38 protein-coding genes and 3 pseudogenes are annotated in these 48,832 nt (G+C 69.6%); 25 read left to right on the forward strand and 16 right to left on the reverse strand.

Annotated features, from left to right (window positions below; translation table 11 throughout):
• The 4 genes from ABZ471_RS33775 to ABZ471_RS33790 form a co-directional block, all read left to right on the forward strand.
• Nucleotides 1–563: transposase (locus ABZ471_RS33775; RefSeq protein WP_359071866.1), on the forward strand; the 563-nt coding region annotated here is incomplete at its 5' end.
• A 150-nt stretch (nt 564–713) separates the two neighbouring features.
• Nucleotides 714–1,271, forward strand: coding sequence for a DUF2867 domain-containing protein (locus ABZ471_RS33780; RefSeq protein WP_359071868.1), 558 nt, complete (start codon nt 714–716; stop codon nt 1,269–1,271).
• Nucleotides 1,272–1,540: 269 nt separating this feature from the next.
• Nucleotides 1,541–2,434 carry a serine protease gene (locus ABZ471_RS33785; protein ID WP_359071870.1) on the forward strand — a complete coding sequence of 298 codons (894 nt, stop codon included), beginning with the start codon at nt 1,541–1,543 and terminating at the stop codon, nt 2,432–2,434.
• A 34-nt stretch (nt 2,435–2,468) separates the two neighbouring features.
• On the forward strand, nt 2,469–2,732 hold the full coding sequence (locus ABZ471_RS33790) for an HNH endonuclease (RefSeq protein WP_359071871.1): 264 nt from the start codon (nt 2,469–2,471) through the stop codon (nt 2,730–2,732).
• Here the strand turns inward: ABZ471_RS33790 and ABZ471_RS33795 are convergent.
• Nucleotides 2,626–3,099 (reverse strand): hypothetical protein, encoded by a 474-nt coding sequence (locus ABZ471_RS33795; protein ID WP_359071872.1) that lies wholly within the window; start codon nt 3,097–3,099, stop codon nt 2,626–2,628. The genes ABZ471_RS33790 and ABZ471_RS33795 overlap by 107 nt on opposite strands.
• 594 nt (nt 3,100–3,693) lie before the next feature.
• Between ABZ471_RS33795 and ABZ471_RS33800 the strand changes: the two genes are divergently transcribed.
• Nucleotides 3,694–6,576 carry an AAA family ATPase gene (locus ABZ471_RS33800; protein ID WP_359071873.1) on the forward strand — a complete coding sequence of 961 codons (2,883 nt, stop codon included), beginning with the start codon at nt 3,694–3,696 and terminating at the stop codon, nt 6,574–6,576.
• 14 nt (nt 6,577–6,590) lie between these two features.
• Here the strand turns inward: ABZ471_RS33800 and ABZ471_RS33805 are convergent, their stop codons facing one another.
• Both ABZ471_RS33805 and ABZ471_RS33810 read right to left on the reverse strand, forming a co-directional pair.
• Nucleotides 6,591–6,836 (reverse strand): hypothetical protein, encoded by a 246-nt coding sequence (locus tag ABZ471_RS33805; RefSeq protein WP_359071875.1) that lies wholly within the window; start codon nt 6,834–6,836, stop codon nt 6,591–6,593.
• A gap of 48 nt (nt 6,837–6,884) precedes the next feature.
• Nucleotides 6,885–7,163 carry a hypothetical protein gene (locus ABZ471_RS33810; RefSeq protein ID WP_359071877.1) on the reverse strand — a complete coding sequence of 93 codons (279 nt, stop codon included), beginning with the start codon at nt 7,161–7,163 and terminating at the stop codon, nt 6,885–6,887.
• Nucleotides 7,164–7,449: 286 nt separating this feature from the next.
• On the opposite strand from ABZ471_RS33810, the gene ABZ471_RS33815 reads away from it, so the two are divergent.
• The 3 genes from ABZ471_RS33815 to ABZ471_RS33825 are packed head-to-tail and all read left to right on the forward strand — an operon-like array spanning nt 7,450 to nt 12,726.
• A complete protein-coding gene (locus ABZ471_RS33815) occupies nt 7,450–8,232 on the forward strand; it encodes a hypothetical protein (protein ID WP_359071878.1) in 783 nt (260 codons plus the stop codon).
• Nucleotides 8,232–10,547 (forward strand): bifunctional serine/threonine-protein kinase/ABC transporter substrate-binding protein, encoded by a 2,316-nt coding sequence (locus ABZ471_RS33820; RefSeq protein ID WP_359071880.1) that lies wholly within the window; start codon nt 8,232–8,234, stop codon nt 10,545–10,547. Before ABZ471_RS33815 ends, ABZ471_RS33820 begins: the two co-directional genes overlap by 1 nt.
• A gap of 10 nt (nt 10,548–10,557) precedes the next feature.
• Nucleotides 10,558–12,726 carry a bifunctional serine/threonine-protein kinase/ABC transporter substrate-binding protein gene (locus tag ABZ471_RS33825; RefSeq protein WP_359071882.1) on the forward strand — a complete coding sequence of 723 codons (2,169 nt, stop codon included), beginning with the start codon at nt 10,558–10,560 and terminating at the stop codon, nt 12,724–12,726.
• Between the two features lie 21 nt (nt 12,727–12,747).
• Here the strand turns inward: ABZ471_RS33825 and ABZ471_RS33830 are convergent, their stop codons facing one another.
• Nucleotides 12,748–13,209 carry a hypothetical protein gene (locus ABZ471_RS33830; protein ID WP_359071883.1) on the reverse strand — a complete coding sequence of 154 codons (462 nt, stop codon included), beginning with the start codon at nt 13,207–13,209 and terminating at the stop codon, nt 12,748–12,750.
• Between the two features lie 41 nt (nt 13,210–13,250).
• Complete coding sequence (locus tag ABZ471_RS33835) at nt 13,251–13,694, reverse strand: hypothetical protein (protein ID WP_359071885.1); 444 nt, start codon at nt 13,692–13,694, stop codon at nt 13,251–13,253.
• Between the two features lie 41 nt (nt 13,695–13,735).
• Between ABZ471_RS33835 and ABZ471_RS33840 the strand changes: the two genes are divergently transcribed.
• Complete coding sequence (locus ABZ471_RS33840; RefSeq protein ID WP_359071886.1) at nt 13,736–14,866, forward strand: saccharopine dehydrogenase NADP-binding domain-containing protein; 1,131 nt, start codon at nt 13,736–13,738, stop codon at nt 14,864–14,866.
• A gap of 46 nt (nt 14,867–14,912) precedes the next feature.
• Here the strand turns inward: ABZ471_RS33840 and ABZ471_RS33845 are convergent, their stop codons facing one another.
• Complete coding sequence (locus tag ABZ471_RS33845) at nt 14,913–16,211, reverse strand: phospholipase D-like domain-containing protein (protein ID WP_359071888.1); 1,299 nt, start codon at nt 16,209–16,211, stop codon at nt 14,913–14,915.
• A gap of 978 nt (nt 16,212–17,189) precedes the next feature.
• Here ABZ471_RS33845 and ABZ471_RS33850 point away from each other — a divergent pair.
• Nucleotides 17,190–19,625 carry a SpoIIE family protein phosphatase gene (locus ABZ471_RS33850; protein ID WP_359071889.1) on the forward strand — a complete coding sequence of 812 codons (2,436 nt, stop codon included), beginning with the start codon at nt 17,190–17,192 and terminating at the stop codon, nt 19,623–19,625.
• Nucleotides 19,626–19,789: 164 nt separating this feature from the next.
• Here the strand turns inward: ABZ471_RS33850 and ABZ471_RS33855 are convergent, their stop codons facing one another.
• Entirely contained in the window at nt 19,790–20,641 is an 852-nt protein-coding gene (locus ABZ471_RS33855; RefSeq protein ID WP_359071891.1) for a LysR family transcriptional regulator, read from the reverse strand.
• A 95-nt stretch (nt 20,642–20,736) separates the two neighbouring features.
• Between ABZ471_RS33855 and ABZ471_RS33860 the strand changes: the two genes are divergently transcribed.
• The 3 genes and pseudogenes from ABZ471_RS33860 (at nt 20,737) to ABZ471_RS33870 (ending at nt 23,626) form a co-directional block, all read left to right on the forward strand.
• A complete protein-coding gene (locus ABZ471_RS33860; protein ID WP_359071892.1) occupies nt 20,737–21,468 on the forward strand; it encodes an SDR family oxidoreductase in 732 nt (243 codons plus the stop codon).
• Between the two features lie 166 nt (nt 21,469–21,634).
• A pseudogene (locus tag ABZ471_RS33865) lies at nt 21,635–22,315 on the forward strand (IS982 family transposase); the annotation flags it as partial.
• 732 nt (nt 22,316–23,047) lie between these two features.
• A complete protein-coding gene (locus ABZ471_RS33870) occupies nt 23,048–23,626 on the forward strand; it encodes an SMI1/KNR4 family protein (protein ID WP_359071894.1) in 579 nt (192 codons plus the stop codon).
• 91 nt (nt 23,627–23,717) lie between these two features.
• On the opposite strand, the gene ABZ471_RS33875 is transcribed toward ABZ471_RS33870, so the two are convergent.
• The gene (locus ABZ471_RS33875; protein ID WP_359071896.1) at nt 23,718–25,784 is read right to left on the reverse strand and encodes a SpoIIE family protein phosphatase; all 2,067 of its coding nucleotides are present in this window, start codon (nt 25,782–25,784) and stop codon (nt 23,718–23,720) included.
• Nucleotides 25,785–26,241: 457 nt separating this feature from the next.
• Between ABZ471_RS33875 and ABZ471_RS33880 the strand changes: the two genes are divergently transcribed.
• Nucleotides 26,242–27,270, forward strand: coding sequence for a CPBP family intramembrane glutamic endopeptidase (locus ABZ471_RS33880; RefSeq protein WP_359071897.1), 1,029 nt, complete (start codon nt 26,242–26,244; stop codon nt 27,268–27,270).
• Nucleotides 27,271–27,378: 108 nt separating this feature from the next.
• Here the strand turns inward: ABZ471_RS33880 and ABZ471_RS33885 are convergent, their stop codons facing one another.
• From ABZ471_RS33885 to ABZ471_RS33895, 3 genes are all read right to left on the reverse strand, one after another.
• The gene (locus tag ABZ471_RS33885; protein WP_359071899.1) at nt 27,379–28,545 is read right to left on the reverse strand and encodes an alkaline phosphatase PhoX; all 1,167 of its coding nucleotides are present in this window, start codon (nt 28,543–28,545) and stop codon (nt 27,379–27,381) included.
• A 337-nt stretch (nt 28,546–28,882) separates the two neighbouring features.
• Entirely contained in the window at nt 28,883–33,109 is a 4,227-nt protein-coding gene (locus ABZ471_RS33890; RefSeq protein WP_359071900.1) for a trypsin-like peptidase domain-containing protein, read from the reverse strand.
• Entirely contained in the window at nt 33,106–33,477 is a 372-nt protein-coding gene (locus tag ABZ471_RS33895; protein WP_359071902.1) for a CU044_2847 family protein, read from the reverse strand. The genes ABZ471_RS33890 and ABZ471_RS33895 overlap by 4 nt, the downstream gene beginning before the upstream one ends.
• Before the next feature lie 695 nt (nt 33,478–34,172).
• Between ABZ471_RS33895 and ABZ471_RS33900 the strand changes: the two genes are divergently transcribed.
• From ABZ471_RS33900 to ABZ471_RS33935, 8 genes and pseudogenes are all read left to right on the forward strand, one after another.
• Nucleotides 34,173–35,138, forward strand: a complete 966-nt coding sequence (locus ABZ471_RS33900) for a hypothetical protein (RefSeq protein WP_359071903.1) — start codon at nt 34,173–34,175, stop codon at nt 35,136–35,138.
• Nucleotides 35,135–36,181, forward strand: a complete 1,047-nt coding sequence (locus ABZ471_RS33905; RefSeq protein WP_359071905.1) for an FAD-dependent oxidoreductase — start codon at nt 35,135–35,137, stop codon at nt 36,179–36,181. Before ABZ471_RS33900 ends, ABZ471_RS33905 begins: the two co-directional genes overlap by 4 nt.
• Nucleotides 36,182–36,205: 24 nt before the next feature.
• Complete coding sequence (locus tag ABZ471_RS33910; RefSeq protein WP_359071907.1) at nt 36,206–38,011, forward strand: carbamoyltransferase C-terminal domain-containing protein; 1,806 nt, start codon at nt 36,206–36,208, stop codon at nt 38,009–38,011.
• On the forward strand, nt 38,008–40,323 hold the full coding sequence (pucD, locus tag ABZ471_RS33915) for a xanthine dehydrogenase subunit D (RefSeq protein ID WP_359071908.1): 2,316 nt from the start codon (nt 38,008–38,010) through the stop codon (nt 40,321–40,323). Before ABZ471_RS33910 ends, pucD begins: the two co-directional genes overlap by 4 nt.
• Before the next feature lie 167 nt (nt 40,324–40,490).
• Nucleotides 40,491–40,994, forward strand: a complete 504-nt coding sequence (locus tag ABZ471_RS33920; protein ID WP_359071910.1) for a nucleoside deaminase — start codon at nt 40,491–40,493, stop codon at nt 40,992–40,994.
• A 17-nt stretch (nt 40,995–41,011) separates the two neighbouring features.
• A complete protein-coding gene (locus tag ABZ471_RS33925) occupies nt 41,012–41,482 on the forward strand; it encodes an SRPBCC family protein (protein WP_359071911.1) in 471 nt (156 codons plus the stop codon).
• Nucleotides 41,483–41,531: 49 nt separating this feature from the next.
• Nucleotides 41,532–42,212 (forward strand): annotated as a pseudogene (locus ABZ471_RS33930) (histidine phosphatase family protein); the annotation flags it as partial.
• Between the two features lie 93 nt (nt 42,213–42,305).
• Complete coding sequence (locus ABZ471_RS33935) at nt 42,306–43,433, forward strand: cytochrome P450 (protein ID WP_359071913.1); 1,128 nt, start codon at nt 42,306–42,308, stop codon at nt 43,431–43,433.
• A gap of 298 nt (nt 43,434–43,731) precedes the next feature.
• Here the strand turns inward: ABZ471_RS33935 and ABZ471_RS33940 are convergent.
• The 5 genes and pseudogenes from ABZ471_RS33940 to ABZ471_RS33960 form a co-directional block, all read right to left on the reverse strand.
• Nucleotides 43,732–43,848: pseudogene (locus tag ABZ471_RS33940) on the reverse strand (site-specific integrase); the annotation flags it as partial.
• A 176-nt stretch (nt 43,849–44,024) separates the two neighbouring features.
• Nucleotides 44,025–44,933 carry a hypothetical protein gene (locus ABZ471_RS33945; RefSeq protein ID WP_359071915.1) on the reverse strand — a complete coding sequence of 303 codons (909 nt, stop codon included), beginning with the start codon at nt 44,931–44,933 and terminating at the stop codon, nt 44,025–44,027.
• Nucleotides 44,836–45,390 (reverse strand): tyrosine-type recombinase/integrase, encoded by a 555-nt coding sequence (locus ABZ471_RS33950; protein ID WP_359071916.1) that lies wholly within the window; start codon nt 45,388–45,390, stop codon nt 44,836–44,838. The genes ABZ471_RS33945 and ABZ471_RS33950 overlap by 98 nt, the downstream gene beginning before the upstream one ends.
• The gene (locus ABZ471_RS33955; RefSeq protein WP_359071918.1) at nt 45,387–46,028 is read right to left on the reverse strand and encodes a hypothetical protein; all 642 of its coding nucleotides are present in this window, start codon (nt 46,026–46,028) and stop codon (nt 45,387–45,389) included. Before ABZ471_RS33955 ends, ABZ471_RS33950 begins: the two co-directional genes overlap by 4 nt.
• Nucleotides 45,940–47,013: an NUDIX domain-containing protein gene (locus ABZ471_RS33960; RefSeq protein WP_359071920.1), complete on the reverse strand. Its 1,074-nt coding sequence runs from the start codon at nt 47,011–47,013 to the stop codon at nt 45,940–45,942. The genes ABZ471_RS33955 and ABZ471_RS33960 overlap by 89 nt, the downstream gene beginning before the upstream one ends.
• A 201-nt stretch (nt 47,014–47,214) precedes the next feature.
• On the opposite strand from ABZ471_RS33960, the gene ABZ471_RS33965 reads away from it, so the two are divergent.
• From ABZ471_RS33965 to ABZ471_RS33975, 3 genes are all read left to right on the forward strand, one after another.
• Nucleotides 47,215–47,580, forward strand: a complete 366-nt coding sequence (locus tag ABZ471_RS33965; RefSeq protein ID WP_359071922.1) for a DUF805 domain-containing protein — start codon at nt 47,215–47,217, stop codon at nt 47,578–47,580.
• A 174-nt stretch (nt 47,581–47,754) separates the two neighbouring features.
• The gene (locus ABZ471_RS33970; protein WP_359071924.1) at nt 47,755–48,357 is read left to right on the forward strand and encodes a helix-turn-helix domain-containing protein; all 603 of its coding nucleotides are present in this window, start codon (nt 47,755–47,757) and stop codon (nt 48,355–48,357) included.
• A partial coding sequence (locus tag ABZ471_RS33975; protein ID WP_359071925.1) for a transposase occupies nt 48,354–48,832 on the forward strand: 479 nt, incomplete at its 3' end. The genes ABZ471_RS33970 and ABZ471_RS33975, both read left to right, overlap by 4 nt.

The raw sequence follows: 48,832 nt of genomic DNA on the forward strand, positions 1-48,832 counted from the left end.
ACCCCCGCCACGGCGCGAAGGCCGTCGGGAAACTCGAAGCTGCACAGCAGGCCCTCGCCCGGTGCAAGCGTGGATCCAAGCGCCGCCGCAAGGCCATGGAGACGGTGGCCCGGCTGCACCGCAAGGTCCGCCGCCAGCGCCTGGACCACGCACACAAGACCGCGCTTGACCTCGTACGGGAACACGACTTCATCGCGCACGAAGACCTCAAGATCCGCAACATGAGCAAGGCCCCCGCACCGAAGCCGGACCCCGAACAGCCGGGCATCTTCCTTCCCAACGGAGCCAGCGTGAAGGCCGGACTCAACCGCTCGATCGCTGATGCCGGATGGGGGGTGTTCCTCGCAATCCTGCACGCCAAGGCTGAAAGCGCCGGACGAGAAGTGATCGCCGTTAACCCCCGCAACACCTCCCGCACCTGCCCCGAATGCGGGCACGTCGCGGCAGAGAACCGGCCCACCCAAGAGAAGTTCCACTGTCAGAACTGCGACCACCAGGCGCACGCTGACACCGTGGGCGCACTCAACGTTCTACGGGCCGGGCTGGTCCGTCGCGAAGCCTAACCGGCATAGCGAGAAGCCCCCTCATAGGGGGGGAGGAGTCACGAGTTCGTCATCGAACCGCTGGGGCAAGGGCGCTGCCGCCTGCGGCACACCCTGGAGCTGAAACGCCGCGGCCCGATGGTGCTGGGCTGGGCTCTGGCGGTGCGCTGGATGCACGACACGGTGATCGAAGAACTCTTCGACAACGCCGAACGGGCCGTCACCGGCACGGCAGCCAGCCCCGTTCGCTGGTCGCCCTGGGTCCGGCTGCTCCACCGGCTCATGTGGGAGAAGGCGGCCGCCAGTGACCTCCCGGCGGGCGCTGGCCTGGCTCGTGCCTCCTTCGAGCAGACCCATTACAGCGACGCGTGGCGGATGACGATGCGTCCCGGGATGCCCAGGGACGCCGAGTCCTGGCGGGGTGTCCTGCGCGGAGCTTCCTTCCCCGTGATGGGTCGCGAGGGCGGAGAGGTGCTGCTGGGCGAGGACGCCGGCCACCTTGACTTCCGGGCCTCGATCCTCGTCGACGACTGTCAGGTCACGCTCAGCACGGTCGTGCGGATCCACAACTGGCGCGGCAGGTTGTACTGGGCCGTGGTCAAGCGTGTCCACCCCTTCATGGCCCGTACCATGCTCCGCCGCATCCACCGGCGACTCGCCCTGGCAGCTCCCAGCGCCGCCGAGCGCGCACAGTCGGCACCCGTTCCCCCTGCATTGCAAGGAAGTTGAGCGGGGATGGACACGGAACCACCTGCTTCGCCGGACAACACTGCCGGCGTGGAAGCGGTGTGCCCGCGGCTACCAGCTCGTCTTCGTCGGGATCGGCGCCCGTGACACCCCTGTGCCCCGTCGGGCGCCTTCGGGAACCTCCCTCTGCAAGATCCCATCTGACAGGGCGGCATGCCACCGCCGACGGGTGAGTCCGGCGTTGCTTGGCTCGGTCGAGCGCCTCGGGAGTGTCCGTCGCGGTGGTTCCTCGGAGATTGGAGACACCCCCCATGCGTCTTTCCACCGCCCACAGAACCGCGACCCGGCGGATCGCCTCCGCCGCCATCGCTGCCGGCGCGGTACTCGGACTCGTCGGTGCGTCCACCGCGACGGCCGACGCAGCGACACCGACGCACCCCGGCCGCCCGGACAGTCCCATCATCGGCGGCACCGAGAAGCCCGTCGGCTCATATCCGTTCATGGCGGCGCTGCTGGCCAAGGGCCGGGGCAACCCGCACGACCGGCAGTTCTGCGGTGGCAGCCTGCTGGACCCGAGCATCGTCATGACGGCCGCACACTGTGTCGTCGGCGTGCAGCCCAAGCAGCTCGAGACGGTCGTCGGCCGCACCGTGCTGTCCAAGAAGAACCAGGGCCACCTGCGCAACGTCACCGACATCGTCGTCCACCCGCGCTACGCCAGGGGCCAGGAGGCGTACGACATTGCGTTCCTGATGCTGGACAAGCCTGTTACCGGTATCGCGCCGGTCAATCTGCCGACCGTGGGCACGGACGCACTCATCCGCCCGGGTGCCAAGGCCACGGTCATCGGCTGGGGCAACACCGACACGGAAGTGCCGAACTATCCGGACCGGCTGCGAGCGGTGGACGTCCCGATCGTGTCGCACATCGAGTGCAAGGCGTCCTACTCGAGCTACGACAAGAAGGTCAACGTCTGCGCGGGCGTCGAGGGCAAGGACTCCTGCCAGGGTGACAGCGGCGGACCGATGTTCCGGAAGCTGCCGGGCCGCCGCGGGGTCTACCAGACAGGCATCGTGTCGTACGGCGACGGCTGCGCGGCACAGGGGGCCCCGGGTGTGTACACGTACACCGGTTCGGCGAAGCTGTGGGACACGCTGGACGAGTCCGCCAAGGGCAAAAAGGTGAAGCAACTGCTCGGCCGCTGATCCGGACCGCCGCCGAAAGAAGGCGCCGCCGCCGATGGACAAGACGAGTCTCGTCCCGGCGATCCGGCAGCAGGGGCTCTGCCCTCCCTGCAAGCAGGCGCTGATCGCTGGAGCCGAGTACGAACCGGACAGTCCACGCGAGTGGATCAACTGGGTCGCGGCCTCGAGGAAGATGCTCCACAAGCATCACTTCACCTACCGGCGAGACGGCGGCACGGACGAGCGGAACAACCTTCGCCTCGTGCACTCCGAATGCCACCGCCGGCACCACGCCGGCGCCGGCAATCGGGCCACCTAACTCTGCCGACCTGCGAAGTCCATGGGGCTTGCTTGAGCCGGATACGGGGAAATCCTGCACGTCCGGTCCTGAGGGGGCCGGATCGCGGCAACGTGATCCGGCTACCCCCGATCCCGGCCATGGCCCCCGCCCAGGTTATGCGCGGCAAGTACATCGAGAGGAGGACGACCGGGCCGAAGGCGGCTCCGAAGCCCGCCCGGGCGTAGCCGACGATGCCCAGCAGCCGGCCGCCACTGAGCGCGATCACGAAAGCCACCAGGGTCACGGCGACGACGGCGGCACGACCGACCCACACCAGCGCCCTGCCCGAGGCACGCCGGTTGAGGAACGCGCGGTAGAAGTCCTCGGTGAGGGCGACGGACGACACAAGGATCCTCCCCTGCGCGTCATCGTGGTCCCCCGTCAGGACGCTCCGAGAATGATCTTCGGTGAGTCAGGTTGGCAAAGCATCGGTGTCCGCTCGTCCACTCGCCGGTGACGCTGAGGGCAAGGTCTTCGGCGACGCTGTTCAGCGCTCGTCGTCCGAGGCGCGCCCAGGGGAAGGGTGGCCCGCATGCCCAGCTCGTCGAGATGTACCTGCTGAATCAGGTCTGCCACCAGGCGGCGGCACATCGAGGACCGCACCGACCGCCTGACCCGTCCCGCCTACGCCGCCCTGGGTGACACCAGCTGTGAACGTCTCGCCGAACTCGCGAGCCCCTTCGGCCGCGCCGTCGTCGAGGCGCGCCTTCTCAAGCTCGGCTGACCGGGCCTTCGCCCCCTCCGCCTGTGGTGGCTCGTCTCCGGGCTCAGCGCACCGATCGGCGGGGCGGGCTCGCCAGTCCGGGGGCCGCTGGGTTCGCACGCCTGACAAGATTCGTCCGTCTCCTCCGTCCACTGCCGGCTGCGCCGCCTCATAAGGTGAGCTGTGGGGAACGAAGATCGACGCGGGTGAGCAGGTCCACGGTGGGGGGACGAGAGCATGGCAGGACTGGTGGGCAGGCCGTCGGAACTCGCGCGGTTGGACGCCCTGCTCGCAGGCCTGGGGCGGTCCGAACTGCCAGTGGTCGTCGACATCGTCGGTGAACCCGGCATCGGGAAGAGCAGGTTGCTCGACGAAGCGTGCGCGCGGGCCCGTCGGGCCGGGTTCACCGTACTGCGCGGCCGGGCCACGGAGTACGAACAGCACGTCCCCTTCCGGCTGTTCACCGACGCGTTCGCCGACGCCGACCCCGACACACCGGCCGCCGACCCCGCCCTCGCCGAAGCGCGCTCGGTGCTGCACGGCGTGCGGCACGCGCCAGGCGACGTGTCCGTCGGAGGCGCCGCCGCCCGATTCGGGCTTCATCGTGCGATCGCCGCGTTCCTGACGCACCTGGGTGAGCGCGGTCTGCTGCTGGCCCTGGACGACCTGCACTGGACGGATCCCGCGTCGCGCGAGCTCGTGGACCACCTGATCCGGCACCCTGCGCGCGGGCGTGTCCTCCTGGTGGTGGCCCGGCGGATCCGGCAGACGCCGACATCGCTGGCCGCGGCGCTGACGCGCGGCGCAGACAGCGGAGCCGTGCTCCAGCTCGCCCTGGGGCCGCTCTCCGAGCAGGAATCCGTCCTGGCGCTGGCTCCCGACGTTCCCGAGGACCAGGCCAAGCAGCTGCACGCCGCCAGCGAGGGCAACCCTTTGTATCTGCTCGCCCTGGCGCACGCGTGCCGCACAGGGGCGTCACTGCGCGGCGTCACCCCCGGCACCCACGCCGACGCCATGGACCCGACGGGCATACCCGGCGGGCTCGCGGCGCTGCTGCTCGACGAGTTGGCCACGCTCACCGGGCCACAGCGCCAGGTCGTCGAGGCGGTGGCGACGCTCGGCGACCATGCCACGCCGGCCATGCTGACAGTGGTGACCGGGCTCGCCCTTCAGGAGGTGGAGAACGAGACCGGTGCCCTGGTGGTACGGGATGTGCTGCGGGCCGGGCCGGGCGGCCGGTGGGTGCTGCGCCATCCCCTGGTCCGGGCCCTGGTCTACGAGAGAACCGCGCCGACGCGGCGGGCCGAAGTCCATCGCCGCGCCGCGCGCGAACTGGCCCGCGGCGGCGCTCCCGCCACCGAGCGGGCCCGCCACGTCGAACGGTCAGTGACCGGCTGGGACCCCCAGGCCGCGGAGGTGCTCATCGAGGCCGCCGCTCGGTTCGCGTCAACCGCGCCGGCCACTACCGCCCATCTGCTGGATGTCGTCCTCACCCATATGCCGGACACTCCCGAGCGCTTCACACAACGCGGCGAACTGGTCCTGGCGCGCGCCCGCGCGCTCGGCGTCAGCGGGAACCTCCGGGAGAGCCGGGACCTGCTGCACACCCTGATCGAGACGTCCGGCAAGGACCATCCCGAACTACGTACGCAGGCCGTCACCCAGTGTGCCGTGATGGAGCGGCACCTGGGCCACTCCCCCGAGGCCACCGCCCTGCTGCGCCGGGAGCTGTCCCGCGACCCGGGCCCGTCCCCCGCTCAGGCGGTCTCCCTGCGCCTGGCCCTAGGCATGTCCGCCCTGCTGACCGCGTCCTATCCGGAGGCACGCGGGGACGTCACGCAGGCCGTCGCCGTCGCGCGTGCCGACGACGATCCCGCCGGTGAGGCGGCGGCGCTGGCCCTGGCAGCCCTGGGCGAGGCGTACGAGGGGGAAACGGAGGCGGCGGCCCGGTTCACCGACGCCGCCGGGTCCCTCGCGGACGCGCTGACCGATCCCGGTCTCGCGGATCCGTGCGAGGCGCTGGTCTGGCTGGCCTGGGCGGAAACCCTGCTGGAGCGCTACCGCGACGCCGAGCGGCACATCACCCGAGGGCTCGGTATAGCCCGCCGTACCGGACAACTCCATGTCCTGCCGCACCTGCTGACGTGCAGGGCCTTCGTCCACCTCACCACCTGCCGTCTGCCGTCCGCGCTGGAGGCCGCCGAGGAGGCGGAGTCCATTGCCCGGGCCGCGGGCAGCGACGACCTGCTGGGCTTCGCCCTGGCCATCAAGACCCTGGTGCTGCTGCTGGCCCGTCCGCTGGGGGACGGCAGCGCCTTGTCCACAGGTGAGGAGGCCGTCGCCGTGGGAGGCCGGAGCAGGGGCTGGTGGTCGTCGCTGGCTTGGTGCATGCTCGGGCACGCGACGTACGTGAGCGGTGACCCCCACGGCGCCCGGGAGGCCATCACGAGGGCAGGCGGTGGCCCTGGACTGCCCCTGCTGCAACCGTCGATCCGTCCAGGTCAGCTCGACACCCTCGCGGCCGCGGCCCTCGCCGCCGGTGACATGGAGGCGGCCGGCCGCTGGGTCGCTCAGGCGACGCGCGAGGCCGACCGGCTCGGCCTCGACGGTCAGCGCGCGGCCGCCCTGCGTGCCCAGGCCACGCTGGCCGAGCACCACAGCGAAGACGGCAGGGCCGTACGGCTCCTCGACGCGGCGGCTGGGGAATACGTCCGCTGCGGCCAGACCCTGTGGGAGGCGTACTCCCTGCTGCGGGCGGCGCCCTTGGCGCAGCGCAACGGGCAAGGCGCGCGGGCCGCCGCGATGTGGCAGCGGGCCCACCGGATCGCCGTCGCCGGCGGCGCGCGCCTGCTGGTGGACCTTGCCGAATTGATCCGCCCCCAGGTGATGGCGGAGACACCGGTGGTTCCGGCGCAGCTCGCGGAGCTGACGGCCCGTGAGCTGGAGGTGGCGGGGTTGGTGGCGGAGGGGCTGAGCAACCAGGACATCGCCGCCCGGCTCCACCTCAGTCGACGCACCGTCGAAACCCATCTGTCCTCGATCTACCGCAAGGTGTCGGTGCCGTCCCGCTCGGCCCTGACCGGACTCATGACGCGGATCGGACTGGGTGCCGGCTCCTGAGCGATGCCCGGTGATCAGTTGTAGGCGCGGGTCCGGGCCGCCCGAAGCTGCGGCGCGAGGCTCACCACGACAGCGACTGCGACGGTGGCGAGCCATACCGCGTACAGCACGGCCGGGTGTGCCCGGCGACACGAGGCCACCCATGTGATCCACCCGGCCGCTGAGGCCGCGGCCAGCGCCGCCACGACGGACACGGGCAGCACACGGCCCGCGAGCGGATGCTCGGGCAGAGACGCCGTGCAGTGGTCGCCGTCATTCATGAGCGCGGTTGTCAGCCTCATCACCGGGGTCGCGAGCACCGACGCCACTCAGGCCAGGGCAGTCAGCAGCCCGTACGGCACCCCGCGCAGGCCCAGCAGGGCGCCGGGCGGCGCCGTGCACATCAACAGGATCGGCACCAGCATCCACGGCATGCCCTGGTCCAGCGCGGCAGCGCGGTACTGATCGCTGACCTGCGACGCCCCGCACACGGCGGTCACGACCGCCAGGACTGCCAGGGCGTGCGCCGGGATCCGGGCTCGGGACGTACCCGGGCAGGACGCGGGCCAGAGGGCTCCTCGCGCCTCATCGCCGGTCGTCGGCTTCACGGATGCTCACCTTTCGTCGTGTGCGCGGTCCGCGGGGATGCTCCTACCCGCCGCTCGGTCGCACCGCGTCAGTGTGTCGGGCCGCGAGTGCAGGCACATCCGTGAAACCACGCACTCCACGCGCATACCGGCCGGACACCAGGTACGTATCGAAACACGTAGCCGGTTACGTGTTTCCACTGAGGCCGTTTCCCTCGCTGCCGTCTACGTTCGGGTAGTCGGACGACTCAAGCGGTTCAGAGGGGATTGTGTGAAGGGCAACACCCGAGGTGTGCGGGGAAGTTGGGTGACGCTCCTGGTGGCGGGGACTCTGCTGGCCGGGTGCTCGGCGCAGGGAGCGGACGGCGGGCCCTCCCGACGGACCGGGTCATCCACGCCCACGGCCTCGCCGGAAGCTGCAGCGCCCCCGTCGGGCGGCTCGACCGCCGCCCCCGTCTTCACACCCGACGCCGCCCTCGTCCCCAGGACCTCGGAGGACGGGCAACGCCTGGTGGACTCGGTGGTGTTCGCTCCGGGCGACTGGGGCCGGGGCTTCGTCGTGCAGGACCCGGCCGAGAGCACCCCGGGCACCTGGGCCGTGCTGGACGACGGCTGCCGCTGGTCGCGGGAGAGGGCCCCTCGGGGGGTACTGGCCAGCTTGTCCCGGTACAGCTTGCTGCCTGCCGCCGGAGGCAAAGGTGCCGTCAAGGTGACGGCCGCGGCCACCGTGCACTCCTCTGCCCTCGGCGCCGACGAACAACTGAGCACGACCCTGGAGGAAGTTCTGCGCTGTCCAGAGCAACAGCCACGGGCCGACGAGCGGATCACGGGTCTGAACTCGCTCGGCACCCCCTTCGGCGCCCGCGAGCAGGAGTACGCCGACGACTCCGTGCTCGAGGCCGGCCAGTACGTGGAGAAGGGCGGCGCCGCGCAGCTGTACCGGTGGATGGTCGCCCGGCTGGGCACGGTCGTCGTGGCCGTCTCCGTGACGGGCGGGAAGGGGCACACTGCGCAGGAACTCCAACAATTGGGCGGCACCGCCCTGGGCCAGATGCTGGGGCGCATCCAGCAGCGGCTGAAGGGGAAGTGATGGAACCGCTGCATACCTCGGATCCGTCCAGGCTGGCGGGCCATCGGCTGCTCGGGCGGCTCGGCGCGGGCGGGATGGGTGTCGTGTACCTGGCCCGCTCGGCCGGTGGTTCACTGGTCGCGCTGAAGGTGATCCAGGCCGAGTACGCCGAGGACGCCGACTTCCGGGAGCGGTTCCGGCGCGAGGCGGAGACGGCTCGCCGGATGACGAGTCCTTGGGTGGCGTCCCTCGTCGACGCGGACCCGGAGGCGTCGCAGCCCTGGCTGGCCACCGACTTCGTGCCGGGGCCCTCGCTCGGTGAGGCTATCGCGGCGCACGGTCCGTTGCCCGTGGGGAGCCTGCGCGTGCTGGGGTCGCGGCTCGCTCAGGCGCTGCGGGACCTGCACCGGGTCGGTCTCGTGCACCGGGACGTCAAGCCGGGCAATGTGCTGCTGGCGCTCGACGGCCCCCGGCTGATCGACTTCGGTGTGGCCCGCGATCCGCAGGACACCGCGCTCACGTCGACCGGCGTGGTGGTCGGCACTCCCGGCTTCCTGGCACCGGAACAGGCCCGGGGAGGGCGGGAGTTGGGACCTGCCGGCGACATCTTTTCGTTGGGCTGCGTGCTGGTCTTCGCGGCCACCGGCCGTCCTCCGTTCGGTACCGGCTCGCTGGACGCGCTGCTGTACCGCACGGTGCACGACGCGCCCGACTTTGAGGGTGTTCCGCAGGAGCTCGCCGAGGTGGTGAGCGGCTGTCTGGAGAAGGACCCGCAGCTGCGGCCCACGGCGGAAGCGCTGTCGGAGGCGCTCACGGTCGCCGCGCCTGACATGCCTCCCGAGCCTGCGGACCCACGGGAGGCCCTGCGGGCGGTGCGTCGCGCGGTCCCGGACGGGACCGGCGCGCCCGATGCGGTGGCCGAGGATGAGGGCGACCAGGCGGCCGACGGGCAGATCCCCGGCGACGAAGCCTGGTTGCCCGAGCCGTTGGTCCGGCTGATCGCCGAACGGTCTGCCCGCGGGCTCGCGCTCCCCGGCGCGGACGACACCGAGGTCGACTCGGCACCCGCCGACACCGCTGCCGCGGACACCGAAGCCGTGGCACCGCCGGGCCGCACCGTCGACAGGCGACGGTTCCTTCTCATGGCCGGCGGCGCGGCGGTGGTGACGGCCGGGGGTGGCCTTGCCGCCTGGGCCGCGTTGTCTGGTGACGGCAACAGCAGCGGCTCCGGCCCCGCCCGGACGGCCACCCAGCCCGTGCACACCATCGGCCTGCACGCCGACCTGAGCGGTGAGCAGAAGGCGATCGGCCGAGCTCAGGAGCGCGGGCTGCGGCTGGCGGTCGAGGAGTTCAACTCCCGGAAGGGCAGGCCCTTCACGCTCGCCGTGAAGGCCGTGGACGACGGTGGCGATCAGGCCAAGGCGCCCGCCGTGGCCAGGCGACTCGTCGCCGACTCCTCCGTTCTGGCCGTGATCGGTCCCACCACGGACGCCACCGCCCTGGCCTCGCTCGCGACGTACGACGCCGCGTCTCTGCCCCTCATCGCGGTGTCGCCCGGCGCCACCGTGCTGACGGTGGTGGGCAGCCGCTCCGTCCTCCACGCCCGCGTGACGGACACGATCCTGCCGTTCCATCTCCTCGCGTATCTGCGCGGCACCGCGAAGTCGCGCACGATCGGGATCGTCGACGACCGGGCGGCGGACACGTACGCCTGGGAGATCAGCAGCACCCTCACCAAGATCCTGCGGGACGGCAGACAGCCCGCCGTGCCGAAGGTGGTCAGCGCGTTGCGGACCGACTTCGCGCCGACCCTCGACGCCCTGCTCGACGGCGGCGCGGACTCGGTGGTCTTCGCCGGCTACCACGACCGGGCCGCGCTGCTCGCGCGTGAGTTGAGCAGCCGTGACTTCCCGGGAGCCCGGGCCGCCGCCCAGGGGGTGCTCGACACCCGGTTCCTGTCCGCCGCCGGGGACGCGGCCGACGGCTGGGTGATCGTCGCCCCCGTCATGGACGCCTCCGTGGCTCCGCAGGCCAAGTCGTTCGCGGCCGCGTACCGCAAGCGGTTCGACGCCGAGCCGGAGCGGTATGCCGTCGAGGCGTACGACGTGGCCCGGTTGACCGTGCAGGGTCTGAGTTCGCTGGCGGCCGGGCACGTCACCCGCCAGAACCTGACGACGGCGCTGCGCTCGGCGACGTACAAGGGGATCACCAGGAACTTCGCGTTCGACAAGAGCACCGGAAGCCTGGTCGTCGACGGCACCGGGGTCTACCTGTGGAAGGTCACCGGCGGCAGGTTCTCGTACCAGGGTGTGGCGCCTTTCCAGGTGTCCGCCTGAGGGGTCGCTGATGGAGCCGTTGCGTGGTGCCGACCCGGCCAGGATCGCGGGTTACCGGCTGCTGCGCCGACTCGGCGCGGGTGGCATGGGTGTGGTGTACCTGGCCCGATCCGGTGGAGGTTCGCTCGCCGCGGTGAAGGTCATCCGCGCCGCGTATGCGCAGGACCCGGGCTTCCGGGCCCGTTTCCGCCGTGAGGTGGAGACGGCGGGCCGGGTCGCGAGCCCCTGGGTCGTACCGCTGCTCGACGCGGAGCCGGACGCGGAGTCGCCGTGGCTCGCCACGGCGTTCGTGCCGGGCCCCTCGCTGGCCGAGGCGGTCGAGGAGTGCGGTCCGCTGCCAGAGGCTTCGGTACGGTTCCTGGGCGCCCGGCTCGCCGAGGCGCTGGGCTCCGTGCACGGGGCGGGTCTGGTGCACCGGGACGTCAAGCCGGGCAATGTGCTGCTCGCGGTGGACGGGCCGCGGATGATCGACTTCGGTATCGCCCGGATGCCGGAGGACACCGCGCTCACCGCCAGCGGGATGGTGGTCGGCTCCCCCGGGTTCCTCTCCCCCGAACAGGCCCAGGGGCGGGGCCGGGAGATCGGACCGGCCAGCGACGTCTTCTCGCTCGGCTGTCTGCTGGCGTTCGCGGTGACGGGCGAGCGCCCCTTCGGCCGGGGCTCCGCGGCCGAGGTGCTGCTGCGTACGGTCCACGACGAACCGGACCTGGACGGCGTACCGGTGCCGTTGCTGCCGCTGCTGCGGGACTGCCTGGCGAAGGGGCCCGGCGCCCGCCCCACCGTGACCGAGGTGCAGGGGGTTCTGGACCGTGGGAGCGAGGCCGGGGGCTGGTTGCCGGAGTCGCTCACCCGGCTGATCGCGCGCCGATCGGCCGCCGTCCTCGCCCTGCCCGCGGTCGAGGCGACCGAAGTCTACGGCGCTCCGGCAGGCGTCGACACGGTGGCTGTCTCGGAGGGACCGCAGAAGGGCGCCACGCGACGCCGCTTCCTGGTGCTGGGCTCAACCGCCGGGGTCGTAGCGGCGGGCGCCACGGCGCCGTGGTGGACAGCGGGTCGCCCCGGCCGCCCCTCGACGCAAGGTGGCGGCACACGGCTTCCGCAGCTGATGGTCGCCCTGCATGCCGATCTGACGGGAGGCCACAAGACGGCCGGACTGGCGCAGGAGAGCGGTGTCCGGTTGGCCGTCGACCACCTCAACTCCAGTGCCGGCCGCGGCTTCGACCTCACCCTCCAGGTGCACGACGACGCCGGCAGCACCACCCGGGCGCAACAGGTCGCACGGCAGCTGGCGGCCGACGTCAGGGTCCGCGCGGTGATCGGGCCGACCACCGACGCCTGCGCCAAGGCCGTCCTCGAGCAGTACCGGAAAGCACTGCTGCCCATGATCTCCGTGTCGGTCGGGCTCAACGGGGTGGACACGGGCACGTACCGGACGTACGCGGCCACCCGGCCACCTGACCGCAACTTGGTGGCGCCGTTGGTCGCCTACCTCGTCCGTACTGTCCAGGCACACCGGACGGTGCTGATCGACGACGCGGCCGAGGGCGACTTCAGCTGGGAGATCTGTGCGGGCGTCGCCGAGGCGGTCGGATCCGGGCAGCGCACCACGACCCGGCGCACCATCGCCGCGGAGGACGACGGGGCCGACGACTTCCGTGCCCTCGCCGAGTCGGTGACCGACGCGGACGCGGACGCAGTGCTGTTCGCCGGAGGACACGCACGCGCGGCGAAACTGGCGCGTGCGCTGCGCGCCGTCGGTTACTCCGGTGCGCGGCTGGCCACCCAACGCGCCCTCGACCCACGCTTCCTCACCTCGGCGCGCGACGCCGGCGAGGGGTGGGTCTTCGCCACCGCCTTCCTCGATCCGACCCGTGTGACGGCCGCGAAGTCCTTCGTCAGTGCCTACCGCGAACGCTTCGGTGCCGCCCCGCCCTGGTACTCGGCGGAGGCCTACGACGCGACGCTCTTCGTGGCCCGAGCGATCACAACGCTGGGCCCGTCCCGCGCGGAACGGGGCGCGATCGTGGGGCGGCTGCGCGAGACCGACTACCGGGGGATCACCAAGCGGCTGCGCTACACGTCGTCGAGCACCGGGTACACCATGAAGGCGCTGTACCTCTTCCAGGCGTCCGGAGGCCGCTTCCGCTTTCTCGGCCAGTACGAGGATGCCACGGCCTGAGCCGCGCTGCCGACGTGGACGTCACGCTTCCTCGGTCGCCTCCGGGTAGGCCCAGCGGTGCCGAACGCTTCCGCGTTCCCGGTGGTCGATGCGAGAGACCTCGGGCGCTCCGTTGCTGCGCGTGAGCATTGCGCTGATCAGCGTGCGGTAGGCGAAGAAGAGTGTCGCGGCCCCGGTGACGGCGAAGGCGACCCCAGGCCCGTATCCCGTGCCTGTGGCAGTGCGGATCACGTGTACGAAGCCGTAGCCGCTGAGGACCGTCGCCAGGGCGCACACCTTCCACAGCACCCCGTGCAGGCGCCGCTCACGTCGCACGTCGGCGAACGACGGCAGGACCACCAGGAGTTGTGCACCGCAGTGGTCGCAGGTCTCCTGGGTCTCGTTCCTGCGCTCGTCGAAACGTTGCAGACAGCTGGTGGTGGCGTTGGTGAGGGCGATCGTCCGGGTCAGCTTGTCAGTGACCTCCTTGGTGATGGTGTGCATGATCCTGTACTGGAAGGTCCCCGGCACCTCTGCGACCACGGCTACCGCCGCCTTTCGACCAGGTACCGGGCGCGCCACTGCGGCAGGCAGTCGCGGAGGTACAGAGCGAAGGGGATCCACCAGATCAGATCGTTGGTCACGAGGATGACACCGGAGGCCAGGGGCCACTCGCCGGTGAGTGCCAGCCCCAGCCAGCCGAGCGGTCCGAGGACCTTGCCGGCCAGGCCGACCGCGGCGACGGCGAAGCCTTCGGCGGGGCGGAGGGCCACGTCCAGGTAGAGCAGCCCGTACAGGCCGAGCACCATGCCCAGCGTCATGAAGATCTGCGGGTGGTTCTGCGGGGGCATGTCGGCGACCCGGAACAGCCATTGCGGGTCGATGACCGCGTAGCAGCCCCAGACGATGTTGTAGACGCCGGCCGCCGCGAACACCCGTCGGTGCAGCCGCTCATGGGGCACGGGAGAAGTCTCACGAAGTACGAACACGATCCTATTGTCGTGTCCATGTGCCGGTAGCATGCCACCGCATGGGGGAATCGAATGTTGTCGTGATCGGGGGCAGCGGCTTCTACGGGCGGTACGTCGTCGCCGATCTGCTGCGCCGGCCCGACGTCCGCGTCACCGTCGTCTCCCGCAGACCGCCGCATCCTCCCTTCCCGTCCGACCGGGTCCACTGGGTCGCCGGCGACCGCGATGCCCCGGAGCGGCTGGGCGACCTCCTGGATGACGCGGTCGCGGTCGTGCACTGTGCGGGCCCGTTCCAGGCCCTCGACGGCCCCGGCACCCATCCGCTCGGGCCGCTGCGGGCGGCGGTGTCCGCCGGAGTACCGTACGTCGACATCTGCGAGGACCGCGGCTTTCTGCGCGCGGCGGCGACGCTGGCCCGCTCGGCGACGGCTCCCGTCCTGACCGGAGCGTCCGTCGTGCCGGGCCTCCAGGCTCTGATCGTCCACGACCTCGCACGCGGCATGGACCGTGTCGACGGTGTCCTGTGCTGTGCCGCTCCCGACACCCGGCGCCACCGCGGCCCGGCGATGTTCGAGGCGATGATGCACGGCGCCGGACTCCCGTTCACTGCTCCTCGCGGGGGCGTACCCACCGTGGTGCACGGCTGGTCCGAGCCCGAGTGGGCGCTGTTCCCGCCGCCGGTCGGCAGACGCCTGGTCCACCAGGTGTACGAGATGGCCGACCTGGACGTCCTGGCCGAACTGTGCGGTGCCCGCACGATCGCTTTCAAAGCCGGCACCGAATTCACCGCCGTCAACCGGGCGTTGGGCCTCTTCGCCGCGCTACGTGCCCGCACCGGGCGGCCCCGCTCCACCCGGCACTGGACCCCGCTGGTGCGCGCGATGTCGTGGCTCGTCGGCCGGGTCGGCGACGAGGCGGGCGGGTTCACGGTCACCGTGAGCGGGGAGGCAGGCGGACGGCCGGTCACCCGACGGCTGGGGATGACGGCCCGGCAGGACGGCGGCCGCATTCCCTCACTGCTCGCCGGTATCGCCGTCGACCACCTGCTGGCCGGCCGGCTCCGCACGACCGGCCTGGTTCCGCTCCACTCCTGGTTGGCACCGCACGAACTGCGTACGGCGCTGCGCGACCGTGAGATCAGCCTGTGGCGCAGGGACGACGAGGACGACTGGCGGCCGTGGAAGGAGTGACGAGCCGTCACCGTCCGACGTGGGCCCGCGGTGTGACCGTGGCTCGTCAACCGCCGCAGGCAGAGCGAATTTTGTAGAAGGTGCTCAGGTACTTCGAGTGGTAGGACGCGCCGGCGATCCGTACGAGTGCCTCATCGGCCGAGCGCAGCGACGACCCGGTCAGATTGGCACTGCCGGTGTAGACGCGCGGTGTGGTGTCGCCGTTGTAGTACCCGTCGATCAGGAGCTGCTTGTTGTGCGGACGGACGTCGATTCCCGGGCCGTTGGGAATGCGGCACCTGCGGTGCTGGATGCCGGCGGTGTCCAGCTTGGTGGTGATCGTGCTGTCGCTCTCGGCGTAGATGACGTCGATCCAGCAGCCCTTGCCGCGCAGCTGGGCCAGCTTGTCGGCGACCTGGACGCGCGAGCCGTAGAAGCTGTACATCACGATGCGGATGTCGCTTTGGTGCTGTAGCCCGTCCGTGCCGGTGTAGGCGCAGCTGATCTCGTTCAGCGCGTTGACGACGGTGTCGGTGTCCGGGTTGTAGTACGAGGTGTCACCGCGCGGGAAGAAGAAGCCTCGGTAGGTCGAGCCGGTCGGGGTGGAGAAGTACGCGTTGTTGTTGCCGCCTGCGAGGGTGCGCCCGGAGCGGAGCTTCTCGTGGTACGAGGCGTAGCCGTCGTAGACGGCGGCGTCCGCGAAGGTCACGGCGTCGTTGAAGGACTCGACCTTGTACCAGTCGGAGAGGTTCGAGGAGGTCTGGAAGACGACCTTCGAGTAGCTGGTGCCGTCGTCGAAGGGCCCGATCTTCGAGAAGACGAAGAACTTGTTGTGGTTGTAGGCCGGTTCGGGTGGAGCGACGCTCAGGCAGCCGCGCTGGACGTCGTCCACGCCGTCGGCGTCCTCGAACCGGTCGTCGCAGACGACGATCCACGAGCGGGCGGCGTCATTGGTTCCGAGCCCGGCCCTGAGGGACTGGAACGCCGGATTGGCGTACTCGGCGCCGTTGGCGCCCACATAGGTCGAGTCATCGACGATGAGCTTGACGTCGACGCCGCGCCGGTGGGCGGCGAGCAGCGCGTCGGCGACCTCTTGGTCCTGGAACTCGTACATCGAGCCGCGGATCTCCGCCCCCGCGGGCGTCGCGTCGATCAGCTGAACGAGCTGGGTGAAGATTGCCTTCTGCTGCGTCGGCGTGCCCAGCGGGTCGTTGAACACGGGCCCGTTGACGATCGGTTCGGTCAGTGCGGCGGCGGGTGTCGCGCTGCCGAGGAGGAGGGCGGCCACCAGGTACAGGACGACGGCGATGGGCGTCAGCGTACGGAGGCCGAGGGCCGCACGCGGGCACCCCGTCGAACGGGTCATTGTCGCCTTCCTTGAGGTGAGTGCACGGGCGATGCAGGGTCCCAGTAGGCCACTGGAGGCCAGGCATTCGGGGCATTCGATGAGCCGGGCCCTGCACAGCTACCTCCGTTGGCGCAATGCCGACGGCCGTCACCCCGACGTCCTGGCCGCCGAGCGCATCCGGTCACACCTCTGACAGGTGGTCGTCCCTCACGGGGCAGTGCTCCAGAGGCCCCACCGAGCGGCGCCGCAGCACGGGCAGCGTGACCCGCCGCCCCCGGGCGGGTCTGTACGTTCGCCAGCACACGGCAGCCGGCGCGCGGGCCGTGCGCCGGGCCCAACCACGGCGGCGCACGGCTCCGCCACTCAGCGGCCGGCCAACCGGTCAACGCGCAACCGAGCAGCCGGTCACCGGCGGGCTGCTCGCGCTCCTGGTCCTCGCCGTCGCGGCCGGCACCGGTGGGCCGGATACCGAACGGGCCGGGCAGGCCGAGGCCGGTGGCGCCACCCTTGAGCCGGGCTCCACATGCCGATCCGGCCGCCCGCCCCCACAGCGCCGCGGCGACGCCCGGCTGATCGATCAGCCCACTCGGGCCCGACGCACTGTCCTCCAGGCGATCCGCCTCCTCCGGGCGCTGATTCGCCCCGCCCATCGCCCTCGCTCGTTCCGCCCGCCGGCCTCACCGGCGCACCGTCTCGACGCGCAGTGCAGGTGAAGCGGTCTTCCCGCAGGTCAGCACCGCCGTCCACGATGCGGCACGGGCAGGTGCGGCGGCCAGGAGCACGCCCCGACGGTAGGCACGGTGGGCGAAGCCGCGACCATGACCTCCCGGCCGCCGGAGTGCACGATGCGGTCGGCCTCGCGCATCAGCCGGCCGCCTCAGGAATGCCGCGGCACCGGTCCCGCTGCGTACCCGCCGGGCTGCGACCCCGAAGACACGCCGCAGGCTATGTGAGACCGTGGTGCCAGGAAGCACGCCCGCGGATGGGGCCGACACCATGGGTCTCAGGGATTTGGCCAACGAGCACCACGAGGATCCGTTCGGCATCACGTCTGCTGCCGTCGTCCTCGTGGACCGGGACGGCCTGATCCGCTACTGGAACCACAAGGCGGAAACCCTTCTCGGCTATCCGGCGCCCGGTGTGCTGGGGCAACCCTCGGCCACCGTCTTCACGAGCCAGGGTTCGCTGGCGTCCCTGCTGTCCGCGGCCGAACAGACCGGGGAGAGCTGGGAGGGCGTGATCACCGCGCGGCACCACGCGGGCCACTCGGTCGAGCTGGCCCTGCGGGCATGTCCACTGCGCGCGGAGCAGGGCTCAGCCTGGCTCGTCGTGGCCTGTGAGGTCGAGGACTCGCGCCGGTGGGAGCTCGACCAGGCAGTGGTGCGCGGGCTCCTGGAGGAGTCACCGATCGGCATCGCCATTCTCGACAGTGAACTGCAGTTGCAGTGGGCGAATCGGGTGCTGGCCGCCATGGAGGGCCTGCAGCCCCACCACGAGGCCGAGGTCACGGCCGCAACCGCCGGAGACCAGCAGCTGCCGTCGGCCATGGACTGGCAGGCGCGGCAGGCGCTGATGTCGGGGCGGGCCACGCCTGCCGTGGAGCATGTGTCTCTCCCGCACGGCATGTCCCGCCGGAACTCGCAGAGCCACTTGCGGCTGCGCTCGTCGTTCCCGTTGAAAGACGTCGAAGGCAAGACGTTGGGGGTGTGCCACACCGCCGTGGACTTCACCGCCCAGGACCGGGCACGCGAGCGGCTCGACCTGGTCAACGAGGCGGTGCAGCGCATAGGCACCACCCTGGACCTCGACCGCACGGTGCAGGAGCTGGCCGAGGTCCTGGTACCGCAGCTTGCCGACTTCGTCGCGATCGACCTCCTCCAGGGCGTTCTCTCGGCCAAGGACCGCACTCCGGTACCGGTCGCCAGCGGCACGCTGCAACGGGCTGCCCACCTGTCGATCCGCGAGGAACTGCCGGAAGCGATCGTCCCCATCGGCCAGCCCACCAGCTACCCGCCGGTATCCCCGCAGGAGCGCTGCCTGGCCACAGGCCGACCGATCCGTGATCCGGTACTGTCCTCGGCCACCTGGTGGCTCGCCGGTGATCCTCAGCGCCAGGCCAAGCTCAAGCATCTCGGTGTGCACACTCACCTGGTGGTGCCGCTCCGGGCACGGGGCGTGACCATGGGGGCGGTGACGCTGCTGCGCTGGCAGAACCCCAACCCGTTCGACGAGGACGACCTGCTGCTCGTGGAGGAACTGGTCGCCCGCGCCGCGGTGTGCGTCGACAACGCCCGGCGGTTCGTCCGCGAACACAACGCGGCCCTCGCCCTCCAGACCAGCCTCCTCCCGCCCGACCTGCCCGATCACTGTGCCGTCGAGCTCGCCTACCGCTATCTGCCGGCCGACACCGAGGCCGGCGTGGGCGGCGACTGGTTCGACGTCATTCCGCTGTCCGGAGCGCGCGTCGCCCTGGTCGTGGGGGACGTCGTCGGTCACGGCATCCACGCCGCGGCCAGCATGGGTCGGCTGCGTGCGGCCGTACAGACTCTCGCCGACCTGGACCTGCCGCCCGACGAGCTCCTCGCCCACGTCGACGACCTCGTTCTGCGTCTGGCCGAGGAGGCGGAAGCGGTCAAGGACGGCCCGGTGGTGGTCGGCGCGACCTGCGTCTACGCCATATACGACCCGATCTCGCGAAAACTCAACGTGGCGCGCGCCGGCCACCCCACTCCCGCCATCGCCCACCTCAGCGAGCCCGTGGAACTCCCCGACATTCCCGCCGGACCTCCTCTGGGGCTGGGGGGCCTGCCTTTCGAGTCGGCCGAGATCGAGCTGGAGGAGGGCAGTGTCGTCGCCCTCTACACCGACGGTCTGATCGAGGCTTCCGACCGCGATGTCGACGTCGGCTTCGAGCGGCTCTGCTTCGCGCTGGCCCATCCCGACCGGCCGCTGGAGGAGATCTGCGACACGATGATCCGTCTTCTGCTGCCCGACCACCCGCACGACGACGTCGCCTTCCTCATCGCGCGGACCCGTGCTCTCCCTCCCGACCGCGTGGCCTCCTGGGACGTGCCCGCCGATCCCCGGGCGGTGCACGAGGCGCGCACGGACACCGCCCGTCGGCTGGCCGCATGGGGACTGGAGAACGTCGCCTGCACCACCGAGCTGATCGTGAGCGAGCTGATCACCAACGCGATCACGCATGCCGAAGGACCGATCAGCCTGCGTCTGATCTACCAACGGACTCTCATCTGCGAGGTGTCCGACGCCTGCAGCACCTCGCCCCACCTGCGCCATGCCCGCAGCACCGACGAAGGAGGGCGCGGTCTCTTCCTCGTCGCGCAGCTCGCCCAGCGCTGGGGCACGCGGTACACCACCGCAGGCAAGACCATCTGGGCGGAGCAGCATCTGCCGGGCACCGGTCCCTTCTGAGATCTGGTCTCGTGGGGTGCTCCCCCAGATGAGTGATGCGAAGGTGTGAGTGGTCGAGATAGATGTCACCTGGTCGCGCAGACTGACACCAGCAGCGTGCACCCACCGCGATCTGCCGCCTGAGCCGGGCCACGGTGGGTGGAGCCTGGTCGGGCGGGTGGGAGCTACTGGAGACGTGTCGCAGTCCGGATGAGGTCGGCGACGGCTCTGGACCGGCTGTGCGGTGGCCAGGCGATCACGGTGGTGACTGTCGGCGCGTCCAGCACGGGCACGGCGGCGAGGTCACCGTGCAGTTGGGCTCGGCACGACTCCGGTGAGACCGCACAGGCACGGCCGAGCGCGACGAGCTGCAACAACTGCGCATGGTCGCGGACCTGCGGGCCGGGTCCGGGCGGGTAGGTGCCGTCGGGGTCGGGCCAGCGTGGGAGGGGCAGGCCCGGCAGCCCGGTGATGTCGGCCATGTGCACATGGGCCCGGGCGGTGAGCGGATGCCCGGCCGGCAGGACCACAACCTGACTCTCCGTGCTGAGCTCTTCGGTGTGGAATCCGGCCGTCGAGTCGAACGGCCGGTGCAGCAGCGCCACGTCGGCCCGGCCCTCGCGCAGGAGTCGTTCCTGCTCGGCCGGACCGCACAGGATGACGTCGACGGGGACCGCGCCGGGTTCGGCGGCGTACGCGTCGAGCAGTCTCGCCAGCAGTTCCCTGGACGCGCTGGCCTTCGTGACCAGAACCAGGTCGGGGCGGCCGGTCACGGAAAGGGCGGCGCGGCGGGTCCGACGCTCGGCGGCCTCGACCGCGTCGAGAGCCGCCCGGCCCTGGACCAACAGCACCGAGCCGGCCTCGGTCAGCGTGACAGTGCGACTGGTCCGATCCAACAGCACTGCCCCGAGCCGGCGTTCGAGCCGCTGGATCGCCCGTGACAACGGTGGCTGCGCGATCCCGAGCCGCTGCGCGGCACGCCCGAAGTGCAGCTCTTCAGCAACAGCGACGAAATACCGCAGTTCCCGGGTCTCCATCCGGCCACGCTATCCCGGATCAATACCCTGACGGTATCGCTGCGCACCCGATCGGTCTTGGACCCCGGCCGAGGCTCGAAGGCAGCATCGTCCCTATGACTGAACGGACGATCGCGCTGGTCACCGGCGCGAACAAGGGAATCGGCTACGAGATCGCCGCAGGCCTGGGCACCCTCGGCTGGAGCGTCGGCGTCGGCGCCCGCGACGACCAGCGCCGAAGCGCCGCGGTGGAGAAACTGCGCGCCGCCGGTATCGACGCGTTCGCCGTACCGCTGGACGTGACCGACGACGCGAGCGCGACCGCCGCCGCACGACTGATCGACGAACAGGCCGGACGCCTCGACGTGCTCGTCAACAACGCCGCCATCGCAGGTGACATGCCACAGGAGCCCACCCGGATCGACCCCGCCACCATCCACACGGTCGTGGACACCAACGTGATCGGCGTCATCCGCGTCACCAACGCGATGCTGCCGCTGCTGCGCCGCTCCGCCGCACCACGGATCGTGAACATCTCCAGCAGCGTCGGCTCCCTCACCCGACAGTCAGGACCCGCCGCCGAGCAGACGGCAGGTCCGGTGGCCGTGGCGTACGCGCCGTCGAAGACGTTTCTGAACGCCGTCACCCTCCAATACGCCCGGGAGCTGAGCGGCACGAACATCCTGATCAACATCGGCTGCCCCGGCTACGTCGCCACCGACCTCAACGGCTTCCGCGGCGTGCGCACCCCCGAACAGGGCGCGGCGATCGCCATCAAACTCGCGACCCTGCCCGACGACGGCCCCACCGGACAGTTCTTCGACGACGCCGGCGTAGTGCCCTGGTGATGTGCACGGCGGCCATCACCCGCCAGGCTGATGCCGCTGCGCCCACGCATCTCGAACAGATCTGTGGTGGCCGTCCCGGCCAACGCTCCGGCGCCCGGGGCAACGCCCCGCACCGCTACCGGCTTTGGCGCGCATGACATGAAGCGAGGGAGTCCAAAGATCGGTTGTGACGCCAGACCTGGACTCCCTCGCGACCGCGCTCTACGTGAAGACCGACGACCTGCTGAAGGAATCGCCGCACCTGGCGCCGTGGCGCCCCGTCGTCGGGATCCCGCCCCGGCTCACGGATGCCGAGCTGGTCACCCTCGCGGTGATGCAGGCCCTGCTCGGCTTCACCTCCGAACGCCGCTGGATCCGCCACGCCCAGGCCCACCTGCGGCACCTGTTCCCCTACCTGCCCGGACAGTCCGGCTACAACCGGCACCTGCGCAAGGCCACCGACCTGATCGCCCAGGTCAACCGCCTCCTCGCAACAGACACCTCGCTGTGGACCGACACCGTGTGGGTCGTCGACTCCACCCCGGTGGAATGCGGCCGCTCCCGCGAGACCGCAAAGCGATCCGACCTGGCCGGCTGGGCCGAGTACGGCTACTGCGCCAGCCACTCCCGGTACTTCTGGGGCCTGCGCCTGCACCTGGTGTGCACTCTGCACGGCCTGCCCGTCGCCTTCACGCTCACCGGCGCGAAGGCCGACGAACGGCAGACCCTGCTCGACATGCTCCACGCCGAGCCCGACCTCGTAGCCTCCCGCCCGGGACAGACCCTCATCGCCGACCGGCACCGCTACGGCCGCACCTTCGAACACGAGCTCACCGAGTGGGGAGTCCGCCTGCTGCGGCCGCCGCAAGGGCGAACCCCCACGGGTCGGATCCGCCCTGTAGTGCTCCACCACCGCCTGCACGGCGAACGCCAGGCCGTGCGCGTGGACCCAGGCGTCGACGAAGATGCCGTCCGGGTACTGCCAGTGGAACGTCAGCGACGCCAGAACCGCGGCGCCCAGTGGGTTGTGACGGCCGCTCATGTGGGCCCGGTGGCCTCGACGATCCGCGGGTCGCTCTTCGGGGCGGTGAGCATCGCCTCGAGCCAGTCCGCCTCCTCGTGGCGCCGGAACGCCGTTCGCTGCTCGGCCTCGGGGTGCAGATCGGCGACGCTCCGCTCGATCCCGCTCCGCCGCGGATACACCAGCCGCCGCCAAGCGGCCGGCATCCGGAACGTCTCCTCGTCGGGCGACGCGACCGGCCCGCCCTCCACCGCCGGCTGCCCCACGGCCACGGGAGCCATCCCCTCGGCCTCCCCGTTCGCCGAGCCCTCCCCGGCCAACTCCCTGCGCGGCACAGCCCCTCCTCCGCCGACCCCAGGCGGGATCGATAGCTTGATCAGATGTCCGTCACCGTAACCGGACCCACTGACAACGCCCCTCGGCGCCCGAGGCGGAGCCGACCGGCAAGTCGAGGGACCCCCGACCCTGTTCACAGAGAGCCCCCCACACCCCGAGCCGGCGCTTCACCTGACCCCGGCGCTGTCAGTGCCTACTGGAACACTCCTGAACGGTGCGACACCTTGAACGAAGGAGAGACCGGTGCTCAGTGACTTCACGCCCGTAGCCGACGTCGAACACGCCTGGAAGCGCATCACCGGGTGGCTGGAGGAGCACGCCCCAAGAACCGCAGCCACCCTGTACCCGCCCACCCCGGCACGGATGATCAACGACGCCCAGGAACGCATGGGCGTCGCCCTCCCGCCCGAGCTGCGGACACTCCTCCTGCTGTCCGGCCTCGACGCCCCCGGCGACGAGTACGGCCTGGACGAGTTCTACGTCAACGGACACGACTTCCTCGGGATACACGTCATCGAACGCTGGCACTCCTTCCGATGGGGCCTGGAGGAGGCAGATCCGTCCCCGGATCCCGAATACGCGTCATGGCACCGGGAATGGATCCCGATCGCCGCAGGCACATCCGACTACTTCTTCGGTCACTTCCTCGACGCACGTACCGGCGAGATCGGCAGCTGGGGCCATGCGTCGTCCACGGACGAGGGCAAATACCCTTCCCTGGCCGCGTTCCTCAACGAGACGGCCGACCACATGGACGCCCTGTCCGCCGGTGACCCGAAGGCCTACGGGAAGGTTCGGGACGGCGGCTTGATCTGGAGCTGACACGTCGGCAACGCCCCCGGAGCACCGTTGGCGCGGGGGCCTTCCCCTTTCCGTTGCGGGGGGATGTTCACGCCCCTCCCGTCCGGCGCCGTCACCGGGCTCTGGCGATGAGCAGAGCTACGTCGTCCTCACCGCCGGGCGGCCGCAGAATCTCCAGGATGCGGTCGCAGGTGCGTTCCGGATCGTGGCCACGTGTCGCGGTCAGGGCGTCCAGGAGGGTGTCCAGGCGGGCGTCGATGGGTGCGTTTCGGGTTTCGACCAGGCCATCGGTGTAGAGGGCGAGCTCGTCGCCGGGGTGCAAGGCGAAGGTGGTGGCCTCGAAGGGGACACCGCCCACACCCAGCGGTGCTCCGGTGGGCAGGTCGAGCAGTTGCGCCACTTGCCCGGCACGCATCAGGGCTGGAGGTAGGTGGCCGGCGAGGCAGATCTGGCACTGGCCCTGGTGAGGGTCGTAGACGCAGTAGATACAGGTGGTGATGGTCTGCTCGATGCCCTCGGTCAGATGATCGAGGTGACGCAGGACCTCGGCGGGGGCCAGGTCGAGTTCGGCGAAGGCGCGGGTGGCAGTGCGGAGTTGCCCCATGGTGGCGGCGGCATTGATGCCGCTGCCCATGACGTCCCCGACGACCAAGGCGGTCTTGTCTCCCTGGAGAGGTATGGCGTCGTACCAGTCGCCGCCGATCTCGCTCATGGCGCCGGCGGGCTGATAGCGGCAGGCGACCTCCAGGCCCGGCAGACGCGATGGGGGCCCGGGAAGCAGGCTTCGTTGGAGGGTGAGGGCCGCATGGCGCTGCGTCTGGTATCCGCGGGCGTTGTCGATACAGACCGCGGCTCGGGCGGCCAACTCGCAGGCGAGGAATGCGTCGTCGTCATCGAAGCGTGCGGGGTTCCGGGTGCGTTTGAGGTCGAGGACGCCGAGGACTTCGCCTCGGGCCACAAGCGGTACGGCCAGGTAGGAGTGCACGCCTGCCGCCGCGAGGAGAGAGGCGGCCTCGTCATGGCGCGCGATGCGCCCCAGATCCCGAAGAGAGGTGTGGGGCACGAGAACTGGCCGGCGGGTGCGCACGCAGTGGGAGATCAGGCGGTCGTCGTCGTAGTCGGCGAGCCCCCCGGGGGGATCGGCCGCGCTGACCGCCTCTGTGGGGTGGTCTGCGTGGACGGCAAGGGCGCGGAATCGTACAGGGCCTGTATGCGGCATGGTCCGGCCGTGCAGGGCGTCATCGAGCACGTCCACGGCGGCCACATCAGCCAGAACCGGCACAACCAGATCGGCAAGCTCGCGCGCCGTCGCATCCAGATCGAGGGTGGTACCCACACAGGCAGAGGCCCTGGCGATCAGGGCCAGCCGATTCCGGGCCTGCGCGGCTTCGGTGGCAGCTCGATGACGTTCAGTGACGTCGATGACGGAGTAGGCCAGGCCCAGCACCCGCCCGCTCGAGTCCTCCAGCCGGTAGTACGAGACGGACCAGGCATGCTCATGGTCGGGGTCGCCGGGCGGACGACAGACGATGTCCCGGTCCACGACCGACTCGCCCGTCTCCAGGACACGGCGCAGGCGTGCCTCGGGGTCCGTGTCCAGGAAGGTCAGGATCTCGCCGACCGACCGGCCGAGACGCTCGACGGCGGACTGACCGGTAATGCGTTCGAGAGCAGGATTCACGGCCAGGTACCGCAGGTCCGAATCAAGAATGGCCAGCCCGACCGGGGACTGGGACACCAGACGCACGGCCAGTGCTGCATCTCGCTCGACCCGCTCCACAGTCGCCTGGTCCGCGGCAAGGCCCAGGACGTAGACCTCACCGAGGTCGTCCAGCAACCGCATGTTGCGAAACTCCACCAGCCGGGAGCTGCCGTCCTTGTGCCGGATCGGGAAGGCCCCGGCCCAGTCGGTGCCGGATTCCATGACCTCGGCGAACAGCTTGATCACCTCGTCCTGGTGCTCCTCGTGGATCGTCAGCGGAGCCGCGTACTGGCCCAGCGCCTCCGCTGCGGTGTAGCCGAACAGCTCCTCGGCCTTCGAGCTCCAGAAGACCACCTGGCCCTGCGCATTCAGCACCACCGCGGCGACGCTGAGCAGGTCGAGCAGGCCACTGGGCGGCGATACGGGACCCGCCGCTGACCGGCTGTCGCCTGCTCGGGAGGAGTCCGTCGTGTCCATGTCGCATGTTCCTTGCCGGTCGGCGCCTTGGCTCGTGCCGTACGGGCGGGCGTTCTGCCTTCATCCATGGTCGTCCCAGACCGCGGCAGCACACACCTGGACCGACCGATGGACATACCGGCCCGGACGACCGAGGGAACGCGAAGGGTAGTGCAGTGAATACTGCAAGTAATCGAATTGAGTTCGCCCACTAGCCCCCGGTCGGTGATATTCCCCTTCGTAATTCAGGCGCCGCACTTCTTCGCCAGGATTGTCACGCTCGGTGGCATTCCCGTTGCGAAGAGACGCCACCCTGCTCATCCAGGTGCCTCAGTGGCCGTCACCGTCAAGGCCTGCCATCTCGTCAAGTCACGAATTTTTGGGGCGTGACGGACATCTTCCGGTCGGGTCTTCTGGCCGTGGGTCCTCGCCAATCGACGAAGCCCCAGCCACCCCCGTAAAGATCGAGGTGAAACCCATGAGCACCAACCCCCATGCACCCGCGGGCTGGATACCCCGTGACGGCCGCCAGGCACTCCCATCGAAGTCGCACGTGATCGCCGTGCCGGCCGGAACGCCGTATCACCGGCTGGCGCTGAGCGAGCAGCACCGCTGGTGGCGTCCGCTGGTGGCCACCCTGACCGCCATGGCCGGCTGGTGGCTGTCCTTGCTCCCCTTGGTGATCGTACTGAGCGTGGCGGGCGCGATGGCCGGGGTCGAGCAGAGCACGGACAGCGACCTGCTGTTCGCCGACCCCCTGTGGGACTACGCTGCGCTGCTGCTCACGCTCGCGCTCATGCTCCCGGCGGTGCTGCTTGCCGCGCGCTGGATGCAATGCCGAGCGGCCGGCACCCTGTGCTCGGTGGCCGGACGGCTACGCTGGCGTTGGCTGCTGGTCTGCCTGGCCGTGGCCGCGGCGGCGGTGCTGTTCCTGTGCGGCCTGCTGGCCCTCTTCGCCGTCACATCAGGGGCCGCAGCATCCGAGTCGACGCCGCCCACCTGGGCGGGCTGGCCGACCTTCCTGACCGCCGGCGCGGTGATCGTCCTGCTGGTACCGCTCCAGGCCGCCGCCGAGGAGTACGTCTTCCGTGGCTGGTTCCTACAGGTCTTCGGCTGCTACCTGCGCACCCCCTGGGTCGGCATCGCCGTGGGAGCTGTGCTGTTCGCCCTGGCCCACGGGCTGGGCACGCCGTGGGGCTTCGCCGACCTGGTCGTGTTCGGCGTCGTCCTCGGCGTACTGGTGCTCCGGACCGGTGGCCTGGAGGCGGCCATCGCCTTCCATGTGGTCAACAACCTCTTCTTCTCGCTCTTCCAGGCCGCCTTCGTGGACGGGCTCAGCGATACCTCCACCCGGGCGGATGCCTCCTGGGTGCTGCCGGCGGCCGATGCGATCGTGATGCTGCTGTACGCGTGGGTGATCCTGCGTCTGAGCCGCCGGCTCCGCATCGCACGCACGGCCCCCGAACCCCCTCGCCCGTTGGCGGAGGCCGCGGCCACCGCGGGGTGAGAGACGTACCGTCAGACGAACGAGACCGACAACAGGGCCTCCTGGTACACGAGTCGGCTGACGCCGACCGAGCTGCCAAAAGGCCCTGTTCCCGCGCCGGGACTGCGATCAGGCGGTGGTACGGAACGGTCCGGTGACCTCGTAGGTGATACCGCCGGAGGAGCTGCCGGAGGTGCCGCGCTGGCTGGAGAAGTACAGTCGCGTGCCGTCCGGGGAGAAGGCCGGGCCGGTGATTTCCGAGCTGGACTGGCCAGTGATCCGAAGGAAGGGGGCGACGATGTCGTCGGGGGTGATGATGCAGATTTCCATGTTTCCGCCGTCCTCGGCGACGAACAGGTCGCCCGAGGAACTGCCGGTGACGTTGTCGACGCCGGTCAGCGGTGCGGTGCCGTTGGTGACCAGGCTGTCGTCGTAGGCGAGCTCGTAGGTGCTGTTGAGCAGGTTGAGCTGCCAGACGCGGTTGTCGCCCTTGGTGGTGAACCAGACGGTGTCGCTGGCGTAGTGACAGCCCTCGCCGCCGTTGAAGAGCTTGGCGCCGGCGACCTGGTCGCGGGTGGAGGTGGGCGAACCGTCCGGGTCGGGCACGTTCGTCCAGGTGAAGGAGCCGGAGGTGCCTGTGCCGGCTACCAGTGCCTGGAGGGTGCCGGAGGACAGGACGCCCCAGGTGGTGGGGACGAACCGGTAGAAGCAGCCGTCCGGCTCGTCCTCGGTCAGGTAGATCACCTTGCGTACCGGGTCGGCTGCGGCAGCCTCGTGCTTGAAGCGGCCCATCGCGTCACGGCGGACGGCGGCCTGCCCGCCCCACGGGTCGGTCTCGTAGACGTAGCCGCGGCTGACCTCCTCACAGGAGAGCCAGGTGTTCCACGGGGTGGCGCCGCCCGCGCAGTTGTTCCGGGTGTTGGACAGGATGCGGTAGGCGCCCGTGATGGCACCCGAGGAGTTGAACGTGACGGCTCCCGCGCCGCCGCCGGTTCCGATCTCGGAGTTGGAGACGTAGATCCAGCCCGCCCCGTCGGCGAAGCAGGCGCCGCCGTCGGGGGCGTTGTGCCAGGTGTAGGAGGTGCCGGGGACTGCCTGGCTGGAGCGGGCGATGACTCTGCTGGTGAATCCGCTGGGCAGCATGATCCCGTTGGCGTCGGCGGCCAGCAGGCCACCGTAGGGGCTGACGCCGTTCTGGGCCGGGGCCGCGTAGGCGGCGCCGTGCATGAGGGTGCCACCGAAGACGGCGGCCGAGGTGCCGACCACTGCACCGCGCAGGAAGTTACGACGTTCCACGGGTACTCCTTCATCAAAGAAGGGCGAACGATGACCTGTTGGGTACCGCCGACTGGTCACCAGGGACCCTAGGAGCACTGGCCGGCGGGAAGTAAGGGGTCACTTGACCAACTCTTTACGACCGACCGGTGAGTAGATACGTCGCAGAAACGTTCAGCCCGGCACCGGATGAACTGTCAGGGAAGCCTTGCGGACCAAGTGATGGAGATTCCCTGCTCCGGAAGGAAGCCGAGGAGCCCTTGACCGACGACAGTTGGCATCTGCGTGAGCCGCGCTGGAGAGCGCCGTGTACCAGCCACAGACGACGCCACCGCCCAAGACGGTGACGCTGCCGTGATCAGCAGGTCTTGCGGTAGGGGACGTCGGGGATGTGGGTCTGCCACTCCTTCTCGGTCAGGCCGCCCGACGTGGCGCACAGCTCATGGACGAGCCGGGCGGGCGAGACCGTGTAGGCCCGCAATTCGCCTTGTTCGTCCAGGGTGACGAGGGTGGAGTCGTCGCGAGTGAAGGTTGTCAGCTCGATGTCGTCGGTGGAGCCGGTGAGGGCCGGGCCGAGCTGCCGGCGTGTCCGCAGGTCCCAGATCTTGATCGCGTTGGCCTTGGCGACCTGGTTCGTGATCGTCGTGTCGTCGTAGACGGCGGCGATGAGGCGGCCGTTCGGGGAGTGGGCCGTAGGGATCAAGGCCGCGGCGAGACCACCGACGTCCAGGGCCTCCCCTTGGGGGCGGAGGGTCCGCGGGTCGAGGAAGGTCAGGCTGCCCTCGTCGCTGTCCGGGTTCCTGTAGGCCGTCGCTCCGTCGGGGCTGAAGCCGTCGAGGTGCAGCTCCGCGGTGCCGTGGACGAGGACCCGGCCGGAGGGGACCGCCACCGTACCCAGGAGCGGGCTGACGATCACGGCTTTGCCATCCGGTCGGAAGGTCACCGTCGTGGAGAAGTCGATTAGGGAGACTTTGAGGGTGAAGGTCTCCTTCCGGATCAGCTTCATCGTCCTCAGGTCATAGAACCTCAGGGAGTTGACGACGCCTTTCGGCCCGATGTTCTTGACCCGGTCATAGGTGACGTATGTCCTGCCGTCCGGTGAGAAGGCGACCTTTTTTGTGATGCCGCTCAGTTCGCCGGGCAGGGTGCCGAGCCGGACACGCTTGTCCAGGTCCCAGATCTGGGCCTCGTTCGGACGACTCCGAACCGCCAGCAGCCGGCCGTCCGGGCTGAGCAGAACGTGGTCTGCGTTCGGGATCGTGAGCTCCATCCGCTTGGACAGAGGCTCGGTGGACCAGATCTGTACTTTGCCGTCGCCGGATCCGGTGACCGCGATGGTCGACCCGTTCTGGCTGGCCACCGCCGTCGGGACCACGACCGAGGTCTGCTTGCCGTGCGAGGTGAGACGGGAGATGTCAAGGGAACGGAACGTCCCATCGCCGCTGACGCACCGCAGTTCGGAGTCGTCGGAGGAGAACCGGAACGTGTTGGGCGCGCAGTCGCTGGAGACCGTCGGGTAGGTGAAAACGGGGTCGTCGGGCACCGCCCCGTCCCACAGGGCGAAACCGACGGAGACGAACTTTCCGTCGTGGCTGAAATGCACGGCGTCGTCGAAGACCGTGAACGTCAAGGGCCGCGGCACCTTCCTGACGTCTTCGTAGTCGACGCGGTTGCCGTTCAGCGCGGCAAAGTACAGGCCGCGGTCGGTCAGCATGGCGACGCGGTCGCCGTCGCGGCTGAACACCATTGCGCCGGGGTGGTCCTGGGACTTGATGTCGAGCTTCGGCGCGTGGAGGTCCTTCCCGGTCCGCAGGTCGACCCAGGTGAGGCTGTTGTCCAAGGTTCCCGTCAACGACAGCAGTCGTTCGTTCGCGGAGAAGGAGGGTCGGAGCAGGCTGCTGCGCGTGCGCTGGATCAGAATCTTCCCGGTGTGGGTGTTCCAGACCGTGGCGAGGTTCTTTCCGTCGCCGGCCCGTCCGGTGGCCACCAGGAAGGTGCCCTTCGGACTGAGGGAGAAGAGGGAGGGTCCGGTCCAGTAGGCATGGCCGCGCGGGTGGAGTCCGCGGGCCTCCAATACGATGGTGCGGTCGTCTTCGGTGCTTACCGCCACGGTCGTGCCGTCGGGGGACAGGCGCGCGTTTCGTACCCTCGCGGCGGTCCGGTACGAGCCGAGCTGCCTGCCGGTGTCCACGTCCCAGGTGCCGACATGCGTCTCGCCCCCGGCGACGAGGATGCGGCCGTTGCTGTCGAGGTCGGAGGTCGTGACGTCGAACCCGGGCAGTCTGACGGTCCGTTTCTCGGGCTGGTAGCGCACGGCGAGGAGCGCCGACCATGCCTCAGGAGTGTCACCGAGACGGGCAGCCGCGACGGCCAGCCGCCGGGCGAGCTGCGGATCGGTGCTGCCCAGGGACTGTGCCAGGCCCCCGACCTGCGCGGAGGTGGCCCGGTCGCGCTGGTGGACGACGGTCTGCCGTTGGTCGAAGGCGACGACGGCAGTGGCGCTGACGACGAGCAGCAGAACGCCGAACAGGGCCATCACCGTGCGGCGACGGCGCGTGAGGTACCGGCGGTGGGCACGCCCCTGCCGGAGGTAGTCCCGCTGCGCATCCCCCAGCTCGCCGGTGCGTTCCGGAAGCCACCGATGCGCGGCGTCGAGCGCGGTGGCGGTCGGCAGGAGATCCCTGGGCCTTCCGGCCTTGTCCCATCGGTCCGTGTCCAGTTGGAGGTTCTCGCGCCAGTCCAGGAAGACGCGGTCCGCCTTGACCCGGGCACTGAGCCTGTCCCAGCTGGAGATGAGCGCTTCGTGGGCGAGTTCGACGGTCTCCACGTCGGTCGGCTCGCCGCCCTCGGACCCTGAATCCTCGTGGACCCGGCCCCGGTTGGGGACCAGGAGCCGGGCGCCGGCCAGGCGCTGGGCGATCTGCCACTCACGGTCGCTCAGCTCGGCCCGCGTGGCGAGGCGCCGGATGGGCGTCTCCGTCCCGATGGGTGTGCGCACGAGCCGGGTCAGCAGTTTCTCCGCCTGTTCCTCGTCCTCGTCGCCGACGTACTGCTTCCAGATCCTGTTGGCGTGCCCGCCCAGGGCACCGCTGACTCCGCCGAGTGCGTCGTAGGCGTCGTGGGTGAGACGCCCGCCGCGCTGGTGGTCCCACAGCTGGGCGAGGGTGAAGCTGAGCAGGGGCAGGATGCCCGGCGCGTTGCCGGCGTCGGCCAGGATCCGGTTGACGAGCGCGTCCTCGTAGCCGATGGCCGGTATGTCGTCGATGGGCCTGGTGACGATGTCCCGCAGCTGCTCCTCGCGCATCGGTTCGAGAGCCTCGATCCGCCTCTTGGCGAGCAGGCCGAGGCGGGGATGGGCCAGGACGGGGCCGAGGAAGTCCGTGCGCAGGACGGCCAGCACGGAGACCGTCTGCGGTGATCTTGGGCCGAGGGCGTCGGCCAGGGCGTCGATGTCGCCGGGGACGAAGACTTCCTCGTCGAGGAGTTCCTCGAACTGGTCGATGACGATGAGCAGCCGGCTGGCGTGCTGCACGTGCAGGATGCGTGCGGCGACCTCGCGGATCCCGTGGCGGGCGATTTCGTCCGCCACCGCGGAGATCCGCGCGAACTTGTCCGCCTCGGCGCAGTCGGGCTCCAGCAGGTCCAGCAGTACGGCGGCCAGGCCCCTGAAGGCGGTGGCGTGGTGGGCGGGGCGAAGGATCGCCACGGTGTCCCCCGCGTCGCGGCGCAGTGGTGCCACTCCCGCCATCGCGAGCGAGGACTTGCCGCAGCCGGAGGGGCCCACCAGTGTGGTCCACCGCTGTTCCGCCACGACCTGTGCGAGCCGGTCGTTGTCGGCGTCCCGGCCGAAGAACGCCGCGGCGTGCGCCTCTTCGAACGGTTCGAGGCTGCGGAACGGCGAGGGGGGATGTGCCAGGGTCGCCAACGGGGGCCAGGACTCGACCAGTTGACCGACGGGAATCATGAAGCCGGCCGCCGGTTCGCCCAGGTCGGCCTTGGCCATCATCCCGATCACGGCGCCGAGATCCTGGTCCCATACGGGGCTGCCGCTGAAGCCCCGGGAGACGCGATAGCCGGTTCCGACCCGATCGACCTGGATCTGGCCGTCGGCCTGGCGTCCGCGCAGGACACCCTCGTGCCAGACGCCCTGCCCACGGCCTTCGGGGAAACCGACGACCTGGGTGGCGTGTCCGCGCATCGCCTCCGGCTCGACGTCGACGAGCCGTGCCGGCCCGGTACCGGGCACGGCACTGTCCAGCCGCAACACCGCGACATCCAAGTTGCCCTCGGCCCGGGAGAGGCCCCACAGCACGACGCTCGCCGTGACCGTCGCCGCCGGACCGCCGGGCCCGGACAGCAGTGGCAGATCCACGTGCAGGCGCGCATCCTCTCCCGGCCCGCTCTCCTGCACCGGACCGAGGGCCGCGACAACGACATGCGCGCAGGTGATCGCGTGGCGGTCGTCGACCAGGAAACCCACGCCCAGCGGGCCGATCGTGACGTCCGGCTCCGGCGGGGACGCGAATATCCGCAGTATGGCTGTGTCCGGGAAGAACGTGCTGCCGGCCTCGGCCGCCACCGTCATTGTTCCCCGCTGGACGGCTCGGGGGCAGGGCCATCCGCTGCGGGCTTCTTCCAGGTGAGCGTGACCTTGAAGTTGGCCGCCGCCGCAGTGGTCGACACCACGACATCGGCCTGCGCGGTCAGCGACAGCCCGAACTCGAGACCGATCTCGTCCGGCGAGTGCTCCATGCCGGTGAAACCCTCGACGAAACTTGCGGCCACCGGCCTGATGCCGGCCAGCATGTCTCCGAGCGATCGCGCGGCACGCGCCGCCAGCCTCCCGGAGCGCGACACGTCGGCCAGACCGTCCGCAAACTGTTCGATCTCGACCTGAACGGTCTGCTGCTGCCCGTCCTTGACGTCGACCGGCAGTTCCACCAACTGCTTCATCCGTCCCCCTACGTCAACCCACGCCTCTGCAGACAGCCCGGACCTCGTCTCGTCCGCGATTCTCCAGTCCGTCGGTCCTGGACGGACGGCAATCGCGCAACGGTTCTACGCAGAAGTGGCGAAAGTGGCTCGATCTCATTGGCGGGAGACTCGAATGAGTCGCCTGGTTCTCCGGGTTCCCGTGTGGCCGGCAGGGCTGTGTGGACCCATCGGGGGCCTCTCGGCCTGGGCACAGGGCGTCCAGCGCCACCAAGGATGCAACGGGTTTCGGGGCTGGAGAACGTTCAGCCCGCGGCAGCGCCTCTTCGCGTCCGACGGGTCTCCACATGTGACTGGGGTTTTGGGAGTTTCCTAGCGCCGCGAACCCAACTGGATCTTGTAGGAATCTATGAAGAGACGGCCGTAGCCTGCGGGGGCTTTCATGCCTTCCTTTCCTGGCTGACTGTACCGGGTTGGCTGTGTACTCCTCGTACAGGCTGCAACGAAGCAAGGCAGGTTGCAGCCAACCAGGGGGATCGGTGCCGTGTGCCGCCTCCAGCCATGCCCTTCGGGCGCCGCTGGAGGCGAGCGCCCGGCATCGGACGCGACACAATCGCGGGCCGTACCGGCGTGAGAGCTGCCACCGATTTGGACCACTGTCGGCGGACCACTGCGCTCGATTCCCGTGACGTTTTGCCAAACGAGGGAGAAGAGCCTTGAGCAAGTCGCTGACCGGTCGTCGTATCGAGATCGCCTGGCCCGACCTGGACATCACCGTCACCGCGGAACTCGACGACCGCAACACCGTGCTGGCCGACGCCCTGTGGGAGTCGCTGCCCTACCAGAGCCTTCAAGGGCACGCGCTGGTCGCGGGCTATCACCTGTACCACGCGGCGCCGATACCCTCGCTGCTGCACCTGCACGGGTCCACGCGCATCGACCGGCGCGAGGCCCCCGACGGCACCGTGTTCTGTTCCGCGCTCCAGCACCTGGGCATCAAGTACGGCACGCTGACCGAGCCGATGCTGGCCTCCCCCGTGGGGCAGATCCGCGATGAAGACCTTCCCGCCCTGAACGAGGCCGGGCGCGCCGTGTGGGATGCGGTGTACTCCACGAAGAAGCCGATCCTGGCGGAGGTCCGCAGGGCGGGCGAGCCGGGCGGCCACCGCATCCCGCAGCTGGCGGCCACCGATGCGGACGCCAGGCAGCTGATCGCCGACGTCCACGCCGAGACGGAGCGGATCTGGCTTGCCGAACCGGCTGAGCTGGGCGACATGCACCGAGGCCTGATTCCGTCCGGCGCCGGAACCCTTGAGACGGTTCTGCCCACGCTGCTGTTCGTCAACGGCGAGACCCGCCCGCTCGGCTACGCCTCCTATGGGGGCCTGGTCCGCGCCGTGCACACCGGTATGCCGACCGAGTCGCTGCGGCAGATGGCCCGGCTGCTGGTCGGTATCCCGGCGGAGTTCCTCGGCTACTGCGGGCTGGAGAAGCTGTGGGCGTTCACGCAGCGGTTCCTCGACTGCCTCGACCGGCTCGACCGTGACGACTTCCACGCGGTCGTCGGCCAGATGGCGCTCTACATCAACTGCCTGGGCGGATGGAACCTGCACCTGTTCCCGTGGGACGCCGGAGACCATCTGCGCCAGCAGCAGCCCACCACCACGGGCGGCCGGTCGTGAGCGTTCTGCCTGAGCGTACGGACGTCGTCGTGATCGGCGGGGGCGTCGTCGGCACGTCGATCGCCTGCCATCTCGCCGAGGCCGGTGTCGGCACGGTCCTGCTGGAGCGCGGCACGCTCGGTTCCGGGGCGTCGTCAGCGACGGCGGGCGTGCTGCGCACCTACTTCCCCGGCGATCCGCACACCGGTGGCCTGGCCGTGCGCAGCATGGCCGCGTACCAGTCGTTCGCCGAGCGGACCGGAACCCCTCTCGGCCTGGAGCGTGTCGGCTTCCTGGTCCTGTTCACGGAAGAGGACCAGGTGGAGGAGTTCCACCGCACCCAGCCTGCGCAGCATGCGGCAGGGGTGGAGGTCGAGCTGATCAGCGCAGCCGAGGCGGTGCAGCTGAACCCGCTGCTCGGCGAGCGGAGCATCCTCGCCGCCGCGTGGTCGCCGCAGGCGTACGCCTGCGATCCGGCCGCGATCGTGCGTGGCTACGCTGCCGCCGCCCTGGAGGCCGGTGCAGTGCTGTGCACGGAGGCACCGGTCACCGGTATCGACCCCGACGGGCGGGTGCACACCGCCCTGGGCAGCATCGCCGCCGACACGATCGTCTGCGCGGCCGGGCCGTGGGCGAAGCAGGTCGCTTCCATGGCCGACGTCGACCTGCCCCTCCACTCGTACCCGATCGAGCTGCTGCTGACCGACCCGCCCGCCACGCATCCGGGCAGGCTGCCGATGACCCTGCATGCCGCGTCGGGTCTGCGCATCAGGTCCTGGAAGGACCGCATCCTGATCGGCATGGGCCGGCCCCGCGCGGACGAGTCCCGTCAGGCGTGGCTGCAGCGGCTGTCGCAGCAGCTCAGCACCACCTATCCGGCGCTCGACGGTATCCGTGTGCACCGGGGGTGGAGCGGATCGTTCGACGGCAGCCCGAACGGTACGGCGTTCATCGGCCGGCATCCCGCCCGCCCGTTCGTGTATGCGGCGGGGTTCTCCGGTCAGGGCCTGTGCCAGGCGCCCTCAGCCGGAGAAACCGTCCGCGACCTGGTCACCGGCAAGTAGCCCCGGGCAGAAGGGAAACTGACCATGATTGTTCTGGGGTGCAACGGTTTCAGCAGCGTCTCCCGGATCTTCGCCGATCGCTTCGGTGCGGTCGGCACCGAACGGCACTACCTCCTCGGCCATGACGCGGGCGCGGCGCTGCTCGTCGACGGCGAGCTGGTCGCCGCCGTGGAAGAGGAACGCCTGAACCGGGAGAAGAAGACCACCGACTTCCCCGCAGGCGCCATCGCGTGGTGTCTTGCCGAGGCGGGGATCAAGCTCTCCGACGTCGACCTGATCGCCATCCCGTGGGACTTCTCCTCCGCTGTCTTCGACGGGATACTGTCCGACATCACGGCGGCCCCGATGCCGCCCTCGGCGAAGCGGGACCTCGTCAGCGGTATCGGCGCCTTGTACACCGGGGCCGTCAGCCACGACGCGATCCTCGCGGACTTCGCCGCGCGCACCGGGTTCACACCCGACCCGGACAAGGTGGTGTTCGTTCCGCATCACCTGGCCCACGCGATGACCGGCTACTACCTGGCGGGCATGCACGATGCGGCGTTCCTGATCAGCGACGGCCGCGCCGAACGGTACTCGTCACTGACCGGTGAGATCCGTGACGGCCGGATCAAGGTGTTCGACGAGTCGGTCATCGGCGCGGAGTACTCGATCGGTCTGCTGTTCGCGGCGATCACCCGCTTCCTGGGGTTCGTACCGAACAACGACGAGTACAAGATCATGGGGCTGGCCGGATTCGCCGCCCCGCCCACACCGAACCCGTTCCTCGAGCACCTCATCGAACTCCACGACGACGGCCGCTACACCTTCCGGCAGCCGCTGGCCACGGACAACCCGCGCAGCCTGGACGCCCTGTTCGAGCAGCACTTCGGGCCCGTCCAGGACACCGTCGAGTACAAGGCCCGGGTGGCTGCCGCAGCGCAGCAGATGCTGGCCGTCGTCACCCGCCACCAGTTGCGCGCGCTCGAAGCGAGGACGGACTGCGGCCGTCTGCTGTTCGAGGGCGGGGTGGCGCTGAACTGCCTGAACAACACGCCGCTGTTCGAGGGCTCTCTGTTCACCGACATGCAGGTCAGCTTCGGCGCGAGCGATACGGGCATCGCCATCGGCGCCGCGGCTCACGCCTGGCTCCATCACCCCGACAGCCCCGGCCGCAGCAGCACGCAGGCCGCGCCGGCGGTGACCCCGTACCTCGGACCGGCATACGACGACACAGCGATCGAGCAGGCCCTGCGAGAGGCCGGCGACCAGGTCACCTGGCGCCGCCTCGACGACGGCGAAGTGGTCGAGCAGGTCGCGCAGTTGCTCACCGAGAAGGTCGTCATCGGCTGGTACGAGGGGAGGATCGAGCACGGCCCCCGCGCACTCGGGCACCGCAGCATCCTCGCGAACCCGAGCTTCCCCGACATCAAGGACATCATCAACACCCGGGTCAAGCACCGCGAACCGTTCCGCCCGTTCGCACCGCTAGTCCTCGAAGCAGACGCATCCCGCGTCTTCGACATGGGCCGCAAGACCAGCTCCCCCTACATGACGTTCGTCTTCCCCGTGCGACCCGAATACCGGGACGTCATCCCCGGGGCCACCCATGTCGACGGCACCTCCCGGGTGCAGACCATCACCGACTCCGCCACCCCCCGGCTCGCCGCGCTGCTGCGCCGCTTCACCGCCCTGACCGACGTCCCCTGCCTGATCAACACCTCGTTCAACGTCGCAGGCGAACCGATCGTGTGCAGCCCCACCGACGCCGTCAACTGCTTCCTGTCCACCGAGATCGACTACCTGATGCTCGGCAACCACCTCGTCACCAAGGCGGAGGCCATCTCGTGACCATCCCCGTCTCCCCCGCACGCACCCCGCAATCCCTGAACGAGGCGATCAGCGGCGGCATCGGCGACAGCCCGCTCCGCCCGGACGGCACCCTCAAGGTCAGCGGCGAGTATGCCTACTCCTCCGATCTGCGGGCGGAGGACATGCTCTGGGGCGCCACCCTGCGCAGCCCCCACCCCTACGCCCGGATCAACTCCGTCGACATCGGCCCCGCGCTCAAGCACCCCGGCGTGTACGCGGTCCTCACCCACAAGGACGTCCCCGGTGAGAACGTGTACGGGCTGAAGGTGTCCGACACCCCCGTCCTCGCCGAAGACGTCGTCCGCTACCAGGGCGAGCCCGTCGCCCTGGTAGCCGCCGACCACCCCGAAACGGCCCGACGCGCCCTCGCGAAGATCGTCGTCGCCTACGACGTACTCGAACCGGTCACCGACCCTGAGCAGGCGGCGCACGACACCACGCTGCCCAGGCTGCACCCCGACGGCAACGTGGTCCGCTACCAGCCGATCATCAAGGGCGACCCCGACGCCCCCGCCGACGTCGTCGTGTCCGACGTGTACACCCTCGGCATGCAGGACCAGGCGTTCCTCGGCCCGGAGTCCGGTCTGGCCATCCCGGGCGAGGACGGCGGTGTCGACCTGTTCCTGGCCACGCAGTGGCTGCACGTCGACCAGAAGCAGACCGCCCGCGCACTCGGCCTGCCCCTGGACAAGGTCCGCTTCACGATGTCCGGTGTCGGCGGCGCCTTCGGCGGGCGCGAGGACCTGTCCATGCAGATCCACTCCTGCATGCTGGCCCTGCACACCGGCAAGCCGGTGAAGATGGTCTACAACCGGTTCGAGTCGTTCTTCGGCCACGTCCACCGCCACCCCGCGAAGATGTACTACGAGCACGGCGCCACCAAGGAAGGCAAGCTCGTCTACGTCAAGGCACGCATGTACTTCGACGGCGGCGCCTACGCCTCCAAGACCCCCGTCGTCGTCAGCAACGCCACCTCGCTCGGCATCGGCCCGTACGAGGTGCCCAACGCCAAGATCGAAGGCTGGGGCCTGTACACGAACAACCCTCCGTGCGGAGCGATGCGCGGTCTCGGCGCGGTGCAGCCGGCATTCGCCTACGAGCTGCAGATGGACAAGCTCGCCCAGGCCCTCGGCATGGACCCGGTACGGCTGCGCCAGATCAACGCCGTCGAAGAAGGCTCTTCCCTGCACACCGGGCAGGTGCTCGACTACCCGGCCCCGGTCGCCGAACTCCTTCAGCGCCTCAAGCGGATCCCCCTGCCCCAGGAGGACCGCAGCGCACCGGCGGACGTGCGGAACCTGCCGGGCGGCGTGTCCAACACCACCCACGGTGAAGGCATCGTCCGAGGCGTCGGCTACAGCGTCATCATCAAGAACGTCTCGTACGCGGAAGGCGTCGACGACTACTCCACCGCGCGGGTGCAGTTGCAGGCCATCGCCGGTGAGCCGGTCGCGCTGGTGCACACCGCCGCCGCCGAGGTCGGCCAGGGCCTGATCACTGTGCAGCAGCAGATCGCCCGCAGTGAACTCGGTGTCGAGCGGGTCACCATCCACCCGGCCGACACCAACGTCGGTGACGCCGGATCGAGTTCGGCCTCCCGCCAGACGTACATGACCGGCGGCGCCGTCCGCAACGCGTGCGAAGCCGTCCGCCAGGTGGTCTTCGACCGGGTCGCCCAGCGCTACGGGGAGAACCCCGCGGACCTCGCCCTGTCCGGCGGCAAGGTCACCTCCACCAGCGGCTTCGTCATCGACCTCGCCGCCCTCCTCGGTGACGAGGTGATCGAGGAGACCCGCGAGTACCACCACCTGACGACCTACCCGATGGACCCCGTCACCGGGCAGAGCCCCCGCGTCCACGTCCAGCACGCCTTCGCCGCCCACCGCGCCGTGGTCGACGTCGACACCGACCTCGGCCTGGTCAAGGTCGTCCAGCTCGACTGCGCCCAGGACGTCGGCAAGGCCATCAACCCGGACGCCGTGGTCGGACAGATCCAGGGCGGCTCCACCCAGGGGCTCGGCCTCGCCGTGATGGAAGAGATCAAGGTCAAGGACGGCAAGATCCGTAACCCGTCGTTCACCGACTACCTGATCCCGACCATCCTCGACACCCCGCCGATGAACGTCGACATCATCGAACGCGCCGACCCCAACGCCCCCTACGGCGTGCGCGGCGTCGGCGAGCCGCCCACCATCTCCGCGACCCCTGCGATCGTCAACGCCATCCGCAACGCGACCGGCCTGAACCTGACCCACACCCCGGTCACGCCCGAGCACATCGCCGTCACCTGACCCACGGGCCGACCCCTGCCGGGGATGGCCGCTGTCGGCACTGACCCGACCACGCCGCCCCCGGCCCACCACACCCCCCAGAGGACGCTGCGCCCGCACAGGGCGGAGCACCCCGAGGGTGGCACCACCACCGAAACACCCACCTCCCATCCCGAGAAGGAGCAGTCATGACCGCGCACACCCAAGAGGCCGGCGTCCAGGAGTTCGAGCGTGCCTGGCTGAACGAGGCGATCCAGCTGGCCACGACCAGCGTGGCCAACGGCGGCGGCCCGTTCGGCGCGCTGATCGCCAAGGACGGCGAGATCATCGCGACCGGCAACAACCGGGTCACCTCGACCCTGGACCCGGTCGCGCACGCCGAAGTCACCGCCATACGCATCGCCTGCCAGCAACTCGGCGTGTTCTCGCTGGAGGGCTACACCCTGGTCACCTCGTGCGAGCCATGCCCGATGTGCCTGTCCGCCGCGCTGTGGGCACGCGTGGACCGCGTCGTGTTCGGCGCCGACCGGCACGACGCCGCCGTGGCCGGATTCGACGACCGCAAGTTCTACGACCTGTTCGAGAAGAAGCCCGCGTCGATGTGGCCGATGGCCGTCGACCGGCTGGACCTCCCGAACCGGACCGCACCGTTCGACGCGTGGCTGGCCAAGGCCGACCGCGTCGACTACTGACAAAGGAGCCCACCTCGGTGGAGATCATCCGGAAACACACCATGTACGACTCGACGGTCCTCGACGCCGCCCCTGACGCCGTCTGGTCCGTCGTCCGGGACCCCATGCAGGTCGTGAAGATCGTCTCCGGGCCTGCGGTGAAGAACGTCGGCTGGGCCGAAGGCGGATCAGCCGACCGCGTCCCGGCACGCTACGACTTCACCCTCGTGTTCAACGAAGGACTCGTCCAGCAGGAAGTCGCCGGACGCAACGAGGTGGACCGCTCCTCCACCTACCGGGCTGTCGCCCCGACCATGGGCATCGACAGCTACGCCGCCACCATCCGGGTCCGGCCGATCACCAACGAGCCGGGCCGCAGCTTCTTCGACTGGTCACGGGAACTCGTGATCGCCGACGACGCCGAACCCGACGTCGTCGAGGCGATCATCACCATGATGGCGAAGCAGACCGACTCCGTTCGGGACCACTTCGCCGCACCGGAGAAGTAGCCGGCCGGTGAACCAGGCGACGAACACGACCGAGGGGGCCACCGCGGTGGCCCCCTCGGGCTGGCCCACCGACACAGGCACACCGACCACGCTCTTATTGCTGCGCCACGGCGAAACACTGCTGACGTCCCAGAGACGGATCTCCGGCAGCGGCGGCACGGACCTGGGCCTGTCGCAGGCCGGACAGCAACAGGCCCGCGCGACAGCCGACCTGCTCGCCGCCCGGGGCAACGTGCGGGCGGTCGTCACCTCGCCGCTGCGCCGCTGCCGGGAAACAGCCCGCACGGTTGCCGACCGGCTCGGCCTGAACACACACATCGACCCGGAGCTGCGGGAGGCGGACTTCGGCATCTGGGAGGGGCTGACCTTCGCCCAGGTCCGCGAACGCCACCCCGACGACCTCGCCGCGTGGATGACGTCCCCCAAGGTCCCGCCCACCGGGGGTGGCGAGCCGTTCGAGTCGGTGGTCATACGGGTGTCCGCAGTCCGCGACCGGCTCCTGGCCCAGCACGCCGGACAGACCGTGCTGGTCGTCTCGCACGTCGGCCCGCTGCGGACACTCGTACGGCTGGCCTTGGGCGCACCACCCGAGTCGCTGTTCCGGATGGAACTGGCAGCAGCATCACTGTCGGCGGTGGCGTACTACGCAGACGGCAGCACGTCGGTGCAACTGCTCAACGAGACACGACACCTCATCGCAGGCAATTCGCTTTCTGTACAGGATGGTTAGGACATGTCGGCGAAAGTTGACCCCACGCCGGAGAACCAGGATGTCGCGTTCATCGACGTCCTCGACCCCGCATTCCGGTTCACCTCTCCGGAAGTGGCCGAGGCCCAGGAGAGGCACTGGTATGCGAAGACCCCGCTCGGCCTGCTCATATTGCGCTATTCCGAGGCGAAGGAACTGGTGCGAAATCCCAGCCTGATCCATAACGGCGTGCGCTTCATGGAACAGAACGGTGTCTTCGACGGTCCGATCTATGACTGGTTCGTCAAGGGGCTCGTCAGCCGTGATTTCGAGGACCACCGTCGTCTGCGGGGCCTGGTGAACAAGGCTTTCGTTCCACGCATGGTCGAGAACCTGCGCCCGCTGATGCGGGAGACGTCACAGCGGCTGGCCGACAGACTTGCTTCCTCCGACGAGGTCGACTTCATCGAGGAATTCGCCGACCAGCTTCCGCTCGTCGTCATGACCGAGCTTCTCGGGCTTCCGCCAGAGGATTTCGCCACGTTCCGCACCTGGTCTTCCGACATCGGCCTGGTCTTCTCTCTCGCGCTCGGTGGGGACATCCCTGCACGCGTCGAGGCCGCGGTGACCGGCCTGTACGACTACGCCGACGCCCTGATGGACGCCAAGGCTGCCGACCCCGGTGACGACCTCATCTCCGCGCTGGTGTCGCTCCAGCAGGCGGAGGGCTCCGCCACCCGCGAGGAGCTGCAGAACCTCATCGCCTCCATGGTGTTTGCCGCCCATGACACCACTCGGCTCCAGCTGGCCAACGCCATGGTCACCTTCTCCGAGCACCCGGACCAGTGGAAGCTGCTGGGAGAGAACCCCGAGCTGACACATCAGGCGGTCGAAGAGGTCATGCGGTGGCGCCCGTCGACCAATGCCCTTTTCCGGTACGCCCCGGAGGACTTCGAGTTCCGGGGGGAGCTGATCCCCAAGGGCACCATGCTCACGATCGGCGTGCAGGCTGTACAGCGTGATCCGCGAGCCTTTCCCCGCGGCGACGTCTTTGACATCACCGCCACCCGGAGCACCCCGGTTCTTCAGTTCGGCGGGGGGCTTCACTACTGTCTCGGTGCCCCGCTCGCGCGCATGGAGATGGCGGAGGCGCTGCCAGTGCTCGCGAGCCGGCTGGGAGCACCGTCCGTCGCAGGCCCTCTCACTTGGCGCCCGGCCATCGGCATCACGGGCCCCAACGAGCTGCGCCTGCGCTTCGCCTGACCGGCCTGCTCGCAGAGCCCGTCGATAGTGGGCCTGTTCCAACCGAGCGACATTGCGCGTAGGGAAGGCGGGTCCATGACCGGGCCCGCCTTTCCTGCACTCCGCGCGCGCAGACCCCTCCCGCCCTCCCCCGAGCCCACGCCTTCAGCCCCGACACCGCCCCTTCAGGTGGCGTCGGGGCTGAGCCGCACAGTCGCCGCACAGCAGCCGTACGCCGCCCCCCGTGACCGATGGCCCGGTGCCCGCGACAACGGCCCTCGACCGCGCCCACCGGCCCACCATCGGCCGACCGCCTCGCACCCAGCCGGCGCTTCAGCGAAGCTTCCAGGAGCTGGTTCCGGTACTCGTCAGAGACGCCCATGTAGATGGCCGTCGTAGAAGCGTGGGTATGGCCCACCTGGTCCTGGATTATCTTGAGTCCAGGCAGGCTCCGCGCCTGTGACCTTGACGTTCGAGTTGAGGACGCTGTTGTCGAGGTGAAATGGACAGCGTCGTTCTGAGAGCGGATGACTGACTGATCGTTATGAGGGTGAGACGCACTGCCGCGGATCCTGATGGGACGCCTCATCTCCGTGCGGCTGATGCTGGGGTTCACGAGAGTGCGGGTCCTGACGTGGACTGACGGGGCTGCCCGACTTCCTGATCGCGTTCGCGGGCAGCGGCCTGCTGCTGAGTGCGGTAGCGGTGGAGTGCCGGCTTGTCGCAGAGATGTTCGGCAGCCGCGATTGCGGCGTCGAGGACTCCGTCCATCCAGAGCCGAGGAATCCCGTGCAGGTCCTGCTCGCTGGCGGCGAGCAGTCGGTGCGCTGTTGAGTCGTCGGGTGCGATCGGGACGAGGAGGAAACACTCCTTGACGAAGTGCCGCCATATTCCCTCGTCGAAGCCCTGCTTATCGGGCGGCAGGCTGCGCTGGGCTTCCTGAAGTGTTTGCCGCGCGCCGGCATAGTCGTCGGTTCGGCGTTGCAGCCGAGCCAGGGTGAGCAGTTTGCTCACCCTGGCTCCTGACCACGACGAATCACTGATCGCGACGGCTTGTTTCTGTACTTCCACGGCTTCGGCGAGGTAGCCGAGCTGAGCGAGCTGGAACTGCAGTGTGTTGAGCGTGTCGCCGGTTCGGGGCTCACCTGCCGCCCACTCGGTCATGAACAGGCGGGACGCCTCGCGCTCGCCGAGGCGCGCGGCGTGGTGGGCCCACGATTTGAGTCCTTCGTCAGCCGGGTTGGAAGGGAATCGTGTGCGTTGCCGGCCCAGCCACTCCTGCACGGCGGCGTCGGTATGCCGGGCCGATGTGATGTCACCCAGGATGCGTTCGCGGTCGGGGTGCGAGCTGGCTCGCACCGTCTCCGTTGCGGCGGTGATGCCTGCGGTGAGGAGATGGTAGAGGTGGTAGCCCAGCGCCGTGTCAAAGCTGATGTTCTTGGCATCCCAGTGCAGCCACAGGTCCTCCACCTGCCGGTGTTGGGCAACCAGGAATCCCGCCAGTGTCAGGTCGGGGGCCATGCCCCACGAACATCGGACAGGTCAAGCAGGCATTGGCATGCGGACACGTCCGTTGCATCGGCAGGCTGCAGTGGCCGTTGGGCAGGGCCGGGGTCACCCGCCCGAGCCGCTGCTTGGCCCAGGTGGCCTCGGCCAGAGGGCCATCGGGATCGACCGTGACGCTCTCACCCTTGATGTTGACCTTGCGGGCCTTCTCCCAGTGCCGACGGACCGTGGAATCGTGCAGCCGAGCATAGTGGGCAGTCATCTCGCCGAAAGAGTGATCGAGAAGGACGCGTACGACTTCCTGCGGGACGTCCCGGTTGATCAGCCTGGTTCCAAAAGTGTGGCGCCATTGATGGGGCGTCAAATGTACTGCACGGCCGTGTTCGTCCTGGACGTCGCACCGCTCCAGCCAGCGATCGAGCTGGCCCCGGTAGGAGTGCGTGGTCAGGGACCGAGTGCCGTCGGGGTTCATCCGTGGCGCCGGGAACACAACCGGCTGCCGCCGGGCCAACGCTCAAGCATGCGCTGCTGTTGGGCGGCGATCTCGCCCTCAACCTCCTCATCGATGGGGACCAGGGCTTCGCGTTTCATCTTCCGGTTGAGATAGCGCAGGTAGGCGCGCCGTCGGCGTCCCGGATGATGCAGTCGAAGGCCAGGTGGCAGGCGTCGCCGACCCGCAGCCCGCAGCCCGCAGCGCATGAGGATCAAGGCCAGTGCCCGGCCGTCGGGCGTGTGCCAGCGCTCCAGGTTGGCGGGCTGTTCGACCTGGGCCATCACGTGCTCGGCCAGCGCCCGGGGCAGCCGCTTGCCGGGGCGCGGGAAGTCGTCGGGGTAGAAGGTCGCGTTCGCCGGGAGACTCGGGTCCCAGCCGTGGCGGCGAACGGCATGGAAGAAGGCGTACAGCGAGCCGACGTCCCGGCCGCGGCAATGAGTTGAGCGTCGGTCGAGGGCCAGGTCGGCGAGGTAGCGCTCCAGCACCATCCGGTCCACGCGGACGAGCTCGTCGGCGGCAACGCGGGGATCAGCCAGGAAGCCGGAGAACCGGTTGAGAGCCAGGATGTCGATGACGGCCTGGTTGACGCTGCGGCCGATGCTCAGCCGCCACCGCACGAATCCCTGTGGCCAGCTCGCGCAGCCATGGCTGGACGATGCGGTCGAACCGCAGCCGGGCCCGGGTGCCCTCGATGCCGAGCCGGCGCAGTTGCAGCTGGACCTGCTCGGTCGCCCCATGGGTGATCTCGAATCCCGACCCGTCGAAGGAGCGCTTGAGCTCGTCGGTGCTGATCGTCCAGGAGTGGACCTGGGCCGGAGCCTCCCAGCCCAGGCGGCGGACGTAGCCGGTGGAGGCGGTCCACAGAGTGGCGACGACGGCGCCCTGCTCCCGCAGGGGCATCGTGCGGGAGGTCGCTGAGCGGCACGCCGGGCTGACGGGGCTGGCGGGCGAGCTGACCGCCGACGGGGTGGCGCTGTCGCTGTCGCCGTTGCGATGCCTCCTGGTCCGGGCGTGTTGCAGCTTGCGGGTGAAGCGGTGCATGTGGGGGTCGAGCATCTCGCCCGACTCCTCGAGGACCTGCTCGTCGGTCAGCCACCAGATGGCGTCGAATTCGCCTTGGTCGTACGAGGTGATGGCGTGGGCATCGGCATTGAGGAGGTACCAGAGCGAGACGTCGGTGTGCGCCCGCTGCCCCCGCGTGCGGGTGACGGTGAGGAAGAGAGGACGCTTACCGGTGACCGGCGATGCCACGGCGTCGATGCCCAGCTCCTCACGGCATTCGCGGACCACGGCGGCCCACGGGTCCTCACCCGGCTCGACGTGTCCACCGGCTGGCAGCCACAGGCCCGCCTTGCGGTGCGCGACGAGCAACAGCTGCCCGCGCGCGTGGTCGAGGACGACGAAGTAGCTCACCAAGTGCACCGCCGGAACATCCGGCTTACGTACCCGGTAGACCGGGGCACCGGCGGCGATCCACTGCGTGGCGGTCTCCAGATGGGTGCGCTCCAGGTCGTCCCACGGTTGGATGGCACCGACCAGCTCGAGAAGGCGGGCACGCGGCTCATCGTCAGGAGCGGTGAGCAGGTGATCAGTTGAGGTCATCGGTGCATGCTCGCAGGAGCCACTGACAACCGTGCTCGACGGAGCGTGGCCAGGGCGAGCGGGGGCCTCGCTGACGCACTGCAGGGCTCGCCACAGGGTTTCACCGACCCCGTGAATGACGCGCCCCTGCCAACCCCTTAATCTCTCCGTCTGGCCTGATCCGTTTCGGAGTGGCTGTTCGTCGATCCCTGGGGGGACACAGTGAGCTGGTTCATCGCAGCGCTCAAGAAGTACGCCGTCTTCAGAGGCCGGGCACGCCGCAAGGAATTCTGGTTCTTCACGCTGTTCGTGTACCTCATCTACGGCGTGCTGGGCGGCATCGGCTACGCGACCCAATCGGAGGTCGCCTTCGGCGCTTTCTTCATCGCCTTGATCGCGTTCATACCGCCGACCTGGGCTGTCACGGTGCGCCGCCTGCACGATTCGGGCCTGTCCGGCTGGGCGATCCTGATCGGGCTCGTCCCTACGATCGGTGGCATCGTTCTTGTGGTCTTCTGTTGCACGAAGAGCAATGCGGGCGCGAACAAGTACGGCCCGAACCCGAAGGAGGCCCCGGCGCTCGCGTGATGCCGCGCCTTCGGCATCCGCCGACCTGAGGCCGCCCGGCCGACATTGTTGGCGCGGCCTTACTCACGCATCACCCCTTCGCCAACCTCGCCTCCTAGTGCTGGATTCCTCTTTCGCTGGGTATAGCTGCTGGTAGCGGGGCAGTTGCGGGTACTCGGGGGCGGGTGCTGGGTCATGGTGCTGAGGGCACGGCTGGGCCGTGACGAGGGCGAGCAGGCGGTGGTCCACCGCCTGGCGTCGGCCAGAAAGGCGCCGAAGGTTGTGGTGGAGCGGTGCCGGATGGTGGAGCTGAGCTGGGACGGGTGGCTGGTCCCGCGGATCGCCGGCGAGCTGAGGTGCAGTCAGAAGACGGTGCGCCGCTGGCTGCACCGCTTCAACCGCTTGGGGCTGGAGGGCCTGGAGGATCTGGGCGGGCAGGGCCGCAAGCGAAGGATCACCGAAGCCGAACGCTCGAGGATCGTCGGCCTGGTCAGGCAGACCCCGCCCGGCCGACTCGAGGTGCAGCCGTCGAACGAGATGTGGGCCGCGGACGAGTCAGGGCCCTCGGAGTGGACCTTGGACACACTGGTCGTCGCAGCCCGGGACCTGGGCATCGAGGTCAGCCGCTCCCAGGTACGCCGGATTCTGCTCGCAGAAGGGGTCCGCTGGCGGCGCACGCGATCCTGGACGCGCTCGAAGGATCCGGACTTCGAGGGAAAAGGACGCAGATCGTCGAGCTCTACACCAGCCCGCCCGCCGGCGCGACGGTGGTCTGCGCCGACGAACTCGGCCCGGTGATCCCCCGCGCTTTCCCACCGGCACCGGGCTGGTCGCCGGACGGGCACCGCATCGAGAACGAGATCGACTACTCCCGCGGGCCGGAGAAGACCTGGGTCTACGGCGCCTTACGCGTCCGCGACGGTCGAGCGATCACGATGACCGCCACTTCCCGCAACAGCGTCTTCTACCAGCGGTTTCTCCAGTTGGTCGACGAAGCCAACCCCACCGGGGACATCTACGTGATCACGGACAATCTGTCCTCGCACAACAGCGTGTCCACCCGCACCGGGCTCGAGGACCACCCACGCATCAAGCACGTCTTCATCCCGGTCAGCGCCTGCTGGCTCAACCTCCAAGAAGGCTGGTGGCGCATCTTCCGCAAGACCGCCCTGGCCGGACGCTCCTTCGGCGACCCAGGCCACATCACCCACGCCACCAACGTCGCCACCGACCAGCTCAACTCCCACGCCCGACCCTGGATCTGGGGCAGACC

Source organism: Streptomyces sp. NPDC005728 (assembly GCF_040630895.1).
Lineage (GTDB): Bacteria > Actinomycetota > Actinomycetes > Streptomycetales > Streptomycetaceae > Streptomyces.

Excerpts from the sequence above, each read along its gene's own strand:
- ABZ471_RS33875 (WP_359071896.1), bottom strand. The coding sequence starts at position 25,784 with ATGGACACGACGGACTCCTCCCGAGCAGGCGACAGCCGGTCAGCGGCG.
- ABZ471_RS33910 (WP_359071907.1), top strand. The coding sequence starts at position 36,206 with ATGATTGTTCTGGGGTGCAACGGTTTCAGCAGCGTCTCCCGGATCTTC.
- ABZ471_RS33850 (WP_359071889.1), top strand. The coding sequence starts at position 17,190 with ATGGGTCTCAGGGATTTGGCCAACGAGCACCACGAGGATCCGTTCGGC.
- ABZ471_RS33880 (WP_359071897.1), top strand. The coding sequence starts at position 26,242 with ATGAGCACCAACCCCCATGCACCCGCGGGCTGGATACCCCGTGACGGC.
- ABZ471_RS33860 (WP_359071892.1), top strand. The coding sequence starts at position 20,737 with ATGACTGAACGGACGATCGCGCTGGTCACCGGCGCGAACAAGGGAATC.
- ABZ471_RS33825 (WP_359071882.1), top strand. The coding sequence starts at position 10,558 with ATGGAGCCGTTGCGTGGTGCCGACCCGGCCAGGATCGCGGGTTACCGG.
- ABZ471_RS33920 (WP_359071910.1), top strand. The coding sequence starts at position 40,491 with ATGACCGCGCACACCCAAGAGGCCGGCGTCCAGGAGTTCGAGCGTGCC.
- ABZ471_RS33820 (WP_359071880.1), top strand. The coding sequence starts at position 8,232 with ATGGAACCGCTGCATACCTCGGATCCGTCCAGGCTGGCGGGCCATCGG.
- ABZ471_RS33805 (WP_359071875.1), bottom strand. The coding sequence starts at position 6,836 with ATGAATGACGGCGACCACTGCACGGCGTCTCTGCCCGAGCATCCGCTC.
- ABZ471_RS33785 (WP_359071870.1), top strand. The coding sequence starts at position 1,541 with ATGCGTCTTTCCACCGCCCACAGAACCGCGACCCGGCGGATCGCCTCC.
- ABZ471_RS33960 (WP_359071920.1), bottom strand. The coding sequence starts at position 47,013 with ATGACCTCAACTGATCACCTGCTCACCGCTCCTGACGATGAGCCGCGT.
- ABZ471_RS33895 (WP_359071902.1), bottom strand. The coding sequence starts at position 33,477 with ATGAAGCAGTTGGTGGAACTGCCGGTCGACGTCAAGGACGGGCAGCAG.
- ABZ471_RS33790 (WP_359071871.1), top strand. The coding sequence starts at position 2,469 with ATGGACAAGACGAGTCTCGTCCCGGCGATCCGGCAGCAGGGGCTCTGC.
- ABZ471_RS33845 (WP_359071888.1), bottom strand. The coding sequence starts at position 16,211 with ATGACCCGTTCGACGGGGTGCCCGCGTGCGGCCCTCGGCCTCCGTACG.
- ABZ471_RS33800 (WP_359071873.1), top strand. The coding sequence starts at position 3,694 with ATGGCAGGACTGGTGGGCAGGCCGTCGGAACTCGCGCGGTTGGACGCC.
- ABZ471_RS33840 (WP_359071886.1), top strand. The coding sequence starts at position 13,736 with ATGGGGGAATCGAATGTTGTCGTGATCGGGGGCAGCGGCTTCTACGGG.
- ABZ471_RS33970 (WP_359071924.1), top strand. The coding sequence starts at position 47,755 with ATGGTGCTGAGGGCACGGCTGGGCCGTGACGAGGGCGAGCAGGCGGTG.
- ABZ471_RS33890 (WP_359071900.1), bottom strand. The coding sequence starts at position 33,109 with ATGACGGTGGCGGCCGAGGCCGGCAGCACGTTCTTCCCGGACACAGCC.
- ABZ471_RS33945 (WP_359071915.1), bottom strand. The coding sequence starts at position 44,933 with ATGGCCCCCGACCTGACACTGGCGGGATTCCTGGTTGCCCAACACCGG.
- ABZ471_RS33855 (WP_359071891.1), bottom strand. The coding sequence starts at position 20,641 with ATGGAGACCCGGGAACTGCGGTATTTCGTCGCTGTTGCTGAAGAGCTG.
- ABZ471_RS33830 (WP_359071883.1), bottom strand. The coding sequence starts at position 13,209 with ATGCACACCATCACCAAGGAGGTCACTGACAAGCTGACCCGGACGATC.
- ABZ471_RS33780 (WP_359071868.1), top strand. The coding sequence starts at position 714 with ATGCACGACACGGTGATCGAAGAACTCTTCGACAACGCCGAACGGGCC.
- ABZ471_RS33950 (WP_359071916.1), bottom strand. The coding sequence starts at position 45,390 with ATGAACCCCGACGGCACTCGGTCCCTGACCACGCACTCCTACCGGGGC.